Genomic DNA, 57671 nt, shown 5'->3' with positions numbered 1-57671 from the left:
GTGGGTCCTGTAAGGTGGCTTGCAGAATTTTTCGAAAAGAGGCTGCCTTGTTATATTCCTTGTCACTGGAATGGCTGAGCTTGGTTACACCATCAACTAGTTCCGCAACCACAGTCCCAAACTTCTGGCCAATTTCTTCTTTGGAGAATTCCGTGTCTTCAATCACATCATGTAACAAGGCTGCCATGAGCGTATCCGCATCAAGACGCATATGTGCCAGAATACAGCTGACAGCAATCGGATGCAGAACGTAGGGTTCTCCACTTTTACGGGTGATGCCACTATGCGCTAAATCGGCAAAATCACAGGCAGCAAGCACGTGTTGAACATCACTATCCTTAAGATAGGCTTCAATAATGACCTTGAGTTGTTGCTTGGCTTGGCTGACCTCTTCGCCTGGCATAAAACACCTTTTTGATATGAATTAGAATAAAATGACACTAGTCTCTAATGAAAAGCATATTGTGAAACTTGTCAATTTGTTCATTATAAAAACTCGTAGATTTTTCCAATGAAGCATATTGCTTTTATCAATATATAAAGCAGTTTTTTTCAAAACAAAAAAGCCCAGTGTCTTCACAATGGGCTTTATGCAAAGCAAATTCGTTTTAGAAAGTGAAGCCTTCTAAATTTAATGAATTTGTAGACAATACCATGTCAAGGTTTGAAGTCTGATAGTCTTGGTCGCGTTGTTTTAGAATCTCTTTAGTGACATGACCCACTGCGATTTCACGTAATGCAACCACGGTTGGTTTGTCATTATCCCATTCTACAGTTGGTTCAATACCTTGACGTGCCAATTGACGTGCACGTTTACTCGCCACCAGTACCAACTCGAAGCGGTTATCTACATGGTCTAAACAATCTTCAACGGTTACACGTGCCATAAGTTGTCTCGTCTGAACATCACAATTTAAAAGACTGAGTAGTATAAAAGGCTTTTATGCAAGACTCAAGCCATTCCCGATTAAAGTCAGTCGCGATTAAGCGTAATCAAGTTTGCGATGAGTTGTTGGTGGCGGGCGCTTTGCTGTGTGGTGACCAAGCGGTTGGCAGTGATGATCGCCTCCAAATCATGAACGGCCTTGTTAAAATCGTCATTGATAATCACGTAGTCAAAATTGGCAAAATGACGCATATCTTCCACTGCACAGCTTAGACGATGTTCAATCACATCCACTGAGTCTGTACCACGGTTGGAAAGACGTTGTCTTAAATCGTACTGGGTTGGAGGGAGGATAAAAATTTGTTTTGATTCAGGGAAAAGCCGACGTACCTGTTCAGCACCCTGCCAGTCAATTTCGAGTAATACATCGTGGCCTTGTTGTAATTGTTCTTTTACCTTAGCCTGAGACGTACCATAATAATTTCCGAATACTTCTGCATACTCAATAAAACCGCCCTGTTCAACTTGGGCCAAAAATGTTTCAGTATCAGTAAAATGATAGTGAACACCGTCAAGCTCACCAGGACGTTGGCTTCGTGTGGTGTGTGAGACAGAAACATGCAAGTTGCTGACACGATCGAGTAGGGCTTTAACCAAGGAGGTTTTGCCTGTTCCTGAGGCCGCAGAAACGACAAACAATAGACCCGACATGATATTTTTCCTGATATGATAAAATATCTTGGCTATTGTAGTGTAGCGTGCCATGAAACGAAATAGTTTGGCGTAAATATTCAGATGATGAGAGGGGATGTTATGGAAATTGTACTCGCCAATCCACGAGGTTTTTGTGCTGGTGTTGACCGTGCGATTGCCATCGTCAATCGAGCCCTTGAGTGTTTTAACCCACCTATTTATGTACGCCATGAAGTGGTGCACAACAAGTTTGTGGTGGATGACCTACGTCAGCGTGGTGCTGTTTTTGTAGATGAGCTTGATCAGGTTCCTGATGATTCCATTGTCATCTTTAGTGCACATGGTGTTTCCAAGTCTGTACAGCAGGAGGCGGATCGCCGTGGCTTAAAAGTGTTTGATGCAACCTGCCCACTTGTCACCAAGGTTCATATTGAAGTGACTAAGTACGCGCGTGAGGGCACCGAAGCCATTCTGATCGGGCATGAGGGGCATCCTGAGGTTGAAGGCACAATGGGGCAATATGATAAATCTGGCGGTGGAAAGATTTATTTGGTTGAAGATGAACAGGATGTTGAGGCCTTAATGGTGAGACATCCTGAAAAAGTGGCATTTGTGACCCAAACCACACTCTCGATTGATGATACAGCCAAAGTAATTGATGCCCTAAGAACCAAGTTTCCAAAGATTCAGGGACCACGTAAAGATGATATCTGTTATGCAACACAGAATCGTCAGGATGCGGTACGTGACTTGGCGGAGAAATGTGATGTCGTATTGGTCGTGGGTTCGCCAAACTCATCCAATTCAAATCGTTTGCGTGAACTGGCTGAGCGTATGGGTAAATCAGCTTATTTGGTCGATAATGCAGATGAACTTGAAAAAGATTGGTTTAAGCCAGATAGTAAAATTGGTGTGACAGCTGGCGCATCTGCACCTGAAATTCTCATCAAGCAGGTCATTCAGCGGTTACAGGATTGGGGTGCGACCGCTCCGCAAGAGCTTCAAGGGCGAGAGGAAAATATTACGTTTAGTCTACCTAAAGAGTTACGGATACAAGTGATTCAGGCCTAATTTGTATAGAAAAATGTGAACTCAAAACGGATGGACGACACTCCATCCGTTTTTTTATTACTCTTATCTGCTTTGTATTGGTTCTGTAAAAAATAAATTTAATATAGAGTAAGGAATTTTAAAAGAGTTGGGTGTAAGCGATGGGGGAAAATCGGGGATTCACCTTAATAGAATTGATGGTGACGATTGTTGTGCTGGCAGTTGTTGCAACGATGGCTGCACCATCTTTTAACAATATGCTTGCAAAACAAAACTTAAATAGGAGTGCACAGGAGCTTATTACAGTACTCAATGCTGCACGTTCAAAAGCTGTAATAGAGCGTCGTCAAGGGCTTAAAGTACAATTAAGTTCAAGCAATACAGGAGTTCAGGTTGCGGATAGTGTAATGCAATTGAATTGGCAACCATCAGGCAAGGCGGTATTAAAAAGTACAGTAACACAAATTAAATTTAATCTAAATGGTGGTGTTGTGGGAGCTACAACAGATATCAACTTCAAAATTTGTGATAAGGCGAATGGTTCGAAGTCAAAAACGGTGAGTATTTCACCTATGGGGATTATCCAACAAACTGTAGAAGGAACGTGCTAATGACAACATTTTCAAAACAGCGCGGTGCAGGTTTGGTTGAGATTTTAGTAGCGCTACTGGTACTTATGCTTGGGGTGTTGGGTTTCGTTGCTTTACAGTACCGTGCAGTTGAAGCAACGACAGAGGGTGGGGCTCGAATACAGGCTATTAATCTCGCCCGTGATTTTGCCGAGCGGATACGAGTGAACCGTGGTGCAATGACAGATTATATTAGCGAATTACAAAGTGCAAAAAATCAGTCAAGTAGTGATAAGGACTGCTCAGATGAAGAATGTACGGCAAGTGAAATGGCAGATTATGATGTTGCCCAAATTACGAAATCTGCCGAAAAAACGGGTATGGCAGTCAATCTACTGAAATGTCAAGGCAACAGTGATGCACGCCAATGTATTTATGTGGCTTGGGGAGATACCGCACCCACCAATGGTAGCAATACTAATGAGGGCGATTGTACGGTGGCGGAAGCATACGACCCAGCCTCAACCTGTCTGATTATGGAGGTATATTAAATGGAAGTACAACCATTGTCTAAACAGACAGGTTTAACGTTACTTGAGTTGATGATTGCACTTGCTTTGGGTTTAGTTATTTCCTCAGCCGCTGTAATGTTATTTTTGACAGGCCAAAAGACGTATTCATTACAGCAAGGAGTCGTTGATATTCAGGACAATGCAAACTTTGGACTGGGATATATTACCAAAGACTTACGTTATATAAACTTAAATACCAACAGTTCTTTGATGAATGACCGCACTCATTTTGGGGGTGTGGTGTTAACCTCATCGGAGAATGCGGATAAAGATACCGATGGTGTAACCTTACTCAGTAACCTGACTAAAACCATTACAGGATCAACGGCGGCGGTAAAGTTACTCTCACAGAGTGAAATTGGACCAAGTAATGTTCAAACTGGGGGGGTAGGTGCAAAAAGTGACCAATTGGTAATCCAGTATAAACCTCAATATATATTAGATGATAAAGGTACTACGGGGAGTGACGAAAAAACTTTAGATGACGAATGGGTGGGTGGTTTCGACTGTGAGGGTACGGAAATCCGTTTCTTAGTCAAAGAAAAAAAGAAAGATAAAGATGGAAAAGATGTCATTGTAGATCGACCTCAACGTATGGTTGTACAACGTTATTTCCTAAGGGAGGATGATAATAAAGCCAATAATGAACCGAACACCCCTCTTGCTTTGGCTTGTGATTCAGGCTGGTATACTGATGATACTAACCCAGCAGCAATTGAAAATTATGGTGATGCTGGTCAAATCATTATGAAGCGTGTGGATTATTTTCATGTCATGTTGGGCATAGAAAATGCGGGTAACCATCGTTATATTTCAATTAAAAACTATATGAAGCTTACGAGTCCAAAACCACGTATTTTAGCCGTTCAATTCGGAGTTTTGGCACGTTCATCACAGAGTGTGGGAAATGATGCAACGTTAAAAGAAGACCAAGTTTTTTCTGTTCTTGATCAGGATGTGCAAGCGGTGATGACCACAGGAAAACCGAAGTATGTACGTCAAGCTGTTTCACAAACGGTAGCCTTGCGCAATGCCTTTGGGGAGAGAGGTCAATGAAGATGAAGTATTCAGCCCAGCGCGGTGCGGCGCTCATTGTTGTTATGGTTTTATTGGTTGCGATTACCATTATTGCGACCCTGGCGGTGCGGCAAAGTATGGTGGCGCTGAATATTGCGACCAACAGTCAGGCACAGCAACTTATGTTGCAAAATTCAGATTCGGCATTTTTTAATGTAGAGCAGGAAAATAATATTATTCAAAGCTTATCGAGTAGTGGCATGTTTGGTTATATCAGTGGAGCAGCGAATAAGGATAAAGAGCTGGTATTTTGCTACCGTGGTGCAGACCCAGATCAAAAAGACTTTTTTGATATTACCCGTGCCAGTATTATTGAATGGAATGCGCCCGATACCAAACCTAAAAATGATGATTTAGGTAAAGACGGTTTTTGTAGTGCGACTGCAACTACGGGTAATTTCTTTACTAGTGGGCGTAAAGCAGTCATGACGCAAATTGCGGTGAAATTTTCAAGTGAAGCCGAAAAAGATCCATTTTATGGACAAATTTTGGGAACAGATGATGAAACAGTCAAACTTGAACGGAGTAAACCAGTAAAGGTTTTATCTGTATCGGTCATGCCTACGTTGACGAGTATTGACAAAAGTAAGATAGATGCATGTTTTAGCCAGCATATGAATGACCCAACGATCCCAGCAACAATAACACCAGCAAAAGACAGCGATGGTAATAGTATGGGAGATAGTGTCACCACCTGTTTAAGTAAACTAAACGTCCCATTTGAATCAAGTGTCACTGAATATGTGATTGCGCAAGATTTTATCTAATAGGAGCAAGTGAGATGAAAAAGATGTCTAAATTAGCCACAAAAAACCATCGCCGTAGTCTGCTTGTAGCCAGTATTGCAGCAGTAAGTACCATGATGATCTCTAGTGGCGTTACTCAAGCCAGTGATATTGATGTGTATCAGCAGGCGAAGTCTGGTAATGTGACGCTGATGTTTTTGCTCGATATTTCGGGATCAATGAGCCGTTATAATCGCGATGAAGCAGGTTATGCTTGTGATTTACCGAAAGGTGTAACAGAGTCTGAGCGTGGTAGAGTAACAGAAGCACCAATTACTGGAGGACCGAGTTACCAGCGTCAATGGTGCCTTGCTGTTGGTTCAGACCGTATTTATAAATTCCGTTCATATAAAAAGAAAAAGACAAGATACTATCAAACCTGTCAAGATCCGCAGTCCGATTATACACAATGTGTTTGGAGTCAAGAAAGCAAGAATGCTCCACAGGGTATTTCGAACGATGATATTTCACAGGTGGCAATAGATGATTATGTGTATTACTACACAGCACAAAAAGAACGATTTTATGACCGTATTACCCGCTTAAAAGATGGCATGGTCGATTTGCTGTATGGAAATCCAGATAAAAAGATTACACGCCTTGGCGATGATAAAATTATTGGTTTATCTACTCTAGGGGTAGTCGATGCTGATGGTAATACTGCAACTACAGGGGCGGTATTGGTGCCTGCACGTCGTTTGGATGCACCTGTAGATGGTGTTACGCAACGAGATGTTTTATTGAATATTGTAAAAGGGTTACAAGGTAAAACTTGGACTCCTACGGCTCGTTCTTATGCTGAAACTGTATCGTATTTGATGGGGACCAATACCAATGGGACGAATGATAAAGTTGGGCAGCTTTATTTTAGCATGAAATATAATGGTTATAACTATTATGCAAAATGTCAAGCTTGGTTGAGTAATGGTGATTGTAAGGATGGTAAAGAGGGGTGGGGGGATGATTGGTATAATGGCACCCCTCCTTCAGGCACAAAGGGAACGAGTGGCTCTTTGTGGGGATATAATGGCTTTTATTATACGGGAACTATTGTAACTAATTATACAGGGAGTGGTTTTAAATACTCTTCAGATACAACTAAAAATAAAGAAAAAACCTTATATGTACCTCCCTCATCTTTTACTCAGACGGATGCAAGTAAGCAATGTAGTGGGCAGGGTATTTATGTACTAACGGATGGATATCCTACACAGGATACAGAGTCTTTGGCTCTGATGCAGAATGCCTTGGGCAGTAAAGGCAGCACCTTTAGTTGTGATGGATCATCGTGGGACTGTAACCATAAGATGGCAAAAGTTTTACTTGATACTGCTCTCAATCCAAGTGGTCTAAAAATCAAAACAGCAGTTGTTGGGTTTGGTAGCGAATTTGTGAGCGTAGACTCTTTTGATCCCAATAAAACCAAAGACCAAAACATTACTGCTTTAGGTACGATTGATACCGATCCCAAGAAAGCTGCTTATTGGGGGATTGTGGGTGAAGGTGGCTGGTATAAAGGTAATAATTCTAAAGATGTAGTCGATAGCGTCAATAACTTTATTAATAGTTTAACAACGACAATACCTGCTGTAACTACAGGCTCACCAACAATTCCTAAAGATGCATTAAACCCTGCGTTATTACAGGATGATGCTTATTATCAGCAGTTTCAGCCAACTCCTGATAAATCTTACCAGTTGTGGACAGGGAACCTGAAAAAGTATCTAGTGGATGCCAATGGTATATTAAAAGGTAAAGATGGCAATAAGATTGTTGATGCTGATGGTAAGTTGCTGGATAACTATGACGCCTGGTCAACTGATATTGATCCGAAAGTAAAAGATGCCGATGAATATACTGTGGGTAGTACCAAGTTTGCCTTACGTGGTGGTGCATGGTCTCAGTTATTGTTAAGAACTGACCCATTGAATGACCCAGAAAATGGTACAATTCAACGTAAGTTACTCACCGATCGGGTTTACCTCGGTGGTGTTGGTAGTAGCTCAACCTTTGGAGAAAACAATAATAGTTTGCGTCAGGTGAAACCGACTGATCTGAATGATACCAACTATCAAAATGATCCATATCGTGGTTATTTGGTGCGTTTGCTAGGTTATAACATTGATGATGTAACCAACCCATCAACAGATATTAATATGTTAAAAACAACTCCTGAATTCCGTCAGATGGGTGCAGCGATGCATTCACAACCTATTTTGATCACTAATAAAGGTAAGCTTAAATTCAATACCACGACCAAAATTATGGATTCAACTAACCGCGAAGATTATGTACTATTTGGTACAACACAAGGTCTTTTACAAGTGGTCAATGCCAAAACAGGTAAGGAGAAATTTGCTTTTGTTCCTGATGAAATGGTGATCAATCAGCGAGATGCTTTCCTAAAACCAGAGTCAACCAGTGGTGGTACGAGTAAATTATATTATGGTATCGATGGTCCTTGGACAGCCTATACAGAATACGTTATTGACAGTTCAGGAAATTTGACTGTTGGTAACGGTAAGGGAAATCAAAAGGGCGTGCAGGATGTCTATGGTGGTTTGCGTATGGGAGGTAAAAGCTATTACGCACTAGATTTAAGAGATATTGATTCTCCTAAACTTAAATTTCATATTGATCCATCGGGAACCTGTAGCAATAGTAACCCACTGGGTTGTATGGGACAAAGTTGGTCTAAACCAAGTATTGGCTTTGTGAACTGGAATGGTAAACGGACTCGTGTCATGTTCGTGGGTGGTGGTTATGATATGGGTTATGAAGATCCAGCTTATGACCAAACCAGTAAAGAAGGGGCGGGAGTGTATATGTTCCGCGCCGAAGATGAAAAGGGATCAACAGGTAAGGCTGGTGATTTATTGTGGTGGTCAAGTGCCAATGCCACAACGAGCGCAGCAGGTACGACCAGCGGTACAATAGGAACCAATAGCTCAAATATGCAATATAGTGTGGTCAGTGCAATCCGTACGGTTGACCGAAATGGGGATGATCTGATTGATCATATCTATTTTGGTGATCTGGGTGGTCAGATTTTCCGTGTTGATTTTGATAATAGTCAAAATACCATTGGCAGTTGGGCAGAAACGCCTGTACGTCTCTTTAATGGGCATCAGGCGAACGGAAAGAGTTCACGTTTTTATGATATGCCTGCATTCTCACTCTATAGTAACAACGGCAGTATCTTTGCAGTAATTTCGCAAGGCAGTGGCAACCGCAGTAAACCACTGTTTGCCGATAGCAGCTATAATTACGATGCGATTTATAACATTTATGATAAAGATGTGGCTCGCAAGGACTTATATAGTGCGACTTCTTTGACAACAAAAGACCTTTTAGCCGATAACTCGTCTGGTTTGCGTTTAATTACGGATGATGATCGGAAAGATGATACAACACTTAAAGCACCTGCAAGTAGCAATGGCTGGTATTATCAGTTTACTAAGTGCGTTACAGGTCATGGTAAATGCGATAGTTATACCAAACAAACTGAAAAAGTTTTTGGTACACCTGTAGCTCTGAATAAGAAATTATTTGTTTCAACCTTTGATGCCAGTAAAGATGGTTTTGCAGGTGACTGTGGTGCAGGGGTTAAGGGTGCAAGCTTGATGACCACATTCTGTTTACCTTATGGTCAGTGTAAATCAGGTGATGTAACTGGTACAACGCATTCCATGATTAGCGCAGGGATCCATACAATTACGGTTGGAAATGATAAAAATGGTGGTGGCGATGGTTCAGGCAATGGCTCAGGTGGGGGCGAAACCAAAGATCAAGAAAAGAGCAGCGCATCGAACTATTGTATCAGCACAGGTGGGCGTATGACCATTACGGTAACAGGTGGCTCAAGTACTGGTGAACAAACACGAATGTGTTTAATTCCACAGCGTTGGTATGAACGAACCCAATAAGGCAGAGATTTATGAAACCAAAGAGTAGATCATCTGAATATGGTTTTACCCTGATTGAGTTAATGGTTGTGTTAGTGATTGTGGCGATTTTCGCCGCACTCGCTATACCAAGCTATCAATCCTATATACGCCGCGCTCAGGCTTCACAGGCACAACAGGAAATTCAGCGTTTAGCGAATGAATTGGAAAAATGGAAATCCAGAAATTTTAATTATCAATGTTTTAGCCTGACGGCTAAAACCGTGCCAACTTATAGTTTTGAGATTCGGGATGGTGCTGATCCCAGCTTGACTTTGGATGCAAAAGATAGCAGCACTCCTCCACAGTGTAAAGCGGCAGGTCAAAGTTGGGTTATTCGTGCAGTGACGAGTAATAACCGAAATTTTAATTTCTTACTGAATAGTTCAGGCTTCAAATGTAAAAATAAAACTAAAGCGAATGTGAACTATTCAACTTGCGGCACTATAAGCACAGGAAGTGAGCCATGGTAAATAAAAGAAGTTTAGGGTTTACCTTAATTGAACTGATGATTGCGGTGGCTATTATTGGTATTTTGGCTGCTATGGCATACCCCTCATATCAGGAATATGTGCGCAGAACGCATAGGGCTGAGGCAAAAAGTGAGATGGTGGAGATAGTGAGCCGTCTGCAAAAATATAAAATTTCTAATTTTAGCTATATGCCTAATGGTACAAAGGTTAAATTGGGAGACCTAGGGATAGCTGTAGACGCAAATGATAAGGTAAAAATTCCGTATACAGGGAATGCATTTTATGAATTAAGCCTTGGTTGGGTAAAACCTTATGCAAACAAACCGAATATAGAGATTTGGACATTAACAGCGGTGCCAATAGCAAATACAATACAAATGAGTGATGGTACTTTAATTTTGAATCAGCGAGGAGAAAAATGTTGGACGAATAGCAAAAAAAATAGTCCGAAGTGTACAACAGCATCAGCAACATCATCGTGGGATTGATCTCAAGATTAACATCCAAACTATTATTCTTTCTTGTTTAGATGAGGGATTGAATGGTGTTCTAAATTGTATGTTAATTAAATCTACTAATAGAAAAATTGAAAATACATAAACTAAATTCACAGTTATGGACAAGCCTTAAATTAATCTTTCTTTCGAGGTGGAAATAACGTAGAATATCGCCCTCTATGAAAGGGGTTTGAAGTGTTGCCGATGGTCGGCGCAGGGATAATCCGTAAAAATTATAAGGTTGTTCTCATGGTTGTTATTCGTTTAGCGCGCGGTGGTGCAAAAAAACGTCCATTCTATCAAATCGTTGTAACTGATAGCCGCAATGCACGTGATGGTCGTTTCATTGAACGTATTGGTTTCTTTAACCCAACTGCACAAGGTCAAGCGGAAAAAGTTCGTTTAGATGCTGACCGTTTTGCCCACTGGATTTCACAAGGTGCTCAGCCTTCTGAACGTGTTGCTTCTTTAGCTGCTCAAGCTAAAAAAGCTGCGACTACTGCATAAGTATTGTAGTAGGTAGCCCATGACACCAACACAGAATGTACCCGAAGATCGTATTCAGATTGGACAGTTACGTTCAGCTTATGGACTGAATGGGTGGCTCTGGGTTTACTCCAATACTGAACCCATGAGCAATATATTTGACTACCTTCCTTGGTACATTGAGACCAAGGCAGGTTGGCAAACCATAGATGTAAAACGTTGGAAACCACATGGCAAAGGTCTGGTTGTTTCGCTAAAGGGTGTGAGTGATCGTACTGGTGCGGAAAACTTAGTTGGTGCAAATATTTGGATTGCCAAATCACAGCTTCCAAAAGCAGATGTGGATGAGTATTACTGGTCAGATTTAAAAGGTCTAATGGTATTAGGTCTTGGTGATGATGAACAGGAAGTCAACCTCGGTCAAATCTTTGAGCTTTTTGAAACAGGTGCCAATGATGTCATGGTGGTCAAGGCGACTGCTGACAGTATTGATGCCGAAGAGCGAATGATTCCGTGGCATAAAGATGTGGTACAGCGTGTTGATCTTGAAGCTGGTCGCATTTACGTCAATTGGGGCGTAGATTACTAACTCTTTAGAGGATGGTAGCGCAGCAGGAAAATTAAGGAGTCTGCGGTGTTTTTTGCAGTCATCACATTGTTTCCTGAAATGTTTGAAGCGATTACAGCGTACGGGATTAGCGGTCGAGCCGCAAAAAAACAGATTGTACAAGTCACTTGTATTAATCCGCGAGATTTTGCAGAGGGCAACTACAAACGGGTGGACGAGCGTCCTTTCGGTGGTGGTCCTGGTATGGTGATGATGGCAGAGCCTTTGGCAAAAGCAATTATCCATGCTAAACAACTTGCAACACAAGCAGGCTGTGTTCATGCCCCAGTGGTGTATATGTCACCGCAAGGTAAAACTTTAAATGAACAGGCAGTACAACAATTCGTTGATTACGATGGATTGATTGTATTGTGTGGGCGTTATGAAGGGGTCGATGAACGTTTAATCCAGCATTATGTTGATCAGGAATGGTCCATTGGGGATTACGTGTTGTCGGGTGGTGAACTTCCTGCCATGGTATTGCTGGACAGCATTATTCGTCGATTGCCAAATGTCATGTCTGATGAGCAATCTGCGATACAGGATTCTTTTGTGGATGGTCTTCTTGATTGTCCACAATATACCAAGCCAGACCATTTCGAGGGGTTAGATGTGCCTGAGGTACTTAAATCAGGACATCATGCCAATATCGAAAAATGGCGTTTTTTGCAACGCTATCAGCGTACTTTGGACCGTCGACCAGAGTTGGTGGAAAAATTCGAGTTGAGCAAGCAGCAAAAAAAATGGCTACAAAATTCGCAGGATTAAACCTATATCGGTTGATCCTTGCACCAGACGAGAAGCTTCGCTTCGAGTTCTACTTAAACCTGGTTTAAGTTAAAAATAGGCTCTTTAAGACATTCTGTTTTAAAGGGAAAGTTAAACGGGAGATATGCGCCTTAGCCTCTATTCCCAGCGGTGTAAGAGACCTCTTCTCTCCCGCACATATTGGAGATTCCACAATGAGTGGTAAACATCCTTTAGTTCAAGCTGTTGAAAATGCACAGTTAAAAACTGATATCCCTGCTTTTGCTCCTGGTGACACTGTTATCGTTCAAGTAAAAGTAAAAGAGGGTGACCGTGAGCGTCTTCAAGCATTTGAAGGTGTTGTAATCGCGAAGAAAAACCGTGGTTTAAACTCTGCTTTCACAGTTCGTAAAATCTCTAGCGGTGTTGGTGTTGAGCGTGTTTTCCAAACTCACTCTCCAATCGTTGCTAAAATCGAAGTGAAACGTCGTGGTGACGTTCGTCGTGCTAAACTTTACTACCTACGCGAGTTGTCTGGTAAAGCTGCACGTATTCGTGAGAAGTTGCCAGCGCGTAAACAAGGTTAATTTTAGCCTCGTTTTAAAGCAAAAAAAATGCGCCATCTGGCGCATTTTTTTATACCTGTTTTATAGTCCCTGCAATTTCAGGCGGTTGGCATGTTGACGGTAAATATCCACTGGGTTAGGTGCGAAAATTGATTTCAAGCCCAGCACCTGATTGACTTCATCAGCATGGTTCCAAGGTAGGTTGTCCCGCACCGTCTTACCAAACTTGGCACTGCAACGGCTGACCATACCATCATTGTCACCCTTGATGTCAACAATCAGGCTCGTTCCTGTAAACAATGGATCAAGTGGATCAAGGATGTTGGTCAGTGCCTGTGTGCCAGAGAATGAATACATATAAATGCCTTTATCCTGATAAGTGCCCTCACCACAGGCTGTGGTTGGTACACCCATTGGGAATCGAGTGTTAAATGCCGTTGAGCCCTCAACCGAGATGCTGCGTCCTGCCGCCATCGCGTTATGTGGATAGCTTTTAGCATCAAGTCCTTGTGCCTAGGTGATTGCACCAGAGAAAAAGTTGACAACAGCCGCGCCAGCAGTACCTAATCCCGTGCCATCTACTTTCGTGATCAGGCTGGCGACAGGCGAGCCTTTATGGGTACCACTGACACTGGTGAGTGAGGCCACTTTACTCGGTATGACGCCTGCAACATAGCGAATGGTTGGGCCGCCCTGACTGTGACCAATCAGGTTGACCTTTTGCTGTCCCGTAATGGCAAGAATTTCCTCAACCTGCTGTACTAGCTGTTCACCACGAATTTCATTTGAGTTAAAAGGTGAAAGGCGTGTCGCCCAGACATTTGCACCATTACGAGCAAGGTTAGGTAGGATTTGATGCCAATAATCAACGCCTAGTGGGTCACTTCCAACGCGTGAAAAACCTGCCACCCCATGTACAAAAACAATGGGATACTTGGTTTTGGCATAGCTGGAGAGCACAAAGCTTTCCTTGACCTGGGTGGCGTTGGAAGCGTAGCTGGCTGATGCACTGATTGCCATAATGGATACGGCAAGATAGCGAATAAGTTTTTGCATGATATTACTCTCAATTTTTGTTTTTCATATGGGGCTTCATGTTCTTGCGAACTGACATTGCATCCGTGCTAAATCACATTATTTCAATGTCTTGTATTAGGTGTTGCTAGTTGCTAAAGGGTAAGGGGCCTCCTTGGTCATAAACCGTTTCAAATGTTTGTAGACGTTGCTGTTCCTGTGCGGACTGGAACTGTTGCTGTTTGAGCTGTTGAATGGCCTGATCTTTGGCCGATGCACTCATATTGCTGTCCACAATGGTCTTGCGCTCATCCAGATAGGACTGTACGCGTTGTTTCCAGTCTGAGCGTTGCTGGTCCAGTTGTTCCAGACGTTGGGTGGCAGCTTCGCCAACCAGGTTGACCCGCATATCCCGCAATTCCTGTGCTGAACCATTTCTGGCCTTGATCTGTTCAGTTAAGGAACGTAAATCTTCCAGTTTGGACAAATCCTTGAGGTTTTCCTGCCAATCATGGGGAAGTTGGTCAAAGCGCTGTTGTAGCTGCTTGGCTTTGTTGACGGCATCCAAGTTTTTATTTTCTAAAATGCGCATACGGTCAAGCGTGTATTGCTGGTAAATGTCCTCTGTACCAAACAGGCCCTCAATTTCAACTTGAGAAAAGAAACGCTGCTTTAGGTCATGCATTGCATCGAAGATTGCCTGAAAATAGCCATAACTTTCCTGAGCAGGCTGATTCATCTGCAATTTGCTCAGCTGTTCCCGATAGCTCAAATAACGTGACCATAATTCCTGAATCTGCTGCTGCTCCGATGCCTGAAAACCTTTGGCAACATAGCGCTGAAAACTCTGGCGGATTTCATCAATATTTCGTTCGCCATATTGGGAAATGAAATATTCAAAGCAGTCTCGGGTCAGCTCATTCACGACCAATTTTTGCGATGCATTAAACTGTAGTTTGCAATTGACTTCAGTATCCATTTGGCTTGTGCTGTTAAAAGCTGCGTCACTTGCATGTGCTTGGCCTGAATTATCTGAATGGTCTGCTGAATTAAAGGTGTTGCTGGATTGACCAGTTGATTCGAGCTGTGGCTGCTGATCTTGAGGGTATAACCAGTACACAACACTCAGCATTGAAACTGAAATGATCAAGAAGCTACATAATAAGAATATTTTTTTTCTAATTTTATTCATTCAGCATAATCCATTTGCTTTAAATTTCAAAAACGAAAATAAATTTATCATATTTGTTGCTTTTTTAAGCACGTAATTTTTAAAAATCCGATGAATAGTTTTGATAAGATACCGCTTTATAGTTTGACTTTTCATTTATGAAAAAAAGTTCTTATCGCCATCTGAGTGGTGTTTTCTTATTAAATAAGCCCTTAGGTTTAAGTTCCAATTGCGCACTTCAAAAAGTCCGCCGTCTTTTTAATGCGCAAAAGGCAGGACATACAGGAGCCCTGGACCCACTTGCAACAGGCCTGTTACCGATCTGTCTGGGTGAGGCGACCAAGTTTTCACATTATTTACTGGATTCAACCAAGCGTTATCAAACCACGGTGAAGCTGGGGCAAACCACCACCACAGGCGATGCTGAGGGTGAGATTCTCCAGCAGAGAGAGACGCCTGCATTAACGGCGGAAAGAATTGAACAGGTATTGGCGCAATTTCGTGGTGACATTCAGCAGGTGCCACCGATGTATTCAGCCCTGAAACGAGATGGTCGCCCTTTGTATGAGTTAGCGCGTCAGGGGATTGAAATTGAACGTGAAGCGCGTCCAGTCACGATTTATGAATTAACCCTGATCGATTTTACTGAAGACAGTTTGACTCTGGACGTGACCTGTTCCAAGGGAACCTATATCCGTGTTTTGGGGGAGGATATTGGGGAAGCTTTGGGCTGCGGTGGACATTTAACAAAATTGCATCGTACTCAAACAGGGCATTTTGAGATTAATCCAGACTATAGCATTGAATATCTGGAAAGTCTGACTCTGGAACAGCGTGATGCATTATTACTACCTGTTTATGCACCTGTTGAGCATTTTCCCAAAGTACAGTTACCCGAGGGCCGTGAAAAGTATTTTTGCAACGGTCAGGAAAGCAATATTGAGCATGAGGCGGCGGCTGAGGTGCTGGTATTTGATGGCGAACGCTGTCTAGGGCTGGCGGAAATCACCGATAAAAAACGCCTTGTACCAAAACGCCTGTTGAACCTATAATAAAACATGCAGCATTTAGCAGTATAAGTTGAGGTGAAAGATAACATTCTTATACACAAAGATACGCAAATCGAAATTGTTTAAAAAATAGACACTTTCTAGTATGAAAGGCGAGTCAAGTCAAACAGTAGGATGTGATCTCAACGCATCTTGCTGTTCAGCTAGCCAACAATAAACAATAACAACAGAGGTGATGGATGAATATTTTTGAAGCACTAAGAGAAAGTCATGAGCGTCAACGTGATCTTTCCGAAAAATTAATCAAAACCAGTGGCATGAGTGAAGAAAGAAAACAATTATTTGAAGATCTTAAAAATGAACTCTATGCCCACTCAGTTGCAGAAGATCGTTTTCTTTATATTCCTTTAATGTTTGATGATGTTGGTCTGGATATCACACGTCATGCTTTAGCAGAGCATCATGAAATGGATGAATTGGTCGAGAAACTGGAAGAGACTGAAATGAGTAGTCCAAGTTGGTTGGGGATTGCCAAACAACTCAGTGAAACCGTGCATCATCATTTGCAAGAAGAAGAGCATAAATTTTTCCAACAAGCGGGTAAAATTCTAGCAGACAAAGAAAAAGAAACTTTGGGCAAGAAGTATCTGGCAGAATATCGGAAATATAAAAAGGCCGAAAAACCGAAATAAAAATGAGTGAGTATTTAGATTCAAGTCTATGGGGTGGGGCTTTTTCGACGAAACGTCACCCCGATAGACGCCACAATAATACACAACAATGCAACCCACTGGAGCAGACTGATTTGCTCATGTAATATCACCAAGCCTGCGAGCGCAGCCAAAGCAGGTGACAAACTCGACAGGGTGCCATAACTCAATTTGCTGAGTTGTTTCAGTGCCATCAAATCCAGCGCATAGGGAATGGCGGTTGCCAATAGGGCAATGACCAATGCCTTGCCCCAGTATTGGGTATCTAGCAAAGCGGGTGCATTATTCCACAAACCAAAAGGCAGTAAAGTGAGGGCGGATAGGCCAATGGCAATGGTCAGCGCATGCATGCCAATATTTTGCTGAACCACACGGTGCCCGAAATAGATGTACAGGGCCCAAAAGAAACCAGCCCCGAGTGCGCATGCCGCGCCGAGATAGGAAAAGTTTTGGGCATTGGCATCATGCCACGGCACCATCAGGGCAATCCCTAAAATCGCAAAAGCCACCCAGATATAATCGCTACGCTGTTTAATGGAAAGCAGGGCCAGACCCAAGGGTCCAATAAATTCCAGCCCCACAGCAATTCCCTGTGGCAATTTTCCTAAAGAACTGTAGAACAGGATGTTCATACAGCCTAAAGACGCACTGTAAAGTAACAAGTCTCGCCATTTGAGCTGTTTAAGTCTGGATAAAATCCTCCATGAACGGAACATGACCGCAACCAGAACCGTGGCGAAACAGAGCCTTAAAATCGTGACGGTCAATGGATCAAGGGTTGCAATCAACTGTTTGGCAAATGAGGCACTGATCTGGTAGGCCACCATGGATAAAACCATGTACAGCACGGCAAGCAATTGGAGATTTTTCATAGGGCCTCTTTTTGCTGACGGGCATGCTGGGTGGTCACGGTGCAGTCAATGGATGCAATGATAATGGTCATCAAGGCCAGCCATTGATTCCACAGTAATGTTTCACCCAGAAAAATAAATCCAGACAAGGCTGCCACAGCAGGTTCCAGACTCATTAGGGTTCCAAAGCTGAGAGGTGTTAAATTGCGCAGCGCGATCATCTCTAATGAAAATGGTAGGGCACTGGCTAAAATTGCCAGTCCAATAAAATAATATAAATTTGGCAGTTCAAACACATGCCCGATTGCACCAGAGAAAGCCGCGAAAGGCAGCAAGCATAACATGCCAATACTCATCCCCAAACAAACGGTATGATTGCCAGAAATGCCAGAGGGCTTTTGCCCTGCAATGATATAAAATGCCCAGCATGCACCTGCACAGACCGCAAACAATACACCGATTAAATCTAGATGTTGTTGTGCTTGTTGTAGAGGAAATAGCAATATCAAGCCTAGAATGGCACAGCCCACCCAGATAAAATCATAGCGCTGTCGTGCATGAAATAGTGCAACACTTAAAGGGCTGATAAACTCAAAGGCAACCGCTAAGCCCAAAGGTAAACGCTCTAGCGATAAATAAAACAAGGCATTCATCCCCGCGAGGGCCATGCCGTAGCTGAGGATTGCTTTCCAGCGTATATTGCTGAAATTGATCTTCCAGATTTTAAAGATGACAGCCAAAATCATTGCGCCCATAAAAAAGCCACAGCTTAAACTGTGGCCTTTCCTGAATTGTCCTGATTAGAACAATACACGTACGCGGATCGTACCTTCAACTTGGCTTAAGGTATCAAGTGCTTCCTGAGAAGCAGATGCATCTACATCCATCACGAGGTAACCAATGTCACCTTTGGTCATTAAAGACTGACCTGAGATGTTGATGCCTTGTTCAGCAAACAGGGTGTTGATTTTGGACAATACACCTGGAATGTTCTTGTGAATGTGCAGTAAACGATGTTGGCCTTCAGTCAATGGCAATGCGATTTCTGGGAAGTTCACCGCAGATAGCGTCATACCCTTATCTGAGTAAGCCACAAATTTCTCAGCAACTTCCAGACCGATGTTCGCCTGTGCTTCCATGGTCGAACCACCTACGTGAGGGGTTAAAATCACATTGTCTAAGCCACGAAGTGGTGAAACAAATTCTTCGCCGTTTGCTTTAGGCTCTTTCGGGAACACGTCAACCGCCGCACCCGCAATGTGGCCTGATTTAATCGCATCAGCCAAATCTTCGATGATGACACAGGTGCCACGTGCCGCATTGATGAAGATCGAACCCTCTTTCATCTGTGCAAACTGTTCTTTCTTGAAGAAGTTACGTGTAGATGGCACATCTGGAACGTGTAGGGAAACCACATCAGCAGTTGCCAAAAGCTCATCTAAAGAACCCACTTGGCGTGCATTACCCAACGGTAACTTGGTCACGGCATCAAAATAGATGACTTTCATACCCAGACTTTCTGCCAATACAGAAAGTTGTGAACCAATTGAACCGTAACCAACGATACCTAAAGTCTTACCGCGTGTTTCAAACGAACCGACCGCAGACTTGTTCCAGCCACCTGCATGTGTATCTTTTGATTTTTCAGGTACACGGCGCAGTAATAAAATGGCTTCAGCAAGAACCAGTTCCGCTACTGAACGCGTGTTTGAATACGGTGCGTTGAACACAGGAATACCACGCGACATTGCCGCTTTTAAGTCAACCTGATTGGTCCCAATACAGAAACAACCCACCGCAATCAATTTATTTGCTGCTTCAAAGATTTCTTCAGTCAATTGAGTACGCGAACGAATACCAATAAAGTGAGCGTCCTTGACCGCTTCTTTCAAAGCTTCGCCTTCAAGTGCAGTTTTGTGGTAGTCGATGTTGGTATAACCCGCTGCATTTAAGGTATCGATGGCATTTTGATGCACACCTTCCAATAAAAGAAAACGGATTTTGTCTTTAGGTAGAGAAAGATGTTGGCTCATTACGGCTCCGCTACAAAGGCCAAAATTTAGGTGCCGTATCATAGCATAGAGCGTGCAGTTATAGATATTTGCTTTAAAATTACCACAGCAGAATTGCTGATAATTTTTCAGCTTTACAGGAATTTTATGGCTGATACACATTTTGTTGTGATGGTATCGTGATCCTGAGCTTTATCCCTTGCCTGCTTCAATGTAAAATGCAGTAATTGATGGTCAAACCTCAACAAGACAGGGGTTGTGCCGTCCTGTGGCGTTTCTATATTCTGGATGTTGCTGTAATCTTGTGAATGTTTTTAAAAACATGAGGTTGCTACCCAGAAATCCGATATTTATTTCTTGCTAGGCCCGTAAACGATGAATGCTTCAGTTGATTTAACACCTGAGTTATTGACCCAAATAACGGCAATTGTGGGTGAAAACCGTATTAAAACCGATGCCGATAGTCTGCAAAACTGGGGGCGGGACCATACTAAACATTTTGACCCGAACCCATCAGTCATCGTTTTCCCGTCAAGCACGGAGCAGGTTCAGGCGATTGTGAAACTTGCCAACCAGTTCAATGTAGCAATTACACCATCAGGTGGCCGTACAGGACTTTCAGCAGGTGCGGTGGCAACCAATGGCGAGATCGTGATCAGCTTTGACAAGATGAATCAAATCTTGGAATTTTTGCCAGCAGATCGTATGGTTCGCGTTCAAGCGGGTGTTGTGACTGAACAATTGCAAAACTATGCCGAACAACAAGGCATGTATTACCCAGTTGATTTTGCATCTACAGGTTCTAGTCAAATTGGTGGAAATATCGGAACTAATGCAGGCGGTATTAAAGTCATCAAATACGGTATGACACGTAACTGGGTGCTTGGCTTAACGGTTGTGACGGGTAAAGGCGATATTTTACGTTTAAACAAAGGCATGATTAAAAATGCGACGGGTTATGCGTTGCAGCATTTATTTATCGGTGGTGAAGGCACATTAGGTTTGGTGACTGAGGCTGAGATTAAACTTGAGCGTAAGCCACAAAACTTACAAGTCATGGTATTGGGTACGCCTGACTTTGAAGCGGTAATGCCTGTATTACATGCTTTCCAAAAAGAAATCGACTTAACTGCATTCGAGTTTTTTGGTGAAGTGGCAATGCAAAAAGTCTTGGATCGTGGTCATGTACAGCGTCCATTTGAAACAACTTGCCCATTCTATGTATTACTCGAATTTGAAGCGCCATATGAACCGATTATGGACAAAGCAATGCAGATTTTTGAGCATTGTATGGAACAAGGTTGGGTGATTGATGGTGTAATGAGCCAAAGCTTAGAACAAGCACAGAGCCTATGGCGTTTACGTGAAGATATTTCGGAATCGATTGCGCCGTATATTCCTTATAAGAATGATATTTCAGTGTTGATTACGCATGTCCCTGCCTTTATCAAAGAGATTGATGCGATCGTTGCGGATAATTATCCAGACTTTGAAATCTGCTGGTTTGGTCATATTGGTGACGGTAACCTGCACTTAAATATTTTAAAACCTGAAAATCTGACCAAAGATGAATTCTTTGCCAAGTGTCAGGTGGTGAATAAATATGTATTTGAGACCGTGAAAAAATATGATGGTTCTATTTCTGCCGAACATGGTGTCGGAATGACCAAGAAACCATATTTAGAATATTCACGTTCACCTGAAGAAATTGAATATATGAAAGCATTGAAATTGGCATTTGACCCGAATGGGATTATGAATCCTGGGAAATTATTTGATCTTTAATGCTTGATTAGATAAAAGAATTTCTGCTAAAAGCGTATCGAAAGATGCGCTTTTTTGTTATACCTAGAACTTAATAAGTAACCGAACTTTAATATTACAACGACTTTTAATGAAAATATCTCATATAGTCAAATCATTATAGAACTAATACAACTCAATCGATGAATTATTTCGATTTTTTTTCGAATCCTGTATGGATAATAAAGTAGTTTGACTATATTTTATTATTTTCTATTTTAAATATTCTTGCTATTAAGAATAGCCATGCTTTAACTGAAAGTCAGGAAAAAGTACAAGCTCATTATTATCAGTAGAGGGGTAATACCCCCATTTTTAATTGAATTAATGGGTAGAAAATCTAAAGCCCTTGTTATTGTTTAAAAATAGGTGGACAACCATTTACTGACATATGAGGTCGTTCATGATTATAAAAGTACTGCCAGTTAGTTGTATAGTCCTGCACCTCGCTCAGATCTCGAAATAAATATTGATTTAGACATTCATAACGTACTTTACGATTAAATCGCTCAACATATGCATTTTGCTGTGGATGGCCTGGTTGGGTAAATACATGCTCAATACCATGCTGATCACACCACTTTTCCACCAGCCTGGCATTTGGTAAATCACCACATCCGCCCATAAATATTTTTTAATTTCGGCCTGAATGTCATATTCGCTGTCGGTACGGGTGACCTGTACGGTATGGCCCAGCGTTGTTAAATGGCTTTCAGAAAACTGGGTGAGGGTGTCATTCAATTCGCCATTGGAATGTTCAAATTGTTTGGCACCGTTAATAATTAGAATATTGCTCATGGGATACTCAAAAATAGATTGCTAAAACTTGAATGCATTTTAGGGAATCTATTCATGAGTGAAAATGCGTAAATTAGCAAAATACTATTGATCAAAAATCAATAATTAGCTGCTGTGCTTTCTTGCCTTATACACTTTACGAATCATCCAAATGGCAAATATGACCAGATAAAATGCCCAGAATTGAATCAGCCAGAGTAGGGTTTCTTTAAAATAAGCTAAACCGACTTTGAATGATTCTGCAATTCGTGTCATTAATGGATCACTGTCCAATGTAGCGATGCGATGGATATTTAAATCATGGCGTTTACGGACTTTCGGCTGTTGATAGAACTCAAGCCGAATGGTGCTATAAGCCAGGCGGTCTTTGACTTCCAAATCGGTCAATTGTTGCAGTTGGTTGTTGACCGCACTGGATGGGCTGTTACTTTGGTTTGCGGTATTGAGCTTTTCTTCGAGTCGCTTTAATTCATAGCGTTTTGCTTCATAGCTTTGGCTGTTAAAGTTCAGCATAAGCGGCAGAAGATTATTCAGAAAAGTTGTGACTTGGTCATTGGGGAGGCGTACGGTGAGCTGTACGGTTGGCGTGATCTTTTCATAAATGTCGACACTGCCATCAATACGGTTACGCTGGGAACTGTCACTGACCTGATAATTGACCTGTTTTTCTTCGATGTAGCCATTGTATTGCAATAACTGTTGTTCCAGGGTTGATGTGGTTTTTAACACATCTTGCACTTCAAATTGCAGTTGAGCACTTTTGACCAGTTGACGGCTTTGCTCTAGGGCGCTTTGCTGGGTACTGACCAGTTGTTCTGGGTTTTTGGTGGCGTTGGTGTGAATTGCTTTGCTATCTAAGGCTGCGCTTTCTGTGGCAACCGCGGCATCGCTTGCCGCACTTTCTTCTTTTTTGGAGCAGCCAGCCAAAGTGCTGCCCACGAGTAAAATAATCGTTAAATTTCTGACTAAATCTGCCATATCATGACGCCCAATCTATTGTGATATTGATGTTATAAAATCAGTCTTTTTAATACTTTATGTCATTATCAATTATCTGATCATGACAACAAATCTTTTGCAAGCCATAACATTTTATTGCTTGGCAAATAAGTTTTGCATAGTAGCATAAATGAATCGGGCAAATTGGAATGATACAAAATGCATAAAATCTGGTTGATGCTGGGATGCAGCCTGTTGCTGGCAGCATGTAACCCACCTATTGCACAGTCGCAGCAACAGGCGGCGGTGCAAAAAAGTACCGCAATGCATGTGGTTTTATTAGATCAGCCAAACCTGTTTCATGATGAAACCAACTTGAAAATAGACCAGCAGTTTAACAGTGCAGAGAATCCAACCGATGCACAGGTGACGGTTGAACAGGTCCAGCAGGATGATTCAGTGATTGCGGTACGAACTCAATACCAGTTGAAACGTGATCAGGAGGTCTGGAAGATCGTGAACAAGAAACAAAGTTATCAATGTGCCAGGGGAGACAATGCCGATAAATTCCAGTTTGCGCTTTGTCCATGATTGATCTGTGAGCTGTGGTGTAGCCTAAAAGATAGACAAAACTGTGGATAACTTTTCGGTTATTCACATATCTAAACAATCATTCGGATTGTACAAATTGCGGTCATTTTGAAAAAATGCTAAAGTTGCGTCTGGAAATTTGGCCAAAAGGTAAAAAATTTTACCAGCCTCACGTAAATAAATCATTTTTCTTATATACGCCCTGTGAATACGCTGTTTTCACATTTATCACATGCTTTCTCACAGCATGACATCAAAATTTAAATTTCAACCATAAAGTCTTGTGGTGATGATTCCATTTCCGTTTATGGGAAATGGAACGAACCCGAGTTGGTTATTTTTGTGAATAGAACATGACAACAAATCATCAGAACATGACGTTAAACCGTATAATCGCGGGCAACATTATCCTGATCAAGGTCATTGACCGCTTTCCCTTGGGTAAAACCATCTTGATGGGTTTGCTAATTATGCTGCTAGGAACACTGTTTCTGGTGGTTGATTGGCATCTGGTTTACCCAGCCACGGGCGGTACTGAAACAGATTATGCTGGAACGTCAAGCTGAGGGGATTCATTAATAAAAAGCTGGGAGATGATCCCAGCCATTAAACTCCTGTTTAAAATATCAACACAACTGTGGATATCTTTTAGAATACCCACAGTATTTAAATATCCTTACTTAATCACACCACAGGCAACCCGATCTCCGCCACCACCCAAAGGCTTAGGTGAATCTGAATAGTTATCGCCACCTGCGTGAATCATGATTGCCCGCCCCTGAATATCGGCAAGTTTCAGGCGTGGCGCAAGCACAGGCGTTGTTGCAAAACCCTTGTCATTCACGGTTAGGGCAGGTAGGTCACCTAGATGTCCATCCAGTGGTGTACCGTGATGGGCAACTTTCTCTGGATTGAGATGTCCACCCGCAGCGAGGGCGGCTCCCATTTTACCGTCTTTCTTAACAGCTTCGCATGAGGCATTTTCATGGATATGGAAACCATGCTCACCTGGGGAAAGCTTTCCAAGTGCAGGGGTGATGAGCAGGCCTTTCGGTGTTTGCTGGAAAGACACGGTGCCAATGGAGGCACCCACACCATTGGCATCCACTTGATGAACCGTGATCAGCTGTTTTTGGTCTGATGATGTAGGCTGTGTCTGGATTTTATCTGCGTTGTTATCCAGATTAACCGATGAACAGGCGGCGATACTTAGGCCGAGGCAACCCAGGAGGGAAAACTTTTGAATTATTGAAGTCATTGCGAGGCATCCTTAATTGATTATCTTTATCAATTAAATTCAAGCAAAGTTTGGGGGAACTCGCAAGCTTCTTTAATTATTTGATAACAAAAAGGTTAAATCAACTTACTTGGTTTCAGATGGAGTCTCAAGTGTGGCAACGGGTTCTTCCACATTCTCATGCAGCCATTCACGCCAAATCGCCAACAGGATTGCCAGAATGACTGGACCGATAAACAGGCCAACCAGACCAAAGCTTGCGATTCCACCCAGTACACCGAACATGATCAACAGGAATGGAATCTGGGTTGCGCCTGAAATCACTAGTGGGCGAATCACGTTGTCAGAACTGCTGACGATCAGCAAACCCCATACAATCACACCAATCGCTTCAACAGTCTGTCCCTGCGCAAATAGCCACAGTCCCACACCCAGATATGAAACAGGGGTGCCAAATGGAATCAGGGCTAAAATAAAGGTGACCATCGTCAGCAGCATTGGGTTCGGTATACCCGCAACAAAATAACTGAGACCTGCCAAAAGGGCCTGTGCAACCGCAGTAAGGCCTACGCCATATACCACTGCACGGGTTGTTTCTGAAATGGTGTCAAGATAGTGGTGTACGCGTGGGCCAATCACCATTTCCATGGCACGGCTGACCTGTGCCAGAATCATCTGCCCATCCCGATAGAAGAAGAATAGGGTCATGATGGCAAACGTCAATTTGACCAGGTTGCGGCTAATCTCACTGAGAACAAAACGCCCATAACTCAAATGACCCTGAATCCATTCCGCAATATTCTTGGTAATGCTGTTTGGGTCATTACTCAGTTCGTTCACGGTACGGCTAATATCCTTGCCCACCACAGGCAAGTTTTTAATGAAGTCAGGAATCTGGATATGTCCTGAAAACAGTTGTCTCTGTAAATTAAAATAGAGGTTACGCCCTTCCAGTTGCAGCATGAAGATGGCGCAAATAAACGGAACCCCAATCACCAGAATGACCAGACTGATCATGATGGTGGCATTGAGGGTGGGGCGATTTTCCCCAAAGAAACGGCGCTGTACCCATAAATACACAGGCCAGGTCATGTAGGCAATAATTGCTGCCCAAAGTACAGGCACAATAAAATATTTGAGAATACTGAATCCCAAATAGATTAAGACAAAGAACAGTCCAAACAATAAAACACGTTGTAATGTGGGAGCGTATTGTTGCACAAGCGTCCGTCTCTAAAGATAAAAGTTGGATAAAATCATATTAACTGAAAAATGGGTCCAGTAAAATTTTCATTCGGTAATTTCACGTTTAAATATCTGGATGAAATGAGGAGGATAAAGTTGATGGTATGTTTCAGCCAGACGATTATTTTCAATGGAGTGGTCCATGATCGGCAATATGTATATCTCTGCATTTACCAAAGTTTTAAGGCTGCAATACAGCAACTTACCATAGCAACATTTACTATCGATTTTAATACAGGAGTTGGTAAAGACTTACAAAGCGTATTGTTATATTGAATTCATCATACATGCATAAAGTGAATTTAAGGAGCAGTTCGATGACACATTCAAATAATCAGGACAATACCTCTCCAAAAACAGGTCAGGACCATCATTCACAACAGAATAGCAGCAATGGTACACAAGCCGAAAGTGCAGTGGCTGCTCTTTTGAACGGTGATAAGCTCAGTTATCAGCAAGTGGAAGGTCTGACGGACAGTGATCAATTACAGCAGGCTATAGAAAAGCAAGATATTTCTAAAAATCCTGAAAATGCAGTACAGCAGCAAGGTGCGGAACGTGAACAGGCAATCGAGTCAAATGATGGCAGTCACGGTAACGAAAACATCCGTAAAGCTATGGAAAACCTGGATCGTGATGAAATGAGGCATAACCTGAAAGATAAGGGTGATGACACAGATCAACCTAGTCCAAATCCCGCACCTTTTATTGAACCTAAATAAAGATAGGTTTTAGTCGGTGCAGTTGCATAAATGGTTTATACCTTGTTCCATCCTGGCGTGATGGAACAAGGTGGTTTAAAACCATTGACTTGGATCATCCACCAACTGATTTAAAACAGGCTGCCACTGACTCTGGATAGTGACAAAGTTCTTCTGTGGCTTATCAAAAATACTGAGTCCCTGCATCGCCAATGTTCCATAGGCACTCCGTTCGGAAATCCATGCCACAGGCTGCTGCTCAATCTTGCTGAAGAACTCCTGAATATCCTTGGAGCTGGCGCTGTTTGGCTTGACCCGATTGGCAATCAGCAGAATCTGAACTTTGCCCTTACGAATCCGTTTAATGTCTTGTAAATGCTTAAGGAAGCGACGAGTACTGTCAATGTCGAAAAACGACGGCTGTAATGGCGTGACAATCGCATGTGCTTCACTAACCAGTTGTTCCGCATGTTCCCCTGAAAGGGCACCAGGCGCATCAATAATCAGGTAGTCCAGATTCTTGGGTGCCTCACCAATCGATTTCTCATGTCGCCAGTCCAGACTCTGAATTTCGGTCGCCGTTTTAGGACGCTGCTTGAGCCATTGTAAGGCGGATTTCTGGTTATCCGCATCGGCTAGCGCAACTTTATAGCCTTTTTGTGATAATGCGGCAGCAAGGGTAATCGCCGTCATGGTCTTGCCACAACCGCCTTTCTGATTTGCAATTAATATGGTTTTCATGAAATTTGCGTTTTAACGAGCCTCTTATATTCCATTCTACCTTAGCATCTTTTTCAGCGTGGTAGGTTACAATTTAGGCTCAGAACAGAGGGAAATTTTATGTCGGTTTGGTTGGCAATGCTGATAGGCGGATGTATTGGTGTGGTGATCACCACCATTATATTATCCAGCACACGCAATGGACGTATTCAGGCGGAATATGAACAATATATTGCTGAACTTGAATTGGCACATAAACAGGCACTGGTTGACGCGCAGAAGCGCAGTGTCAACACCAGCCGCGCGGTATTAAAGGGTAAAATGGCCGAGCAGTTTGCCCCCATTTTGCCTGAGTTCCAGTATCTTCCCAGTGATGCCAAGTTTCTGGGTGACCCCGTGGATTATGTGGTGTTTGATGGCTATACCGACTTCCGTGATGGCGATGGTGATGCCGAAGACATTGAAGTGATCCTGCTGGATATTAAAAGTGGCAGTGCCCGCCTGAGCAAGGGACAGCAGGCCATTGCCCAAGCGATACGTGAGGGACGGGTGCGCTTTGAAACCCTGCGTATTGATTTTAATGATTAATCCGTAATCTCAAAATTGAGTTTTTGTACCCGTGCCATCAGCATCTTTTGTGCAATGCTTGGAATGCCCTCGGCATCAAAATATTGCTTTTCAATAAACTTGAATTTTGCTTGTTGCAGGCTGCGTTCAATGTCCCGATTCAGGTGGCAGCCATCGCCAATACATTTCTGAATTGGGGTCAGCAAGGTCTGTAAAGACTGCATCTTGACCGAGTTGGGATGCTTGACATGCTCAACCAGATGAAAAGTTCCCGTGGGTTTCAGCACTCGATAAATTTCTGCCAGTGCCTGATCCAGTCGGGCAATACTGCATAGTGTCCATGTGCAAACGATATGATCCAGAGACTGGTCGGCAAAAGGTAGTTTCTCTGCATGGGACTGCACATGCCTGACATGGAAGGGTGCATGTTGAACCCGTTCAATCGCCAGATGGTAAATGTCTGGATTCGGTTCAAGCGCGTACAGTACATCGACATTGCCATAAAATGGAATGTTTAAACCTGTTCCAAAACCAATCTCAAGCACTTCGCCCTCAATCGGCAGCAGCAGTTCACGGCGTTTATCCATCAGGCTGGCGGTTTGCATGACCTGATTGAGCAGGTGCGGGAAAACCCGACGTTGATAAAATTGATAAATCATAGAGTTCCATTCATTGATTTAAAAAAAGGGAGTGGAGTCGTCACAAAAATATGACCAGAGTGCGTTTGACTGTTACCAAAAAAAGCACTTTCTTGCATGCTCTAAGCATACTATGAACAGAAGTGATTTTCTAAGTTTTAAGCGTTATTTTTGAGGATGCTCAGCATGAACAAAAGCCTATGGATCAGTTTATGCATGGTGGCTGCAATTGGACAGGCACATGCATCCACCCGTGGTGCGGAATATAATATTGCCAATGGTTTATCGCCTATTTTAAAAGACCAGTCCATCTCTGTGTTACAGCCTTTTTATGGCAACTTCCGTATTCTTGGTTCTAAAATGTACCAAGATGACGAACAAGCAAAATTTTCTCCGATTGATTATGCCGTGAGTTGGGGTTTGTTTGCCAAGCCCGAGATCGCACGTAAAATCTCAGTAAATCAATATGACCGCTATTTGAATTGGAAAATAGATAAGCTACCTGTTCCTGCAAATCAGGCCATGCAAATGGTGTCGAATATGCACATCATTCCCGCCACTCCCAAGATTGCCCAGCAGATTAAACAGGTAAAGCGCGGTGATTTGGTGCAGCTCAAAGGTGAGCTGGTTGAGGTGCGTGACAAGGAGCTGGTGTGGAAGTCGTCATTGACCCCCACAGATACAGGGGATGGCGCCTGCGAGCTATTCCGTGTGAATTCCATCCAGTGGATTGAGAAGCAGAAGATTTAAATTGGATCTTTCTTAAGATATAGAGGGGCTAAATGCTCCTCTACATCTTTATAGGTTTTATTCGGTTTGCATTTTTGAGTCAGCAGTTTGAGTGCTTTTCCAGTGATGCAACTGGCTTTGTGCATGCAGGTACTGGTTTAACTGATCCACCTGTTTGCCTGTGTCGGTTGTGCCTGAACCAGATAAAGTGCTTTGCTCCAGAGCTTTGGCCTGATTCTGCCAGTAATCCGACAACACACCCTGAATATAGCGACCTTGCTCGGTTTTTAATTCCAGCTCTTTTAGCATCGTCAATGCAGAGTGGATATTATCTTTCTGGCGCTGCTGTTCAAATTCTGGTGTCAGTGTATTGGCCTCTTTCATTTTCGCCAACTCGATTTCCATACTGTCACTCATTGCGGTAAAACGCTGGTCATAATCTTCCAGAATGGCAATGTCATGTCCATCATCAGGCGTGGCGGGGAATTGCTTGATGGGTGTCTGGTTCAGTTCGCCAATTGAATTGTTGACTGAACTGCCTTGCTTTTCATTATTTGGGGCAGGTGGTTGGTCCTTGTTACAGGCACTGAGCAGTAGGGCGGTGCTGAGTACACAGCTTATTGCAAATATTGTTTTGATGTTTGGCATGGTCAACTCGATCTATAATGAATTTGATGTTTTCTGAAAATGATATGCAAAAGTGGTGTAAGGAAAATCTATCTGATCTTGTGTGCTTAGGCCTGTAAAATCAAATACAATTTGTTCAAACCTTGCTTTCAGCTGTTGTTGATGCTGTGCTGACATTGCTGCAATAAAACTGGTGGACAGCAGGCGTTTGCTGACCACCTGCTCAACTGTTCCCCGATGCAGCAACTGAAATGTGTCTAGCCCAATAAACCTAAATAATTCCTGATTTTCAAACACCTGTTTCCATTTTTCACTATGGTAACGTGGGGTGTCCGCCTCAAATGGGGCAATTTCATCCGCCAATGCCCTGACCCAATCTACCTGAATATCGCGTTGATTCCAGACCAGTCCTAGATGTCCTGATGGTTTTAATACACGATGCATTTCAGTCAGTGTTTCAATGTTTGAGAACCAATGGAAAGACTGGGCACAAACCATGGCATCAACCGATTCATTTTGCAAAGGCAGTTGGTCACTGTAAGCCTGTACACATTCAACTGTTCGATGGGTCTGTTGAAGCTGTTGCAGCATTTCCGCCACGGGTTCCACCGCAATCACTTTTGCCTGAGTTTGAATGAGGTAAGGTAAGAATTTGCCAGTCCCAGAACCGAGGTCAATAACAGTGGAACTTTCACCTATCTGGAGGCGATCTTGTAGCCAAATCGCTATTTCTTGCGGGTAACTGGGACGGACCTGCTGATACAGTTCAGCACCTGAACCGAAGCCTTTTGCCGCAGATGGATGTAGGGATTGTGTCATTTTTTGCGCTTTTTAATCTGTCTTATCTCTATAAAATAAGATACTCCGCAATAATGAATTGGCAAAGTCCTCATTTGATGCGTTTTTGATACCCGCCTAGGATCAACTTTTTAGTGTGAGCATGGATAAGCAAATAGTATTTGAAGATGAACATATTCGCGTTATTTTTTTAACAGGTTCAAGTGACACTTTGGTGATTTCTTTTGGTGATCTGATTAGCCGTGCCAAAGGCATGTCGATTAATGCTGAAAAATCATTATTCAAATATCAATACAATGTGATTGGCATTATGCCAAAACAGAAATCTTGGTTTCCTAAAAGCAGCATGCTTGAGATGCAGCGACAGATTCAGCCGATCTTAGTTCAGTTTAAGCAGATTGTGGGTTACGGTGGATCAATGGGGGGCTATGCCGCGATTAAATATTCTAATTTATTGAATATGCATAAAATCGTTGCTTTTGTACCACAATATTCGATAGACCCTGATGTGGTTCATGATCGTCGTTATGCCGAATTTTTTGATGCCGCATTGCATCAGGATATGCAGATTCAGGCGGATGAAGTGGATTCATCTCGTGAATACATCATTGTCTATGATCCATACTATGCAGAAGATAAAGAACATTTCTTAAAAATACAGCCCTTATTACCACATATGCATGTGATTCACTTGCCTTTTACAGGGCATGAAGCACTCTCGGTTTTGGCAAGTTCGCAATTACTCAATGATTTTGTTGAGCAGCCTTTTGACATCACCTATTTCTATAAACGGGTGAGGGAAGTCAAAAAGCAAAGCAAGTTCTACTATCGCTATGTATTAGATGCATTATTGACCAAACATCATCAGGCTTTATTGCGAATCTTGCAAAATAACGATTTTGAATTAGATGAGCGTTATTTTGATGTTGTTCTTAAGCAAAAATTGGTTCAACAGTTATTTAATCTACAACAGGGTACTGAGCAAAATTTACGGAAGTTAGGTATTCATCCGCATTTTATCCAACAGATGGACAGCTCAGTGCCAACCATTCGCACGATTCAAAATACATTGTTGGTTTTTAATTTAGTCAGTTTAAAGCTAGAGGCTTATAACGCTGAAGCAATTCAGGCGAATCAACAATACTTGCTGCCATTGAAAGTCAGTGCGAATGCCGTTGTTGAACTTGAGTTAAATGCAGAATCTTATGTTTTGACGATGAATGATCGTGGGATTCATAAGTTAGTGAAAGTCGGTGAAGCTTTGGCTTTGGATCAGTCTTTATTGATTTTTAAACGCTATCCTGAATTTTATCAACTCAGTTATAAACAACTGAGCTTGAGTTGTGATGCACAGGGGTTAAGTCAGTTTGTTGAAAATAATGTAGAAGAGCAAACTCACCTACATCTTGCTGAATCGTAAGTAAAAAAGCCCTCTACAATCGCAGAGAGCTTTTTAGATTGAATTGAAAAGACTAGTTTGCACCCACTTTGGCATTGGTACCGACATTGGCATTTACCCCGACGTTTTGTGCAAAAATAGAGGCAGAAGCGAGAATACTTGTTGTCAAGATAGCTGTTTTGATCATTTTCTTCATTGCGATTTCCTTAAGCGATGTACCGTTTGGGGGGTACTTCATCAACGCAACTGCATCATAGCGGGCAAAAAAGCCGAAATGTATGGATTTCAGCAAAAATTTACAAGCACATTACAGCTTAAAAACACTCTGGAGAGAAATTATGGAGATGGCAAACTTAGCCACACTGTTCTAAAGCAGTTTGGTTAAAGTGGCTTTTTAACTTCTCAAAGTTCTGTTTTACCTCAGGTTTCTGAATATCAAACACTGTGGTTTTTCGCGTTTTCTGATCTAATACAGGTTTTTCAGTGGTCGCATTGAATAAACGATTCGGCACATATTGATATGTTTCAGAAAAAGCCCGACTCAACTGATTGCCTTTAAATTCCCACGATTCCGTGCTCTGACCACCATCAAAATAACCTGTAAACTGGATCGTGCAATGATCCTTATATTTATTTAAGGATGCGGCATTGGTCTTGGTATCGGGTAGGGCATCAATGTTCTGAACCTGTTGCAGTTGTTGCAAAGGTGGCTTGGTTTGGGTGGATAATGTAGAACATGCAGTGAAACCAATACTACTGATTAAAGAAAGCAAAATGGTTTTAAAAGGCGTAATAGTCATTGTTTCATTCATTCCTGTAAATCTTGTTAAATCGTATTAATTTGATGAAGGTTGGCTCAGTTCAGCACGCTCAATAGGCACATTGCCATCATTGGTTCCAACCACGGCATCTTTGGTGTCCTGCCATTTTTTAGCAGTATATTGTTTGGCTTTTTCGGTTTGTTCCTGAACAATGACTGATTGCTCAGCAGTGTATTCCTTGGTACTTTTCCACTTTTCACTCATTTTCTGAGAGGTGTTTTCAGATGCACCCTGAATTGAGTCACCTAGATTTTGCAAGCCTTTACCTGTTTTATACAGTAATACACGGCCTAAGCTTGGGTTATCTCCATAAGGTAGGCTTGGAGATGATGCTGTACTTGATGCGTTTGTGGTGGTGGAAGTTGTATCGTTTGCCCAGAGAGAAGACGATGCAAGCAGTACGGTGCTTAAACAGAGTGTTTGTAGTTGAGTCATCATCTTTTGTCCTTTAGCAATTTTGAGCAGTCAGAGTTTTATAGCTTATCGCCAAGTTTAAGAAAAGAATGTAGGTGATGTGAAATTGATACAGCGCTTAAACCGTTGTGCTTTGGTGTCCTTTGTATGAATCAGTCGCAAGGATGATGATTTGCCTACTTTTAATATCGCTAAATGTAGGCAAATGTCCTATGCCTTATTTATTCCAATTTTCTTGATAGGTGCGACCTGTCTGAAAGTAATTTGCGACTAAATCAATAAAATGTTTAAAGTCGCTATTTTCTTTCAAAATTCGATTTATCGTTTGCCAGTCGGGTTCTTGTTTGCGTTTGGCAGGAAGTAAAATTTCACTTTCAGTCGGATTTTCTGGAGTGAGTAAAATAACGCCAATACCATGCAAAGCCGAAAGCATTCGCAGCTCCTCTTCAACTTCATTTGTTGATATAGATGTTGCTACGAGGTAGCCCTCATTTGCCCAACTGGAATTACTGACTGCTTGGAAAAAGCTGCTGCGAATATTGGAACTGTTGAGTTCTCTTTTTACTTCAAATGACCACAAACGCACATTTTGACCAGAGCCATGTTTAACACAGCTTTTAACGAGTTCATGCCAGTGTTTATCTAAAGGTTGCATGGCAACAATGTCGGGGTGTAACCATTGATTGCCGTTTTGCCCACGAGAGTTTTTAGAGCGTTTTTCATCAATTCTAAGACAATATAAACCGAGTTCTAATTTTAAAAATTCGATAAGAATAGGGTATAAATCATGTTCAGATAGATTCCCTGATTTAATTAGTGGAGTGGTGATTTCAGCATCTTCAATATTTTCTGTTGAAGTTAATTCTTCATTGGCAAAAGATTCAGAGTGTTCGGCTTGATGATTTGGGTCGTACCAATACACACGAGGTCGAGGTTTATCTTGTACATGAATAAACGGTGATAATTTGATAATGCTATTTTTAATAGCACCAATTTCTGTAAATACTTGGCGAATGAGGTCTTCATCAGTATTGAAGCGTGGATTTTGTCGTTTTTCTACATAATCTTCAGGAAATAAAGTAACAATTCCTTCGGCAATTTCTCGAGCTTTAAATTTTTTTAACGGTGATTGTTTTAAAAGCTCAAATACACGCTGTGGTTGAGAAAGTTTGCTCATTATTGCCTCTAAAAATAAACCCCACTAATTTATAGCAGGGTCTATCATATTCATCAATGACTTAACATTAACCCTGCAATACACTTACATCTGCAATCGCTGTGAATAAATCACGCAACTGAGCGAGTAAACGTAAACGGTTGGCTTTTAACTCTGCATCATCTGCCATAACCATTACACCTTCAAAGAAAGCATCAATTGGCGCGCGAAGAGCAGCAAGCTTAGATAACGCTTCTGTATAGTTACGTGCAGCAAGTAACGGCTGAACCACAGGCGTGAGGGCAGACAACTCTGCATAAAGTGCTTTTTCAGCATTTTCGACTAGATTGGCTTCAACCACAGCACCTTCAGGCGTTGCTTCTTTGGCAAGAATATTGGCAACACGTTTATTCGCCGCAGCCAATGCAGCCGCTTCTGGCAATGTACGGAAATGATTGACCGCAGTTACACGCTTATCAAAATCAAGAGGAGATTTTGGCGCAAGTGCTTGAACGGCTTGAATCACATCAACCGCTACGCCTTGGTCTTCATACTTGGCACGGTAACGACCTTCAAGGAATGCAACTGCATCCGCACGGGTTTTATCGTGATCTTTAATGATGTCGCCATAACCTTGCAAGGCAAAGTTCACCAATTCTTCGATGGTCACATCAAGTTCATTTTCAATGATTAAACGTAAGATACCGATTGCAGAACGGCGTAATGCAAATGGGTCCTTAGAACCTGTTGGCGCTTGACCAATACCGAAAATACCAACCAGTGTATCTAAACGATCTGCAAGGGCAATGGTTGTACCTGTCTTGGTTTGCGGTAAGACATCACCCGCAAATTTAGGTAAGTATTGCTCACCTAAAGCTTCAGCAACTTCGTTATTTTCACCCTCAAGGCGGGCATAGTAAGTGCCTGCAATCCCTTGAAGTTCTGGGAATTCACCCACCAATTCAGAGGTTAAGTCACATTTCGCAAGTAACGCAGCTTTCTCAGCATCGGCTGCATTTGCACCTGTAATTGGTGATAGTGCAACGGCTAATTTAGCAATACGTTCTGATTTGTTCCAAAGCGTACCCAATTGCGCTTGGAATACCATATTCGCGAGTTTTTCTTTACGAGATGCAAGCGGTTGCTTTTGGTCTTGTAAGAAGAAGAATTCTGCATCAGACAAACGAGGACGTACAACTTTCTCATTGCCTTCAATAATTTGAATCGGATCTTTTGACTCAATATTTGAAATGGTAATGAAGTAAGGCTGTAATTTACTTTCAGCATTGATCAAACAGAAATACTTTTGGTTGTCCTGCATCGTGGTAATCAAGGCTTCTTGTGGAACAGCTAAATAACGCTCTTCAAAAGTCGCACGTAAAGCAACTGGCCATTCAACCAGACTTGTCACTTCATCAAGTAAGTCTGCTGGGACAATTGCAATGGCATTGACTTCGTCAGCTAACTTTTTCACTTGATCTTGAATCGTTGATTGACGCTTTTCAAAGTTGGCAACAACATGCGCATTTTCTAATGTTGTTAAGTAGTCGTTTGCATGTGCCAAAACTACAGCTTCAGGCGCATGGAAACGATGACCATAAGTCACATTCCCTGCTTTGTGATCTTGAATGGTTGCGTCAATCACTTGATCATCTTTGAGTAATACCACCCATTTTACTGGACGTACGAATTCAGTACGGCTTGCCGCTGAACGCATACGTTTTGCGATTGGTAAGTTATCCAATGCAGTTTGTAAAATTTGTGGCAGTAAAACATCAAGACTTTGACCTTTGACATCTTTCAAGAAACATACTTTTTCAACTTTACCTGCTTGGAACGTCGAAAGTTGATCAACCGTGATACCTTGACCGCGCATAAAGCCTTCAAGTGCTTTGGTCGGTTTGCCTTCAGCATCATAAGCCGCTTGTACAGCAGGGCCGTCAAAACGTTTTTGTGTATCTGCTTGAGCCGCATCGATATCAACAATTTTGAGCGCTAAACGACGTGGTGCAGCATAAGCTTCGATAGCAGCGAAGTTTAAGCCTGCATCTTTTAAGCCTTTTTCAGTTTCTGCTTTGAGTGCGTCACGTAAGGTTTTTAAGCTTTTCGGTGGAAGTTCTTCACAACCTAATTCAAATAATACGGTATGTTTCATTCTGTTATCCTTAAAATTAATTGAATGCGTTTAGTTAATTAACCTAAGTTTGCATTCTGAATACCAGGAATACCCATTGAATTGGCTTTAGAAGCTTCAACAGATTCGGCTTGCGCTTTGAGTTGAGCCAATACTTCATCACGCAAATGCGGTTCTGCCATTGGGAAACCAAGTTTCGCGCGCGCAGCCACATAACTTTGTGCAATTGAACGCGCCAAAGTACGTACACGTAAAATATAACGTTGACGTTCAGTTACCGAAATTGCGCCACGTGCATCCAACAAGTTAAAGCAATGTGATGCTTTAATCACTTGCTCATAGGCAGGGAGTGGCAGTTCAGCTTCCATTAAGCGAGTTGCTTCCGCTTCATAGAAATCGAATAATTCAAACATTTTTTCAACATTGGCATATTCAAAGTTATAAGTCGATTGCTCAACTTCATTTTGATGGAATACGTCACCGTAAGTCACAGTGCCAAATTGGCCTTTAGTCCAAACCAGATCGTAAACCGAGTCAACACCTTGCAGGTACATCGCAAGACGTTCTAAACCGTATGTGATTTCACCTGTTACTGGGTAACATTCAACACCACCGACTTGCTGGAAGTAAGTGAACTGAGTCACTTCCATACCATTTAACCAAACTTCCCAACCTAAGCCCCAAGCGCCTAGTGTTGGAGATTCCCAGTTGTCTTCTACGAAGCGAATATCGTGAGTCAGTGTATCGATGCCGATCGCTTTTAACGAATCAAGATAAAGCTGTTGGATATTGTCTGGGTTTGGCTTAAGTACCACTTGGAACTGATAATAGTGTTGTAAGCGGTTTGGGTTCTCACCATAACGACCATCTTTCGGACGACGTGAAGGTTGAACATAAGCCGCGTTCCAAGTTTCTGGGCCTAATGCGCGTAAGAAAGTTGCAGTGTGAAATGTCCCTGCGCCCATTTCCATATCATATGGTTGTAATACGACGCAGCCTTGCTCCGCCCAATAGTTTTGTAGGGCAAGAATTAAGCCCTGAAATGTATCAATATGCGATATAGCACGACTCATGGTGCATCCACTGGAATCAAACAAAAATTGTGCTTAAGTATAAGGATTTTCGGGTGCAGTGCAAAGGATTCAAGCGTTTCAGCGACAAGTTCTGATAATAAATTATTTAAACGCTTTTTTTTAATTTTCGAGTTAGGGCTTGTTGAGAATTAACAAAGGCTACTGATTAATTTATAATAGTACTATGGATAGATACATACTTACTGATGCCCAATGGGCAAAAATGGAACCTTTTTGCCTAGGTAAAGTGACCGATCGAGGTCGTAGTGGAAAAGATAATCGATTATTTTTAGAAGCAGTCCTATGGATTGCCCGTACAGGCAGTCCATGGCGTGATCTACCTGCTCATTTTGGTAAATGGAATACCGTCTTTAAAAGATACCGTGACTGGGTGAAAGCTGGTGTATTTGAAACTATTTTTGCATCTGTAAATGAAGATGTTGATTTGGAATACGCCATGATTGATGGAACGATTGTTAAAGTTCATCGACATGGGCAAGGTGCAAAAGGGGGACTTTCAAACAGTCTATAGGTAAATCTCGAGGTGGAATGACCTGTAAAATTCTTGCCTTAGTGGATAGTCTAGGCAACCTCATTAAGTTTCGATTAATGCCTGGTCAATATCACGATTTAGTAGAAACCAAACCTTTAATTGAAGATGTTGATTTTCAAGCATTACTGGCTGATAAAGCATTTGATGCAGATTGGCTCATCCAAGAGCTCAATGAACGTAAAGTGAAAGTGGTGATCCCACCCAAATCTAATCGAAAAGTAATGAGAGCATTTGATACGACTATGTATAAATGGCGTGATCTCATTGAAAACTATTTCTGTAAGTTAAAAGAATTTAAACGTATAGCGATGCGTAGTTGTAAAACAGATACGAGTTTTGAAGCCATGATTCAATTGTGCGCGAGTGTAATTAACTCTCTGTAATTCTCAACAGACCCTAGACTAATTTAGACAAAATATATGTATTTTTATGGTAAAAGTATAAATTGCAAAAAAATTTCTCTTTTATTCTTTTTAAATACTTTTTAAAAGCTTTTGTGTATTTTAAGAAAATCGTTGTAATCCTTTAAGTTCCACCACCCAACTAAACATGTAATAATATAAAAAATAACTTTGAGAATAACCTGATGCCCTATGTTCAAGCAATAGAGTTGATACAAGACGAGCGGGATCAACTAGAACATTTAGCCAAACATGCAAAGCATTGGCGAGAAAGGCAACGCTCACAAACCATATTGTGGTGGCTTTGTTGCATAAATATTTTGCAAAATACTGATTTCCAAGGTTTTTCCTAGAATTTTAATAAAAATAAATATAATAAAATCATAGTGTTAGCTATTTGTGCAACAAAGCCTATTGTGGTTGTCACAAGGTAAAACAGTGAAAGAAATTGCCGTATTACATGGAGTAAAGGAAGAAACAATTCGTACTCACCGCAGAAACTGGCGACACCATAAAATAGAAGCGATTTGGGAGGGTAAGCGTTCTGGACATCCACGAATATTACAAGCTGTACATCAGGCACAGATTTTATCGTGGATTGATAGCGACACTTTAAACTCAGAACAAATCAGACAGCGATTATATGAACAATATCAAATCGAAATTTGTCAGGAAACGCTAAGACGATTCCTCAGAGCATCAGGTATCGTTTATAAACGAACACGCCACAGCTTGAAAAAAAAGATGCTCTGAACGTTATGCACAAGCAGAACAAGACATAGCCCAATTAAGACAACAGGCAGCACAGGGTGAGATTATATTGGGCTATGTTGATGAAACAGGAATTTGCTCTACCCCTGATAATCGCTATGCATGGACAATAAAAGGACAGGTTCATCAAGTCACAGCGATTCGCTCCAAACGAGTCAATATCATAGGAGCCTTATTATCGACAGGACATTTTGTCACAGCATGTTTACAGGAATCTGTTACAGGTGAGTATTTTTATGCTTATGTGATGGGTGTTGCCAAACAGATCAAAGAGAAATACAACATCCCCCTCACTTTGATTGTGGATAATGCTTCTATCCATAAAAGCAAAAAAATGCAGGCATGGCGTGATTTACTGGAACAAGATTTCAATGTGAGGCTATATTTTCTTCCACCTTATAGCCCTGAACTAAATCGTATAGAAATGTTATGGCGATCAATGAAATATCAATGGCGTGAATTTAAATGGATGCCTACGGATGAGATTGTACAATGGGTAAATGGTATCTCAAGGGGTTTTGGAAATAAATACTTGTTTACTTTTTAGGAGTGACTTACAACCGTAGCTTTTTTTTATTCTAATTGAAGCTTTTGACGACTGAGCTGTTGTTGAAGCGCAGCGATCATATCCGCACGACTAATAATGCCAATCAAATGTTGATTTTCCACGACAGGAATATAATTAAAAGATTTCTCTACAAAATAAGGTACTAAATCCTGAATTGGCTGTGATGGCTCCACAGTGACGACACGGCGACTCATAATCTGTCTCACATAATGCTGCCATGAATTTCTTGGATCAGTGGCACCCTTAAACCATTCCACCACCTCATATAAGGCCAGCGTTCCAACCAGTTCTTCCCCCGCATTGACGACAGGCAGACTCATGAGATTAACTTGCTTGAACTTCTCTAAGGCCTGATGAATATCATCATCTTCATGTAGCTTGATGACATCCCGACTCATAATATCCTCACAGACAAAGTAACTATTCAGGCGTTCGCTTGCGTGTTCCTGTGCTTCCAGAATGATTTTTTCCAGATCATATTGGCTGATGTCGAGCAACTCGGTGTATTGCTCCAGGGCATATTCAATATCCTTGGGTTGAATCGAGACTTTCTGTGTTGGGGTCGGGTCTTTGGAACGCTCATTGACATGCGCAGTAATGGGATAATGCCGCCCAATTAAACGGTTAAAAAATACCGCAAATAGCAACAGTAAAATCGAGTTCAATAGCACGGGATACAGTACAAAATGAAATCCTAGACGATGGACTGCCTCACCACCCAAAACTGCGGTAATCGCCACTGCCCCACTCGGTGGATGCAAGGAGTCTGTAGTCATCATCATAAAAATAGCAAACCCAACCGCCACGCTAAATGCGCTGGTCAGATCAGGCAAATATTGAGTACAGGCCACCCCAATAATCCCTGCCAGCGTATTTCCAACAACCACATTCCAGGGTTGTGCCAGTGGACTGTTGGGAACCGCGAATAGAAGCACTGACGATGCACCCATCGGTGCGATATACCATGCATTCATACCGCCCAATACATACCAACTAATTAAAGACGATATTGCCAAACCGCAAAGCGCACCAAATCCTGAAAGTAAACGTTCTTTCAAAGGTAATATTTTGTAATTCGGTTTTAAGAAATTTAGCCAGTCTGATTGGGTAAAGCTCACAATGCACCTTGCTGGAATAGTGTTGTTTCATTGGTTGCAGCAGTATACGCCGACTCAGACTGAAGATGTATTTAAATTACAGTTTTAAATAATAACGAAAACTTATCAAGGTCAATTTAAATACTCCTCCAATTGCTCCAATCGCTCTGCATATTTTTGCATGGGGCAAAACTCATACATCGGCGAACCGATATAAGCACCAGCATTACGGCACTCTTGATCGACAAAATTTTTCCAGAGCTGTTGTGATTTCATAATGTCCTGATAGCGTTCAGGCTGCTTGTATTCCTGACTCTGTTTTTTTATTTGATCCAATAACTGCACAATCTGCTTTGCATATACAGTTTTGGTTCTGGTGCTACAGATCTCCACCACAGCATTATTAATATTCCCCAGTTTTAGCTGTTGAATGGTGTCATCGATACATTCGCTATAAGGATCTATCGCTTTATCTTGCGTTTTGGCAAATACCGAAGTATTCAAACAAGCCATGATCAGTACCGCTGTTTTTAAGACTAATTTAGTCATGAATGTGCTCTTTTGTTATGTTGGTATTTTTAAAATAATAATCAAAAAAATGCCTTAAACATATTTTTCATTGAGATAACGCCAATAGCGTTTAGGTAAATATTGCACATGCAATTTCACATTCTGACGTTCTTTAATGTTGATACTATTAAAATAATCTTTCCAAAGCTGATCGTATAATTCTTCTTGTTCATCTAATTCTAATTGGAAATTTTGACTGGCACCATTTTCGATATTACGGTCAATCTGATTGGCTTCTAAAGAAACCTCGTGAATCTCTTTTAAATCATAATACAGACCATATTTGCGTTGTTCGTCATAAATGAGCCAACGTTGATCTTGATAACGACGCTTAAAATGCGGCTGTATCAAAGGTAATACATTAAAATCAGGTCGAACTAAACTTAAAAATAAACCATCTGTAGTTTTCTTAAACCGCACAAAAGCTTCCATACGATGCTTTTCGCGCCCGACCTTTTTCGTCCATTGCGAAATCGCTAAAACACTGGGATGAGAGTAATTTTTTTCGACTGAATGTTGATGCCGAAAAACATAGATACAGTAATTAAATAAATGCTGATAGGCATCCAACGATTCCGACAAATAAGCAAAATAAAATTGTCTCAGAGATGAATGCGAAAGTTTCTGCTGTAAAGCTGACCAAACACGTGCTGCATGTTGCTCGTGATTTGGAATTTCAACTACAGTGGCAAATAAACCATGCTGTGCACCTTGGTTTAAACACAGTTGCACGTGAAACTCTTTGAATTGAAAAGCACGAAATACGCAGTTGAGTAAACCGACCATAGAGCCATCAAAGTAGTAATAAACCACCGCATCACTGAGCATGTTTAAAATCCTAAACTCAATTGCGGTGACAGTTGTTTAACGTATTTAGATGAACCCTGCGTTAATATTTGCTGACGAATATCAGTCGTAGAAAGTTCCTTTTGAAACCGTGGACTGTCTTCACAGCGAATAAAAAACTGGGCACGTGAATACGCCACACCGAGTTGCTTCAATAAATCAGTATGTATCTTGCCAAAACGACGCGCTTGCACGATTTTCTTGGCTGACTTTACGCCGATGCCTGGTACACGAAGGATCATGCGATAGTCAGCACGATTTAAATCCACTGGAAACTGCTCGGGATGACGCAACGCCCAACTCAGTTTGGGGTCTACATCCAAATCTAAATGTGGGTGTTTTTCATTGACGATTTCATTGACTTCAAAACCATAAAAACGCATCAACCAATCACTTTGATAAAGCCGATTTTCCCTTAATAAAGGCGGCGCCGAACCGACCGCTGGTAAATAGTTATTTTCTGTGTTGATTGGAATATAACCTGAGAAATATACCCGTTTCAGTTTAAATTCCTTGTAATGTCGATCTGCCATCACAAGTACGTCTTGATCAGTTTCCTGATGTGCGCCGACCACCATTTGCGTGGTCTGTCCTGCGGGTACATATTTCGGCACATGCTTGATGATCTGGCGTTCTTCCTTGAGCTGAATCAGTCGATCTCGCACTAGCCCCAAGTCTTTTTGTACTTCTTGATGTGATTTTTCAGGGGCAAACGCTTTTAATCCGATCTCAGTTGGCATTTCCAGATTAATGCTCATACGATCCGCATAAAGCCCTGCTTCATGAATCAGTTCGGGCGATGCACCTGGAATAGTTTTGAGATGAATATAGCCATTAAAATTTTCTTCGAGACGTAGCTTTTTCACCACTTGAAGCATCCGTTCCATCGTATAGTCGGCGGATTTAAAAATTCCTGAGCTAAGGAATAATCCCTCTATATAATTACGACGATAGAAATTAATGGTCAGGTCAACCACTTCCTGCACGGTAAATGCAGCACGTTTGACATCATTAGAACGGCGTGACACACAATAAGCACAATCAAAAATACAGACATTAGTGAACAAGATTTTCAGTAAAGAAACACAACGACCATCTTCGGTATAACTATGGCAAATCCCTGCCCGACTGGCATCGCCTAAACCTTTGTCTTTATTTTTACGGTCACTACCACTGGAGGAACAGGACACATCATATTTAGCTGCATCGGCAAGAATTTGTAATTTTTCACGAATGCGATCAGACATATCAAACACCTCTGTGACAACATCATTTCAAAGCTAACATTTCATGATTTGAAAATTAAGATCGATAAAGATGTTATGCGTCATGAGGTGACGTTTATGTGAATGGTCTTCCATTCAGAACTTTGCCAACTGGGAAAATATGTCGGCTATTGGGTCCGTTTTGAATTAGGGTCTGTTGAGAATTATCGAGAGTTAATTACACTCGCGCACAATTGAATCATGGCTTCAAAACTCGTATCTGTTTTACAACTACGCATCGCTATACGTTTAAATTCTTTTAACTTACAGAAATAGTTTTCAATGAGATGACGCCATTTATACATAGTCGTATCAAATGCTCTTATTACTTTTCGATTAGATTTGGGTGGGATCACCACTTTCACTTTACGTTCATTGAGTTCTTGGATGAGCCAATCTGCATCAAATGCTTTATCAGCCAGTAATGCTTGAAAATCAATATCTTCAATTAAAGGTTTAGTTTCTACTAAATCGTGATATTGACCAGGCATTAATCGAAACTTAATGAGGTTGCCTAGACTATCCACTAAGGCAAGAATTTTACAGGTCATTCCACCTCGAGATTTACCTATAGACTGTTTGAAAGTCCCCCTTTTGCACCTTGCCCATGTCGATGAACTTTAACAATCGTTCCATCAATCATGGCGTATTCCAAATCAACATCTTCATTTACAGATGCAAAAATAGTTTCAAATACACCAGCTTTCACCCAGTCACGGTATCTTTTAAAGACGGTATTCCATTTACCAAAATGAGCAGGTAGATCACGCCATGGACTGCCTGTACGGGCAATCCATAGGACTGCTTCTAAAAATAATCGATTATCTTTTCCACTACGACCTCGATCGGTCACTTTACCTAGGCAAAAAGGTTCCATTTTTGCCCATTGGGCATCAGTAAGTATGTATCTATCCATAGTACTATTATAAATTAATCAGTAGCCTTTGTTAATTCTCAACAAGCCCTAGTAGGAGGTTCTGTTGCTAAATTATCAGAAATCTCTAACGCTAACTGGTTAGATGCTCTGCCTAAGAATTGTGACACTAAAAAATATTGGTATGCCAATAGCATTGAACTCAATAAGAGCTAAGAAATTCATGGCAGCATTATGTGAGACAGATTATGAGTCGCCGTGTCGTCACTGTGGAGCCATCACAGCCAATTCAGGATTTAGTACCTTATTTTGTAGAGAAATCTTTTAATTATATTCCTGTCGTGGAAAATCAACATTTGATTGGCATTATTAGTCGTGCGGATATGATCCCAGCATTACAGCAACTCCCCAACCAGCAATATGTTTTAACCTGATTCAGGCAAAAAAAAGCTACGGTTGTATTAGGGGTAAATCAACCGTAGCGACCAAACTAAAAAATAAGATTAACGTTTGATTCCTTGATCTTCATACACTGTTTTAACAGGTTGGTTGTAACCTTGTACATGCTCAACCCGATTCGCCTGTCTTTTTGGAATGACTAACCACATGATTAAATACACCAAAATACCTGGGAAAGCGGCGCTCATGAGTGAAATCACCACAAAGATCAGGCGTAACAAGTTTGCATTCCAACCAAAACGTTCCGCAATACCGCCCATTACACCAGCGATCATGCTTTGTTGGTTTGAGCGGTATAAACCAGAATTGGCCATTTAATTTTTCTCCAAAAATATTTGATACAGCAACGGAATGAGACTTCATTCATGATAAATCGCTGTTAATAATGAGATAGGGATGAACTGGTTTTTTTAAAGTTTAAACAGATGGGAGAATCGTTACGGTGTGTAAAAGGCTGATGGAAAAAACGACAGTATCGCCTAAAATGCACCGACTTAAAGCATATGGCTTGGGTTAATCGAAATTTCGCTCTTATCAAAATACTCCACGAATGGACTTTTGGAGGCATATAACAAAACGGTTCAATCGTTTTGATCTTTCCAAAAAGTTTATTTATTGGAATGGTGAGGTGAAATGGTCACGATATCGATGTTAGAGATTTATGGATATGCAGTTCAGGTTATTCTTATCGTGGTTTAGCGTAGGTGCTCTCTTGAGCTTTGGGTTGAGTGCCTGTGATAGCCATCACCCTGAATCCGCTAAACAACAGGCCCAGACGCAACCGAGTCATGAAATCATGGAATCAGACCCGCAGCAGGGGATGTCATTAACCCAGGTTGCTGGACAGGTCACCCTGCCTCGTCCTGTGACACACAAGCATACACCGACTAAGCTGTCTGAAACTGAACTGGCCTATGTGGGGCGTTATCATGCGCGTATTCCATGTACCGATGCTTTCGCGGGTTGTGTCAATAAAGAGAAAGAAGCGGAATATATTATGAACTTGCTGGAGGATGGCTCTGTCTACTGGACCAATACCAGTTTCGGTCGCCTGGGTTCAGATTTATCGCGTAATGTTGCCAAAATTGAGCAAACCTGTAAGCAGGTGCAGTGGCATGTTGAGCCAGTGGAAAAAGAGATTGTGGTGCGCTGTGCTGCCGCTGACGTGAATTTATATTACCAGATCAATCAGGATCAGAGTCTTGTGATGGATCTGGATAAAATCTGGAATGGGGATCAGGGGCGCAACCGCAAGTTTTTTAAAGAATATCCATTTCCCAAGAAAGCCTATGTTTTTGAAAAGGCGGAATAAAAAATTGAGAATAAAAAAAGAGCGCATCAAGCGCTCTTTTTTGTCAGCCCCGATTAGTAATCAAAGCTGAAGTGTTCTGGTGCAAGTGAAGTCAAGGTACGTGAAGTCGAAACCATTGATTCTGCATGACCTTGCGCACGTGGCAAAAAACGGTCAAAGTAGAATTCAGCAACCTTGATTTTTGCTTTATAGAATTCAGGAGTTTCAGCACCGTTGCCTGCTTCCAGTTTTTCAGAAGCAACCACTGCCTGTTGAGCCCAGAAATAAGCCATCATCACATAACCAGAGAACATCAAGAAATCATTAGAAGCAGAAGATACGATGTCACGGTCTTTACGAGCTGCAAGCATGATGCGAACAGTTAATGTGTTCCATTGAGCGCAAAGCTTCGTTAAGTCCCAAGCGAAACGACGTAAATGCTTGTTACGCGCATGCGTAGCGCAGAATTTCAAGATTTCAGCAGTATAGTCACGAACGACTTTACCTTTTGAACTTAAAAGAACTTTACGACCTAATAAGTCAAGTGCTTGGACACCCGTTGTACCTTCATATAATGTTGAGATACGTGCATCACGTGCGATTTGTTCCATACCCCATTCTTTGATGAAACCATGACCACCATATACTTGGATCCCATGGTTTGCAGCTTCCAAACCTAGTTCAGTCAAGAAACCTTTAAGAATCGGGGTATAGAAACCTAGTTTGTCATCAGCAGCTTCATAAGCAGCTTGGTCGCCATTTACAAGAGCATCAGTCATTTTGTCAGCAAGTTTTGCAGCATGATAGATCATTGCGCGACCGCCTTCTGCAACCGCTTTTTGAGTTAAAAGCATGCGGCGAACATCTGCGTGGTGAATAATTGCATCAGCTACACGCTCAGGCTCTTTCTTACCAGAAAGGGCACGCATAGACATACGATCTTTCGCATAAGGTAACGCACCTTGGAAAGAAAGTTCAGCATGTGCAATACCTTGAATCGCTGTACCAATACGAGCAGTGTTCATGAACGTAAACATTGCATGTAAACCTTTGTTGATTTCACCAATGAGGTAACCAGTAGCGTTATCGAAGTTCAATACAGCAGTTGCTGAAGCACGGATACCCATTTTGTGTTCGATTGAACCACAAGAAACGGTATTGCGCTCACCTACACCGCCGTCAGCAGTCGGGATGAATTTCGGTACGATGAATAAAGAAATACCACGAGTACCTGCAGGTGCATCTGGAAGACGCGCAAGTACGATATGAATGATATTGTCTGTTAAATCGTGTTCACCTGCAGAGATGAAGATTTTAGTACCAGAGATTTTATAAGTACCATCAGCAGCAGCTTCTGCCTTGGTTTTCACCTGCCCCAAGTCTGTACCACATTGAGGTTCAGTTAAGCACATTGTGCCAGACCAAGTACCTTCAACCAGTTTAGGCATATAGGTATTTTTTTGCTCATCAGTACCGAATTGCATGATGGTGTTCATACAACCTGTACTTAAACCTGGGTACATGGTGAATGACCAGTTTGCAGTACCCATCATTTCAGACTTGACGAGGTTTAAAGACATTGGCAGGCCTTGACCACCAAACTCTTCAGGGTAGGAAAGACCTTGCCAGCCACCCATGACGAACTGGTCATACGCTTCCTTGAAGCCTTTAGGTGTGGTGACTTCACCATTGTTAAAGGTACAGCCTTCTTCATCACCTGACTGGTTCAGTGGAGAAAGTACGTTTTCGCAGTAATCTGCCGCACCTTCAAGAATCATATCAACTGTATCTTTATCTGCATTTTGACCGCTTGTCAAAGTTTGGTAATGTGCTGGATAATCGAACACTTCATTCATTAAGAAGCGAACATCACGGAGCGGGGCTTTATAAGCTGGCATAATCTTAATCCTGTATTTGAATCGTTTTGGATTATCTGTTTCGATACTTTGATTATTCACAATGGTGATAAAAATACATTGATAAACACTATGGAAAAAAATGTCAGAAAAGCGAATTGATCAGGCGTTAGGCGCGTAAAAAAGTCATCTTCGCACTGGTGTTTGAAACTCATTTTAAATATGAAAATGATTAAATTTACAGCTGTAAATATAATAATATAAAGGGTGTTTGGTAAAACTATGCGTTTAAAATATTTAACTTTATGTATATTGGGGTTTAGTCTTTCTGCATGTTCCCAGCATGTCATTAAAACCAATTCTGCTACTGCAAACCTTGAACAGAAAGCCATTAACAGCATCAATGCGATGTATGAATATCCCAGCTATGACTACCGTGGAAAATTTAATGTCCATGTTGATCTGGACCAAAATAAAACCGTAGGCAAAGATGACAAGGCCGTTCTGGATGCCAATGTAAAGCAAAAGGTCGATCAATATCTGCGCGAACAGAAAGTCAACCTGAACACTGCACAGAAGCAGGCTTTATATGAAACCCTTGCCCAACAGCCAAAACAGTTTGGCGGCAGCAAGGCGGACAAGTTTACCCGTGTCAGGCCAATATTCTGGGACAGGTTTATGTGGATGCACGCAAAAACCAGCTGTCTGAGAAGTCAATCAAGAACTTAAAGGCTGAACATAATGAGTTTATTGATTATGAAATCTTTAAGGATGTTTACCAGAAAATGCTGAGCAGCAAATAATTTAATCCCCAAAAAAAGAACCTGCGCAATAGGCAGGTTCTTTTTGCCGAATTTTACTGAGTGATTATAAAAAATCTTTGAGTTCAGGTTTTACTCCATTCCAGATTGAAAAGGCCTCAATTGCCTGTCCAACCAGCATGCCAAAGCCATCGGTGGATGGAACCTGACGAGCTTGAGCCTGATCCAGAAAACTGGAGGATTTGCCATAGGCCATTTCATAGGCATGATGGAAAAGTAGGGTTTCTGGCAGTTGTAACGTATCACCTGTTAAGCTGGCTGACGTTGCATTCATCACAACATCAAACTCACCAGAAAGTTGATCCAGCCCTATCGCCTGTAATTCTGCCTGTGGTACAGCCTCTTTTAAATCTTCAACCAGTTGTTGTGCACGGGCTAAAGTACGGTTGGCAATCACGATTTGTTTTGCACCTGCCTGTACCAGTGGATAGATCACACCACGAGTCGCACCGCCAGCCCCTAAAATCAGAATGCGACTGTTGGTAAGATTCCAGCCCAAAGCCTGAATGGCGGCAACCAAACCCTGACCATCGGTATTGTCGCCAAAAAGTTTGCCATCCTGCATCCATAAGGTATTCACGGCTTTGGCAATTCTGGCGCGTTCGGTCAGTTGATCACATAAGACAAATGCCTGTTCTTTAAACGGAACAGTCACATTCATTCCAGCACCGCCTTGCGCAAAAAAATCCTTTGCAGTATTTTCAAAGCCATCCAGCGGGGCAAGAATTTTTTTATAGTTTAAATCAACACCTGTTTTGGCTGCAAAAGCATGATGTAATTCTGGTGAGCGGGATTGTTCAATTGGATTTCCAATTACAGCAAATTGTTTGGTCATGATAAATGTTTAGATGAGATAGCTATTGAACGAGTGTATAAATATGTGGATGTTGCTGCAAGATTATTGCATATGATGAATTAAAAACTGCTCTGCGGTCATTACAGGAATGGACGCAAGTTTAAAATCATTAAGATTTCGGGTAATAATCATTTCACATTGTGCCTGTTTTGCTGCCTGATATAAGACCGCATCTTCAAAGTCACTAAAATTGGATAGAACAGCTTGTTCAATCACTATTTGATTCACTGCTGCAATTTGAAAGAGTTGTAAAATGAGTTTTAGGTAATGTTGAGCTGCATTTTTATCCAATGATTTTGCCAAAAGATAAAATACTGTAGTAATTGTTGTTGCAGATAAATATCCCTCTATCTCCTGTTGTTCAACTTTGCTCATCAGTTGGCTAGCCGATGTATAAAAAGGTTCACGCTTTAATAGGACATCCAAAACAATATTGGTATCAAATAGTACTTTCATTGATATTTTTTCTCTAAAGCATCGTAATATTCTGTTTTTACATCTGTTACATCATGCTCTTTCAAAATTCCACTGAGTTGTTGAGTAATGCTAGGCAGTGGTGAGTGTTCAACTTGCTGTTGTATTTTTTGAAGTTGTAAAAAATATTCTGCGACTAACTGAGAAACAGAAGTGTGATGAAGTTTGGCATACTGCTTGGCATGTTCTATCAATTCATCATTGAGTCTTAAAGTCAACTTTGTATTCATTATTTGCCCTATTGACGTACTTATTTTTAATAATTGTACGTCATTTTGGTTGAAATGCAAATTATGCTACAAAAAAATCCCCGACTTTATGTCAGGGATGATCTATTTTACTTTTGCAAACCCAACCAGTCTCTTGGTTTTAAATAATAATCAGTGAGACGTTTTTCAGGTGAGTTTTCATCCCATTCAGGACGATACGACCAGCCTGCAAGATTAGGTAAACTGACCAAGATCGATTCAATTCGTCCACCTGTTTGTAAACCAAACAAGGTGCCACGATCATAAACCAGATTGTATTCAACATAACGACCACGACGATACAACTGGAACTCGCGTTGAGCTTCGGTATATGGCTGCTCACGATGCTTTTCAAAAATTGGCAGGATTGCTGCTAAATAACCATTACCAACAGCCTGCATATATTGAAAACAGGTTTCAAAATCCCATTGATTGAGATCATCAAAGAACAAACCACCCACGCCACGCTGTTCATCACGGTGTTTTAAATAGAAATAATCATCACACCATTGTTTATGCTCGGCATAAACATTTTCACCAAATGGCTGACATAAGTCATAGGCAGTTTGATGCCAGTCTAAAATATCCTGATCATCTGGATAGAACGGGGTTAAGTCAAAACCACCGCCAAACCACCACACTGGGTCCTGTCCCTCAGGTTCAGCCACAAATAAACGGACATTGGCATGGGAGGTTGGAATATTTGGATTTTTTGGATGAATGACCAGTGACACACCCAAAGCCTGCGCCTTTGCGCCCGCAATCTGCGGATGGCGTTCCGTTGCAGAAGCAGGCAGCTTGCTGATATTGATGTGGGAAAACATGACCCCACCTTTTTCAATCACTGCACCATTTTGCAGAACACGGGAACGACCACCACCGCCTTCGGTTCGTTGCCAATCATCAATGATAAACTCAGCGGTTCCACCGCCTGCACGTTCCTGTTGTTCTAATCCTGCACAAATCCGTGCCTGTAGGTCGAGTAAAAACTCACGAACACGGTGAATATCAGCTGAAGTTGGATGCTGCATGATGATCCTCTTAAAGTGATCTGGGAATTGCTTATATCAAAACATAAAATCCATAAAAAAAGTAAGGGATTTTTGCCTTTTACCATAAAAATCGCTTAATTGCCTTATTTTTAAACATTTTGCAAAAATGAATCAGAAGTCATCTTTTTTATATAGGTGATCCATCCGTTCACGTTTAGTTTTTAGATAATGTTCATTGAATGGATTACGGCCCACTGTAAGTGGAACACGCTCCACTACATTAATGCCAAGATCAGTCAATGCCTTTAATTTTAAAGGATTGTTGGTGATCAACTTCACTTCTTTGACTTGCAGATGATCCAGCATAATGCTGCACATATCGTAACGGCGGGCATCGGCAGGCAAATTTAACAACAGGTTGGCATCGACTGTATCATGCCCCTGATCCTGTAGGGCATAGGCACGAATTTTATTGGTCAAGCCAATCCCACGACCTTCCTGACGCAAATATAAAATCACACCCTGACCCGCTTCATTGATCATTCGTTGTGTGGCTTGTAACTGAGGTCCACAGTCGCACTTCAATGAGGCAAAGGCATCACCAGTCAAACATTCAGAATGGATACGCACGAGTACGGGCTGATTTGGTGCAGTTTCTAGTCCTTTGGAAAGCGCCACATGCTCTTCGCCCGTTGCTGGGTCTTGAAACACGGAAATATTGAAGTCACCAAAAGCAGTTGGTAGCCTTGATGTTGCAACAAATTCAATTGGCACAGAACGCTCACTATCATAATAAGAAACAGTCAAAGTATAGCTGAATGTGTGAAGATTGCGTGAATTGGAATTTCTGATTTTTCACATAAGTTTTTCTTTTTCATACAAAGCACACAATAATGGTTGATAAACAGTGACATAATTCAGGATAATCTGCCAGCCAGTCCCTAAGACTGGCATGAGAATGTTTAGCACGACATCATTTGCCCATGTGGCTGATTGAAGGTAGATCATATTTAATTGTATGATTGCCCCCATTTAACCCAGCTTCGGATTTGCCAGGCTTAAAAAGGCTTCGCCACATTATGTTGTATACCGAAATTCCAACTCAACGTCCTGTTACGCCATTGTTAGATGGAATTGATCATCCACAACAGTTACGTCAGCTCGAACAAGGCCTGCTCCCACAAGTGGCGGATGAGTTGCGTCAATATATTTTGTATGCGGCAGGGCAAAGCGGTGGCCACTTTGGCGCAAATCTTGGTGTAATCGAATTAACGGTTGCGTTGCATTATTGTTTTAATACACCTCAGGACCGTCTGGTTTGGGATGTGGGTCATCAGGCTTATCCACACAAGGTGTTGACAGGTCGCCGTGACAGAATTACCACGATCCGTGCCAAAGATGGTTTGGCTGCATTTCCTGCCCGTGAAGAATCCGAGTTTGATACTTTTGGGGTAGGCCATTCATCAACAGCAATTTCTGCTGGTCTTGGTATGGCGTTGGCACGTCGCTACCAAAAAGACCCATGCGATGTGGTTGCCATTGTCGGTGATGGTGCAATGACCGCAGGTATGGCCTTTGAAGCCATGAATGATGCGGTTGCCCATGATGCCGACCTGATTGTGGTGCTGAATGACAATGATATGTCGATCTCCTGCAGTACAGGCGGCTTTGCCAAGCATTTGGCGGCGATTTGGGAAACAGGTCAGTTGGTCAATGTCAATGAACAGGGTGAAGCCTATGTTCAGCCACATCCGAAGTGGACTTATAACTCACGGTTACATCAGTCTGCAACAGATGCAGCGGATAACTTATTTAAAGCGATTGGTTTTGATTATTTTGGCCCATTTGATGGGCATGATGTTGAACAACTCACACAAGTTTTTCATGCGCTTAAAAAACGTAAAGGCCCTCGTTTAGTTCATGTTTATACCAAAAAGGGTAAAGGATTTGCGCCTGCTGAAGCAGACCCGATTACCTATCATGCGATTACTAAAATTGCACCTACAGCATCTGCTCCTGCAAAAAAATTACCGCCTAAATACTCAGACGTATTTGGACAATGGTTATGTGATGAAGCAGCGCAAGATGATCGTTTACTCGCAATCACCCCAGCGATGTGTGAAGGTTCAGGGATGGTTCAGTTTGCAAAGCAATACCCTGAACGTTTCTTTGACGTTGCGATTGCTGAACAACATGCAGTGACTTTAGCCGCGGGTATGGCGTGTGAAGGTTTAAAACCTGTTGTAGCAATCTATTCGACCTTTTTACAGCGTGGCTATGACCAGTTGATCCATGATGTTGCGTTACAGAATCTGGATGTGACTTTTGGAATTGATCGTGCTGGTTTAGTCGGTGAAGATGGTCCAACCCATGCAGGTGCATATGATTATGCCTATATGCGTACTGTACCTAATATGGTGATCATGGCACCAAAAGATGAAAATGAATGTCGTCAAATGCTGCATACGGCATATCACTATAATGGACCAACTGCCGTACGTTACCCACGTGGTGTCGGTACAGGTGCTGAAATCCAACAACAGATGACTGCTTTAGAAATTGGTAAAGCTGAAATCGTTGCACAATTTAATCAGGATGCAGATCAGCAGATCAGCATCCTTGCTTTTGGTAGCCGTGTTGCAGCCTCAGTTGAAGCAGCAGAATTATTCGCAAGTAAACATTCGGTTGCTGTATGTGTGGTCAACATGCGGTTTGTAAAACCATTAGATGAGCAGATACTTCGTGACTTAGCTGCTGACACAAAACTTTTTGTGACTGTAGAAGAACATGCGGTTATGGCTGGTGCGGGAAGTGCAGTAAATGAATTTTTAGCACGAGCTAAAATCATTAAGCCAATTTTAAATCTAGGTTTGCCAGATACATTCTTACATCAAGCGACACATCAGCAAATGCTCATTGACTGTGGCTTAGATGCCAAAGGTATTTTGCTTTCAATAGAACAAGCACGGTTATAGGTCCTTAACGCTTTGTAAATTGCAAAATAATCTTTCGCAAACATTTTTTACCTAAAAGCCCTTATATTTGATAGAATATAGGGGCTTTTATGCATTATTCTTTGTCAAAATCTTCAAATTTGTAGTGGGTGTTCAATGGAACCTATGGTGGTTATGGCTGCGCGTGCGGCTCAAACAGTTGGTCAAGAGCTTTTAAAGGCACATCAAAATCGTCATAAACTCGATTTACAAGTTGAAGAAAAAGGCATTGATGGTCCAGTAACGCGTGTTGACCGTTATATCGAACAACTTACAATTGATACGCTTCGTAAAAGTTATAAAAACCATAGCTTCCTTGGTGAAGAGTTTGGCATGCAAGAAGGTAAAGGTCACGATGCAGATTGGTGCTGGGTGATTGATCCTTTAGATGGTACTCAAAACTTTATCAACGGTTTTCCTCATTTCTGTATTTCTATCGCTGTACAACATAAAGGCGTAACTCAGCACGGTGTGATCTACGATCCAGTGCGTGATGAATTATTCTCTGCAAGCCGTGGCCGTGGTGCAGTCATGAACCAGCGCCGTATTCGTGTCAATCTAAAAGATTCCTTGGAAAATACTTTCCTTGCGGTTGGGCATCCTTACCGCGCAAAGCGCAACGGTGAAATCGTATCTTATGCAGAACAGCATTTCGCTTCTTTGTTGGCTGTAACTAAATCAGGCGCGCAAATCCGTCGTGATGGCTCTGCTGCTTTAGATTTAGCTTATGTCGCTGCAGGTCGTTTTGATGGTTTCTTTGAGCTTGGTTTAAAACCGTGGGATATTGCCGCGGGTGAGTTGATTGTAAAGGAAGCGGGCGGTGCAGTCGTTGATGCACGTGGTGGTAATGATTCATTTGACAATGGTCAGGTGATTGCCTGTTCACTCAAGATGTTAAAACCGTTGATGCAGGCGGTTGTTCCAGCTTGGGGTGAAGCTGCAAAATAATTTATAGATTATTAAAAAGACCCTCAATATTTGAGGGTTTTTTATGAGGACTTGAGAATAATTAAAGAGTTATCTTGGTCATGATTTCTTTAGCAATCGGTCAGATACAAATAATAAAGGTGATTCAATAGAAAAACCTATTAAAAAAGGTGACTTTTAAAATTATTCTGCTATAATCCGCCCACGCACTTAAATTCCAGTTCATTACCTGAACATTCAGTTCTATTCATATTATGCGCTCGCTGTCCATAGAGAGGACCACATCTTGCGCCCAAATCGCTTAGCGATTCTTCAGGTTGAGGCAGTAATCAAGCGTGCGTTTAGTCCACATCGTCGTTATTCGGATTGCCACTGAATTGTATTTATATTCAGCTTGAGTCGCTTTGCCGCTTGTTGCCGATGTCTATTTTTTGTATTTATTAAAATGGAGCACCCATTAGGGTGAAACTCTCTATGAGCAAAACTTTTGCCGAATTTTCTTTACACGAAACCTTACAACAAGCGCTTGAAGGTTTAGGTTTTACCACACCAACTCCTGTGCAAGAACAAGCGATTCCAGCTGCTTTAGCAGGTAAAGATTTATTAGTTTCAAGCCAGACTGGTTCTGGTAAAACAGCTGCATTCTTACTCCCTACATTGAATGCTTTAGCTGGCGAAGAAGCTTTTGTTTCGTTTAAAGACCGTATGAAAGCCGTAACACAACCCACTATTTTGGTTATTTCTCCTACACGTGAATTGGCTCAACAAGTTAGCCAAGATGCGATTGCATTTGTACGTCACATGAAAGGTGTTCGTATTGCTGCAATTATGGGTGGTATGCCTTTTGGTAAGCAAATTCAACAGCTTAAAGGCGCTCAGGTTGTTGTTGCGACTCCAGGTCGTTTACTTGACCTTGTAAACCGTCGTCAAATTAAACTTGATAAAGTTGAATCATTAATTGTTGATGAAGCTGACCGTATGCTTGATCTAGGTTTCTCTGAAGACTTAGAAGCAATTGGTGAATTAGCTGCAAACCGTAAACAAACATTGATGTTCTCTGCAACATTTGCAGATCGTATTATTCGTCTTGCTGAGCGCATGATGAATGATCCACAACGTATTGCAATCGAAACTGGTCACAGCACCAATACTGATGTAACGCAAACATTACATTGGACTGATGGTTTCGAACACAAGAAAAAATTACTTACGCATTGGTTATCTGACGAATCAGTAGATCAAGCTGTTGTATTCGCAAGCACGCAAGAAGATACAGATATGCTTGCTGAAGAATTGGCTGAAGCAGGTCACTCGGTTGTTGCGCTACATGGTGCAATGCCTCAAACCGTTCGTAACCGTCGTTTACGTAGTATTCGTGAAGGCCGTGCAAAAATCCTGGTGGCGACTGACGTTGCAGCGCGTGGTTTAGACGTACCAACAATTTCACACGTAATCAACTTCGGTTTACCGATGAAAAATGAAGACTATGTACACCGTATTGGTCGTACAGGTCGTGCGGGTCGTACAGGTCAAGCTGTTACTTTGGCAACTTACCGTGAGCGTGGCAAAATCCGTGCTTTAGAAGATTATTTAGATGCACGTTTAAATGTATCTGAAATCGAAGGTTTAGAGCCATCTCCACCTCCTGCACGTTCAGGTCGTGATGGTGGTGGCCGTGGTCGCGGTGGTAATGGCGGTG

The 57671-nt window shown here is 41.8% G+C and carries 57 protein-coding genes and 8 pseudogenes (2 of these 65 cut by a window edge); 30 read left to right on the top strand and 35 right to left on the bottom strand.

Annotated elements, in window-relative coordinates; genetic code table 11:
* From F967_RS00960 to gmk, 3 genes are all read right to left on the bottom strand, one after another.
* A protein-coding gene (locus F967_RS00960) for a RelA/SpoT family protein (RefSeq protein WP_004797615.1) crosses the window boundary here: on the bottom strand, positions 1-403 show its 5' portion. It extends 1706 nt beyond the left edge of the window; the window shows 403 of its 2109 coding nt (coding positions 1-403); it begins with the start codon at positions 401-403; the stop codon falls past the left edge of the window.
* A 205-nt stretch (positions 404-608) separates the two neighbouring features.
* The gene (rpoZ, locus tag F967_RS00955) at positions 609-887 is read right to left on the bottom strand and encodes a DNA-directed RNA polymerase subunit omega (RefSeq protein WP_004678747.1); all 279 of its coding nucleotides are present in this window, start codon (positions 885-887) and stop codon (positions 609-611) included.
* Between the two features lie 86 nt (positions 888-973).
* Entirely contained in the window at positions 974-1597 is a 624-nt protein-coding gene (gene gmk, locus F967_RS00950) for a guanylate kinase (RefSeq protein ID WP_004683385.1), read from the bottom strand.
* Positions 1598-1699: 102 nt separating this feature from the next.
* Between gmk and ispH the strand changes: the two genes are divergently transcribed.
* From ispH to rplS, 12 genes are all read left to right on the top strand, one after another.
* Entirely contained in the window at positions 1700-2650 is a 951-nt protein-coding gene (gene ispH, locus F967_RS00945; RefSeq protein ID WP_004678743.1) for a 4-hydroxy-3-methylbut-2-enyl diphosphate reductase, read from the top strand.
* Positions 2651-2790: 140 nt separating this feature from the next.
* Complete coding sequence (locus tag F967_RS00940; RefSeq protein ID WP_004797614.1) at positions 2791-3240, top strand: GspH/FimT family pseudopilin; 450 nt, start codon at positions 2791-2793, stop codon at positions 3238-3240.
* A complete protein-coding gene (gene pilV, locus F967_RS00935; protein ID WP_004797613.1) occupies positions 3240-3749 on the top strand; it encodes a type IV pilus modification protein PilV in 510 nt (169 codons plus the stop codon). The genes F967_RS00940 and pilV overlap by 1 nt, the downstream gene beginning before the upstream one ends.
* Complete coding sequence (locus F967_RS00930) at positions 3750-4826, top strand: PilW family protein (protein ID WP_004797612.1); 1077 nt, start codon at positions 3750-3752, stop codon at positions 4824-4826.
* The gene (locus tag F967_RS00925; RefSeq protein ID WP_004797611.1) at positions 4823-5614 is read left to right on the top strand and encodes a pilus assembly PilX family protein; all 792 of its coding nucleotides are present in this window, start codon (positions 4823-4825) and stop codon (positions 5612-5614) included. Before F967_RS00930 ends, F967_RS00925 begins: the two co-directional genes overlap by 4 nt.
* Before the next feature lie 14 nt (positions 5615-5628).
* Positions 5629-9558 carry a hypothetical protein gene (locus tag F967_RS00920; RefSeq protein WP_004797610.1) on the top strand — a complete coding sequence of 1310 codons (3930 nt, stop codon included), beginning with the start codon at positions 5629-5631 and terminating at the stop codon, positions 9556-9558.
* 11 nt (positions 9559-9569) lie between these two features.
* Positions 9570-10049, top strand: a complete 480-nt coding sequence (locus F967_RS00915; RefSeq protein WP_004797608.1) for a type IV pilin protein — start codon at positions 9570-9572, stop codon at positions 10047-10049.
* Complete coding sequence (locus tag F967_RS00910) at positions 10043-10537, top strand: type IV pilin protein (protein WP_004797607.1); 495 nt, start codon at positions 10043-10045, stop codon at positions 10535-10537. The genes F967_RS00915 and F967_RS00910 overlap by 7 nt, the downstream gene beginning before the upstream one ends.
* Positions 10538-10795: 258 nt before the next feature.
* On the top strand, positions 10796-11053 hold the full coding sequence (gene rpsP, locus F967_RS00905; protein WP_004678724.1) for a 30S ribosomal protein S16: 258 nt from the start codon (positions 10796-10798) through the stop codon (positions 11051-11053).
* A gap of 19 nt (positions 11054-11072) precedes the next feature.
* Entirely contained in the window at positions 11073-11621 is a 549-nt protein-coding gene (rimM, locus tag F967_RS00900) for a ribosome maturation factor RimM (RefSeq protein WP_004797606.1), read from the top strand.
* A gap of 45 nt (positions 11622-11666) precedes the next feature.
* A complete protein-coding gene (gene trmD, locus F967_RS00895) occupies positions 11667-12407 on the top strand; it encodes a tRNA (guanosine(37)-N1)-methyltransferase TrmD (RefSeq protein WP_004678720.1) in 741 nt (246 codons plus the stop codon).
* Between the two features lie 194 nt (positions 12408-12601).
* Positions 12602-12973: a 50S ribosomal protein L19 gene (gene rplS, locus F967_RS00890; RefSeq protein ID WP_004660214.1), complete on the top strand. Its 372-nt coding sequence runs from the start codon at positions 12602-12604 to the stop codon at positions 12971-12973.
* A 60-nt stretch (positions 12974-13033) separates the two neighbouring features.
* Here the strand turns inward: rplS and F967_RS00885 are convergent.
* Positions 13034-14008: pseudogene (locus tag F967_RS00885) on the bottom strand (lipase family alpha/beta hydrolase).
* Between the two features lie 106 nt (positions 14009-14114).
* The gene (locus tag F967_RS00880) at positions 14115-15158 is read right to left on the bottom strand and encodes a lipase secretion chaperone (protein ID WP_004797602.1); all 1044 of its coding nucleotides are present in this window, start codon (positions 15156-15158) and stop codon (positions 14115-14117) included.
* A gap of 137 nt (positions 15159-15295) precedes the next feature.
* On the opposite strand from F967_RS00880, the gene truB reads away from it, so the two are divergent.
* Both truB and F967_RS00870 read left to right on the top strand, forming a co-directional pair.
* The gene (truB, locus tag F967_RS00875; protein WP_004797600.1) at positions 15296-16189 is read left to right on the top strand and encodes a tRNA pseudouridine(55) synthase TruB; all 894 of its coding nucleotides are present in this window, start codon (positions 15296-15298) and stop codon (positions 16187-16189) included.
* A 197-nt stretch (positions 16190-16386) separates the two neighbouring features.
* Positions 16387-16839, top strand: a complete 453-nt coding sequence (locus F967_RS00870; RefSeq protein WP_004683367.1) for a hemerythrin domain-containing protein — start codon at positions 16387-16389, stop codon at positions 16837-16839.
* A 26-nt stretch (positions 16840-16865) separates the two neighbouring features.
* Here the strand turns inward: F967_RS00870 and F967_RS00865 are convergent, their stop codons facing one another.
* The 3 genes and pseudogenes from F967_RS00865 to serA form a co-directional block, all read right to left on the bottom strand.
* Complete coding sequence (locus F967_RS00865; protein WP_004797599.1) at positions 16866-17729, bottom strand: EamA family transporter; 864 nt, start codon at positions 17727-17729, stop codon at positions 16866-16868.
* Positions 17726-18463 (bottom strand): annotated as a pseudogene (locus F967_RS00860) (EamA family transporter); the annotation flags it as partial. The gene F967_RS00865 and the pseudogene F967_RS00860, both read right to left, overlap by 4 nt.
* Positions 18464-18508: 45 nt before the next feature.
* Positions 18509-19741 carry a phosphoglycerate dehydrogenase gene (serA, locus tag F967_RS00855; protein WP_004683364.1) on the bottom strand — a complete coding sequence of 411 codons (1233 nt, stop codon included), beginning with the start codon at positions 19739-19741 and terminating at the stop codon, positions 18509-18511.
* Between the two features lie 354 nt (positions 19742-20095).
* Here serA and F967_RS00850 point away from each other — a divergent pair, with 354 nt between their 5' ends.
* Positions 20096-21505: an FAD-binding oxidoreductase gene (locus F967_RS00850; RefSeq protein ID WP_004683362.1), complete on the top strand. Its 1410-nt coding sequence runs from the start codon at positions 20096-20098 to the stop codon at positions 21503-21505.
* Between the two features lie 370 nt (positions 21506-21875).
* Here the strand turns inward: F967_RS00850 and F967_RS13420 are convergent.
* The 3 genes and pseudogenes from F967_RS13420 to F967_RS00840 all read right to left on the bottom strand — a co-directional run.
* Positions 21876-22121 (bottom strand): annotated as a pseudogene (locus F967_RS13420) (integrase core domain-containing protein); the annotation flags it as partial.
* Positions 22109-22321, bottom strand: a pseudogene (locus F967_RS00845) (NAD(P)H-dependent oxidoreductase); the annotation flags it as partial. The pseudogenes F967_RS13420 and F967_RS00845, both read right to left, overlap by 13 nt.
* Positions 22322-22426: 105 nt before the next feature.
* Positions 22427-23299: a DUF4349 domain-containing protein gene (locus tag F967_RS00840; protein WP_004769895.1), complete on the bottom strand. Its 873-nt coding sequence runs from the start codon at positions 23297-23299 to the stop codon at positions 22427-22429.
* A gap of 180 nt (positions 23300-23479) precedes the next feature.
* On the opposite strand from F967_RS00840, the gene F967_RS00835 reads away from it, so the two are divergent.
* Together F967_RS00835 and F967_RS14690 are read left to right on the top strand one after the other, a co-directional pair.
* Positions 23480-23851 carry a hypothetical protein gene (locus tag F967_RS00835; protein WP_004683358.1) on the top strand — a complete coding sequence of 124 codons (372 nt, stop codon included), beginning with the start codon at positions 23480-23482 and terminating at the stop codon, positions 23849-23851.
* A 389-nt stretch (positions 23852-24240) separates the two neighbouring features.
* Positions 24241-24351: pseudogene (locus F967_RS14690) on the top strand (multidrug transporter); the annotation flags it as partial.
* Positions 24352-24527: 176 nt separating this feature from the next.
* Here the strand turns inward: F967_RS14690 and sodC are convergent.
* On the bottom strand, positions 24528-25109 hold the full coding sequence (gene sodC, locus F967_RS00825; protein ID WP_004683354.1) for a superoxide dismutase family protein: 582 nt from the start codon (positions 25107-25109) through the stop codon (positions 24528-24530).
* 105 nt (positions 25110-25214) lie between these two features.
* Positions 25215-26309, bottom strand: coding sequence for an AI-2E family transporter (locus F967_RS00820; protein WP_004683352.1), 1095 nt, complete (start codon positions 26307-26309; stop codon positions 25215-25217).
* Positions 26310-26650: 341 nt separating this feature from the next.
* On the opposite strand from F967_RS00820, the gene F967_RS00810 reads away from it, so the two are divergent.
* Positions 26651-27055, top strand: a complete 405-nt coding sequence (locus tag F967_RS00810; protein WP_004757041.1) for a hypothetical protein — start codon at positions 26651-26653, stop codon at positions 27053-27055.
* A 75-nt stretch (positions 27056-27130) separates the two neighbouring features.
* On the opposite strand, the gene F967_RS00805 is transcribed toward F967_RS00810, so the two are convergent.
* Positions 27131-27775: a ParA family protein gene (locus F967_RS00805; protein WP_004757042.1), complete on the bottom strand. Its 645-nt coding sequence runs from the start codon at positions 27773-27775 to the stop codon at positions 27131-27133.
* A gap of 99 nt (positions 27776-27874) precedes the next feature.
* On the opposite strand from F967_RS00805, the gene F967_RS00800 reads away from it, so the two are divergent.
* A complete protein-coding gene (locus F967_RS00800) occupies positions 27875-28342 on the top strand; it encodes a Holliday junction resolvase-like protein (RefSeq protein ID WP_004678687.1) in 468 nt (155 codons plus the stop codon).
* On the opposite strand, the gene F967_RS00795 is transcribed toward F967_RS00800, so the two are convergent.
* Positions 28339-28980: a class I SAM-dependent methyltransferase gene (locus F967_RS00795; protein ID WP_004797597.1), complete on the bottom strand. Its 642-nt coding sequence runs from the start codon at positions 28978-28980 to the stop codon at positions 28339-28341. The genes F967_RS00800 and F967_RS00795 overlap by 4 nt on opposite strands.
* A 195-nt stretch (positions 28981-29175) precedes the next feature.
* Between F967_RS00795 and F967_RS00790 the strand changes: the two genes are divergently transcribed.
* Positions 29176-29709, top strand: a complete 534-nt coding sequence (locus F967_RS00790) for a hypothetical protein (protein WP_392389537.1) — start codon at positions 29176-29178, stop codon at positions 29707-29709.
* Positions 29710-29766: 57 nt separating this feature from the next.
* On the opposite strand, the gene F967_RS00785 is transcribed toward F967_RS00790, so the two are convergent.
* Positions 29767-30336, bottom strand: a complete 570-nt coding sequence (locus tag F967_RS00785) for a hypothetical protein (protein WP_004797595.1) — start codon at positions 30334-30336, stop codon at positions 29767-29769.
* Positions 30337-30348: 12 nt separating this feature from the next.
* On the bottom strand, positions 30349-31134 hold the full coding sequence (locus F967_RS00780; RefSeq protein ID WP_004797594.1) for a class I SAM-dependent methyltransferase: 786 nt from the start codon (positions 31132-31134) through the stop codon (positions 30349-30351).
* 121 nt (positions 31135-31255) lie between these two features.
* On the opposite strand from F967_RS00780, the gene F967_RS00775 reads away from it, so the two are divergent.
* Complete coding sequence (locus F967_RS00775; protein WP_004797592.1) at positions 31256-32533, top strand: hypothetical protein; 1278 nt, start codon at positions 31256-31258, stop codon at positions 32531-32533.
* A 52-nt stretch (positions 32534-32585) separates the two neighbouring features.
* Here the strand turns inward: F967_RS00775 and F967_RS14255 are convergent, their stop codons facing one another.
* The 6 genes from F967_RS14255 to glyQ all read right to left on the bottom strand — a co-directional run bounded on the left by F967_RS14255 (position 32586) and on the right by glyQ (position 38110).
* Complete coding sequence (locus F967_RS14255) at positions 32586-32750, bottom strand: hypothetical protein (protein ID WP_155756460.1); 165 nt, start codon at positions 32748-32750, stop codon at positions 32586-32588.
* A gap of 115 nt (positions 32751-32865) precedes the next feature.
* On the bottom strand, positions 32866-33312 hold the full coding sequence (locus tag F967_RS00770) for a hypothetical protein (protein WP_004760588.1): 447 nt from the start codon (positions 33310-33312) through the stop codon (positions 32866-32868).
* Between the two features lie 36 nt (positions 33313-33348).
* On the bottom strand, positions 33349-33771 hold the full coding sequence (locus F967_RS00765; RefSeq protein WP_004760590.1) for a hypothetical protein: 423 nt from the start codon (positions 33769-33771) through the stop codon (positions 33349-33351).
* A 193-nt stretch (positions 33772-33964) separates the two neighbouring features.
* Complete coding sequence (locus F967_RS00760; RefSeq protein WP_004760591.1) at positions 33965-34924, bottom strand: COG2958 family protein; 960 nt, start codon at positions 34922-34924, stop codon at positions 33965-33967.
* Between the two features lie 67 nt (positions 34925-34991).
* The gene (gene glyS, locus F967_RS00755) at positions 34992-37058 is read right to left on the bottom strand and encodes a glycine--tRNA ligase subunit beta (protein WP_004797590.1); all 2067 of its coding nucleotides are present in this window, start codon (positions 37056-37058) and stop codon (positions 34992-34994) included.
* A gap of 38 nt (positions 37059-37096) precedes the next feature.
* The gene (glyQ, locus tag F967_RS00750; protein ID WP_004797588.1) at positions 37097-38110 is read right to left on the bottom strand and encodes a glycine--tRNA ligase subunit alpha; all 1014 of its coding nucleotides are present in this window, start codon (positions 38108-38110) and stop codon (positions 37097-37099) included.
* A gap of 184 nt (positions 38111-38294) precedes the next feature.
* Here glyQ and F967_RS13415 point away from each other — a divergent pair.
* From F967_RS13415 to F967_RS00735, 3 genes are all read left to right on the top strand, one after another.
* Positions 38295-39046 (top strand): IS5 family transposase gene (locus F967_RS13415; RefSeq protein ID WP_155756386.1). Its coding sequence is split into 2 segments (ribosomal slippage): positions 38295-38631 and positions 38631-39046, totalling 753 coding nucleotides; the frame shifts between segments, so codons are not numbered across the junction.
* A gap of 417 nt (positions 39047-39463) precedes the next feature.
* Entirely contained in the window at positions 39464-39817 is a 354-nt protein-coding gene (locus tag F967_RS13410; protein WP_004797585.1) for a helix-turn-helix domain-containing protein, read from the top strand.
* 67 nt (positions 39818-39884) lie between these two features.
* Positions 39885-40382, top strand: a complete 498-nt coding sequence (locus F967_RS00735; RefSeq protein ID WP_004678910.1) for an IS630 family transposase — start codon at positions 39885-39887, stop codon at positions 40380-40382.
* 26 nt (positions 40383-40408) lie between these two features.
* On the opposite strand, the gene F967_RS00730 is transcribed toward F967_RS00735, so the two are convergent.
* The 5 genes and pseudogenes from F967_RS00730 to F967_RS13405 form a co-directional block, all read right to left on the bottom strand.
* A complete protein-coding gene (locus F967_RS00730) occupies positions 40409-41521 on the bottom strand; it encodes an HPP family protein (RefSeq protein ID WP_004797583.1) in 1113 nt (370 codons plus the stop codon).
* A gap of 111 nt (positions 41522-41632) precedes the next feature.
* A complete protein-coding gene (locus F967_RS00725; protein WP_004797581.1) occupies positions 41633-42049 on the bottom strand; it encodes a lysozyme inhibitor LprI family protein in 417 nt (138 codons plus the stop codon).
* A gap of 54 nt (positions 42050-42103) precedes the next feature.
* Positions 42104-42898: a TIGR03915 family putative DNA repair protein gene (locus tag F967_RS00720; protein ID WP_004797578.1), complete on the bottom strand. Its 795-nt coding sequence runs from the start codon at positions 42896-42898 to the stop codon at positions 42104-42106.
* Between the two features lie 2 nt (positions 42899-42900).
* The gene (locus F967_RS00715) at positions 42901-44163 is read right to left on the bottom strand and encodes a putative DNA modification/repair radical SAM protein (RefSeq protein WP_004797577.1); all 1263 of its coding nucleotides are present in this window, start codon (positions 44161-44163) and stop codon (positions 42901-42903) included.
* Positions 44164-44345: 182 nt separating this feature from the next.
* A pseudogene (locus tag F967_RS13405) lies at positions 44346-45058 on the bottom strand (IS5 family transposase).
* A gap of 212 nt (positions 45059-45270) precedes the next feature.
* Here F967_RS13405 and F967_RS00700 point away from each other — a divergent pair.
* Positions 45271-45489, top strand: a pseudogene (locus F967_RS00700) (CBS domain-containing protein); the annotation flags it as partial.
* A 69-nt stretch (positions 45490-45558) separates the two neighbouring features.
* Here F967_RS00700 and F967_RS00695 read toward each other — a convergent pair.
* The gene (locus F967_RS00695) at positions 45559-45828 is read right to left on the bottom strand and encodes a PspC domain-containing protein (protein ID WP_004797570.1); all 270 of its coding nucleotides are present in this window, start codon (positions 45826-45828) and stop codon (positions 45559-45561) included.
* Positions 45829-46181: 353 nt separating this feature from the next.
* Between F967_RS00695 and F967_RS00690 the strand changes: the two genes are divergently transcribed.
* Positions 46182-46826, top strand: a complete 645-nt coding sequence (locus F967_RS00690; protein ID WP_004797569.1) for a hypothetical protein — start codon at positions 46182-46184, stop codon at positions 46824-46826.
* A 53-nt stretch (positions 46827-46879) separates the two neighbouring features.
* Here the strand turns inward: F967_RS00690 and F967_RS00685 are convergent, their stop codons facing one another.
* A complete protein-coding gene (locus F967_RS00685; RefSeq protein ID WP_004797567.1) occupies positions 46880-48703 on the bottom strand; it encodes an acyl-CoA dehydrogenase C-terminal domain-containing protein in 1824 nt (607 codons plus the stop codon).
* A 240-nt stretch (positions 48704-48943) separates the two neighbouring features.
* Here F967_RS00685 and F967_RS00680 point away from each other — a divergent pair.
* Positions 48944-49315, top strand: a pseudogene (locus F967_RS00680) (hypothetical protein); the annotation flags it as partial.
* Positions 49316-49528: 213 nt separating this feature from the next.
* On the opposite strand, the gene aroE reads toward F967_RS00680, so the two are convergent.
* The 5 genes from aroE to ribA form a co-directional block, all read right to left on the bottom strand.
* Positions 49529-50317: a shikimate dehydrogenase gene (gene aroE, locus F967_RS00675; RefSeq protein ID WP_004797563.1), complete on the bottom strand. Its 789-nt coding sequence runs from the start codon at positions 50315-50317 to the stop codon at positions 49529-49531.
* 63 nt (positions 50318-50380) lie between these two features.
* Positions 50381-50794: a PIN domain-containing protein gene (locus tag F967_RS00670; RefSeq protein WP_004760606.1), complete on the bottom strand. Its 414-nt coding sequence runs from the start codon at positions 50792-50794 to the stop codon at positions 50381-50383.
* Positions 50791-51042, bottom strand: a complete 252-nt coding sequence (locus F967_RS00665) for a DUF6364 family protein (RefSeq protein ID WP_004757067.1) — start codon at positions 51040-51042, stop codon at positions 50791-50793. The genes F967_RS00670 and F967_RS00665 overlap by 4 nt, the downstream gene beginning before the upstream one ends.
* Positions 51043-51149: 107 nt before the next feature.
* Positions 51150-52091 (bottom strand): oxygen-dependent coproporphyrinogen oxidase, encoded by a 942-nt coding sequence (hemF, locus tag F967_RS00660; protein ID WP_004797561.1) that lies wholly within the window; start codon positions 52089-52091, stop codon positions 51150-51152.
* A 132-nt stretch (positions 52092-52223) separates the two neighbouring features.
* Positions 52224-52826, bottom strand: a complete 603-nt coding sequence (gene ribA, locus F967_RS00655) for a GTP cyclohydrolase II (RefSeq protein ID WP_004797558.1) — start codon at positions 52824-52826, stop codon at positions 52224-52226.
* 305 nt (positions 52827-53131) lie between these two features.
* Between ribA and dxs the strand changes: the two genes are divergently transcribed.
* The 3 genes from dxs to F967_RS00640 all read left to right on the top strand — a co-directional run.
* The gene (gene dxs / locus F967_RS00650) at positions 53132-55027 is read left to right on the top strand and encodes a 1-deoxy-D-xylulose-5-phosphate synthase (RefSeq protein WP_004797555.1); all 1896 of its coding nucleotides are present in this window, start codon (positions 53132-53134) and stop codon (positions 55025-55027) included.
* A gap of 135 nt (positions 55028-55162) precedes the next feature.
* Positions 55163-55993 carry an inositol monophosphatase family protein gene (locus F967_RS00645; RefSeq protein WP_004797552.1) on the top strand — a complete coding sequence of 277 codons (831 nt, stop codon included), beginning with the start codon at positions 55163-55165 and terminating at the stop codon, positions 55991-55993.
* A gap of 453 nt (positions 55994-56446) precedes the next feature.
* Positions 56447-57671: the 5' portion of a DEAD/DEAH box helicase gene (locus tag F967_RS00640; RefSeq protein WP_004797551.1), read on the top strand. The gene runs 641 nt beyond the window's last position; only the first 1225 of its 1866 coding nucleotides appear in the window; it begins with the start codon at positions 56447-56449; its stop codon lies beyond the right edge, outside the window.

The organism is Acinetobacter sp. CIP 102637, from assembly GCF_000368425.1.
In the GTDB taxonomy this organism is placed as follows: domain Bacteria; phylum Pseudomonadota; class Gammaproteobacteria; order Pseudomonadales; family Moraxellaceae; genus Acinetobacter; species Acinetobacter parvus.
This window is presented reverse-complemented; position numbering and strand designations above follow the sequence as displayed.

Coding starts and splice junctions, on each gene's coding strand:
- rpoZ (WP_004678747.1), bottom strand. CDS start 887: ATGGCACGTGTAACCGTTGAAGATTGTTTAGACCATGTAGATAACCGC.
- gmk (WP_004683385.1), bottom strand. CDS start 1,597: ATGTCGGGTCTATTGTTTGTCGTTTCTGCGGCCTCAGGAACAGGCAAA.
- ispH (WP_004678743.1), top strand. CDS start 1,700: ATGGAAATTGTACTCGCCAATCCACGAGGTTTTTGTGCTGGTGTTGAC.
- F967_RS00940 (WP_004797614.1), top strand. CDS start 2,791: ATGGGGGAAAATCGGGGATTCACCTTAATAGAATTGATGGTGACGATT.
- pilV (WP_004797613.1), top strand. CDS start 3,240: ATGACAACATTTTCAAAACAGCGCGGTGCAGGTTTGGTTGAGATTTTA.
- F967_RS00930 (WP_004797612.1), top strand. CDS start 3,750: ATGGAAGTACAACCATTGTCTAAACAGACAGGTTTAACGTTACTTGAG.
- F967_RS00925 (WP_004797611.1), top strand. CDS start 4,823: ATGAAGATGAAGTATTCAGCCCAGCGCGGTGCGGCGCTCATTGTTGTT.
- F967_RS00920 (WP_004797610.1), top strand. CDS start 5,629: ATGAAAAAGATGTCTAAATTAGCCACAAAAAACCATCGCCGTAGTCTG.
- F967_RS00915 (WP_004797608.1), top strand. CDS start 9,570: ATGAAACCAAAGAGTAGATCATCTGAATATGGTTTTACCCTGATTGAG.
- F967_RS00910 (WP_004797607.1), top strand. CDS start 10,043: ATGGTAAATAAAAGAAGTTTAGGGTTTACCTTAATTGAACTGATGATT.
- rpsP (WP_004678724.1), top strand. CDS start 10,796: ATGGTTGTTATTCGTTTAGCGCGCGGTGGTGCAAAAAAACGTCCATTC.
- rimM (WP_004797606.1), top strand. CDS start 11,073: ATGACACCAACACAGAATGTACCCGAAGATCGTATTCAGATTGGACAG.
- rplS (WP_004660214.1), top strand. CDS start 12,602: ATGAGTGGTAAACATCCTTTAGTTCAAGCTGTTGAAAATGCACAGTTA.
- F967_RS00880 (WP_004797602.1), bottom strand. CDS start 15,158: ATGAATAAAATTAGAAAAAAAATATTCTTATTATGTAGCTTCTTGATC.
- truB (WP_004797600.1), top strand. CDS start 15,296: ATGAAAAAAAGTTCTTATCGCCATCTGAGTGGTGTTTTCTTATTAAAT.
- F967_RS00870 (WP_004683367.1), top strand. CDS start 16,387: ATGAATATTTTTGAAGCACTAAGAGAAAGTCATGAGCGTCAACGTGAT.
- F967_RS00865 (WP_004797599.1), bottom strand. CDS start 17,729: ATGAAAAATCTCCAATTGCTTGCCGTGCTGTACATGGTTTTATCCATG.
- serA (WP_004683364.1), bottom strand. CDS start 19,741: ATGAGCCAACATCTTTCTCTACCTAAAGACAAAATCCGTTTTCTTTTA.
- F967_RS00850 (WP_004683362.1), top strand. CDS start 20,096: ATGAATGCTTCAGTTGATTTAACACCTGAGTTATTGACCCAAATAACG.
- F967_RS00840 (WP_004769895.1), bottom strand. CDS start 23,299: ATGGCAGATTTAGTCAGAAATTTAACGATTATTTTACTCGTGGGCAGC.
- F967_RS00835 (WP_004683358.1), top strand. CDS start 23,480: ATGCATAAAATCTGGTTGATGCTGGGATGCAGCCTGTTGCTGGCAGCA.
- sodC (WP_004683354.1), bottom strand. CDS start 25,109: ATGACTTCAATAATTCAAAAGTTTTCCCTCCTGGGTTGCCTCGGCCTA.
- F967_RS00810 (WP_004757041.1), top strand. CDS start 26,651: ATGACACATTCAAATAATCAGGACAATACCTCTCCAAAAACAGGTCAG.
- F967_RS00805 (WP_004757042.1), bottom strand. CDS start 27,775: ATGAAAACCATATTAATTGCAAATCAGAAAGGCGGTTGTGGCAAGACC.
- F967_RS00800 (WP_004678687.1), top strand. CDS start 27,875: ATGTCGGTTTGGTTGGCAATGCTGATAGGCGGATGTATTGGTGTGGTG.
- F967_RS00795 (WP_004797597.1), bottom strand. CDS start 28,980: ATGATTTATCAATTTTATCAACGTCGGGTTTTCCCGCACCTGCTCAAT.
- F967_RS00790 (WP_392389537.1), top strand. CDS start 29,176: ATGGTGGCTGCAATTGGACAGGCACATGCATCCACCCGTGGTGCGGAA.
- F967_RS00785 (WP_004797595.1), bottom strand. CDS start 30,336: ATGCCAAACATCAAAACAATATTTGCAATAAGCTGTGTACTCAGCACC.
- F967_RS00780 (WP_004797594.1), bottom strand. CDS start 31,134: ATGACACAATCCCTACATCCATCTGCGGCAAAAGGCTTCGGTTCAGGT.
- F967_RS00775 (WP_004797592.1), top strand. CDS start 31,256: ATGGATAAGCAAATAGTATTTGAAGATGAACATATTCGCGTTATTTTT.
- F967_RS14255 (WP_155756460.1), bottom strand. CDS start 32,750: ATGAAGTACCCCCCAAACGGTACATCGCTTAAGGAAATCGCAATGAAG.
- F967_RS00770 (WP_004760588.1), bottom strand. CDS start 33,312: ATGACTATTACGCCTTTTAAAACCATTTTGCTTTCTTTAATCAGTAGT.
- F967_RS00765 (WP_004760590.1), bottom strand. CDS start 33,771: ATGATGACTCAACTACAAACACTCTGTTTAAGCACCGTACTGCTTGCA.
- F967_RS00760 (WP_004760591.1), bottom strand. CDS start 34,924: ATGAGCAAACTTTCTCAACCACAGCGTGTATTTGAGCTTTTAAAACAA.
- glyS (WP_004797590.1), bottom strand. CDS start 37,058: ATGAAACATACCGTATTATTTGAATTAGGTTGTGAAGAACTTCCACCG.
- glyQ (WP_004797588.1), bottom strand. CDS start 38,110: ATGAGTCGTGCTATATCGCATATTGATACATTTCAGGGCTTAATTCTT.
- F967_RS00725 (WP_004797581.1), bottom strand. CDS start 42,049: ATGACTAAATTAGTCTTAAAAACAGCGGTACTGATCATGGCTTGTTTG.
- F967_RS00720 (WP_004797578.1), bottom strand. CDS start 42,898: ATGCTCAGTGATGCGGTGGTTTATTACTACTTTGATGGCTCTATGGTC.
- F967_RS00715 (WP_004797577.1), bottom strand. CDS start 44,163: ATGTCTGATCGCATTCGTGAAAAATTACAAATTCTTGCCGATGCAGCT.
- F967_RS00695 (WP_004797570.1), bottom strand. CDS start 45,828: ATGGCCAATTCTGGTTTATACCGCTCAAACCAACAAAGCATGATCGCT.
- F967_RS00690 (WP_004797569.1), top strand. CDS start 46,182: ATGCAGTTCAGGTTATTCTTATCGTGGTTTAGCGTAGGTGCTCTCTTG.
- F967_RS00685 (WP_004797567.1), bottom strand. CDS start 48,703: ATGCCAGCTTATAAAGCCCCGCTCCGTGATGTTCGCTTCTTAATGAAT.
- aroE (WP_004797563.1), bottom strand. CDS start 50,317: ATGACCAAACAATTTGCTGTAATTGGAAATCCAATTGAACAATCCCGC.
- F967_RS00670 (WP_004760606.1), bottom strand. CDS start 50,794: ATGAAAGTACTATTTGATACCAATATTGTTTTGGATGTCCTATTAAAG.
- F967_RS00665 (WP_004757067.1), bottom strand. CDS start 51,042: ATGAATACAAAGTTGACTTTAAGACTCAATGATGAATTGATAGAACAT.
- hemF (WP_004797561.1), bottom strand. CDS start 52,091: ATGCAGCATCCAACTTCAGCTGATATTCACCGTGTTCGTGAGTTTTTA.
- dxs (WP_004797555.1), top strand. CDS start 53,132: ATGTTGTATACCGAAATTCCAACTCAACGTCCTGTTACGCCATTGTTA.
- F967_RS00645 (WP_004797552.1), top strand. CDS start 55,163: ATGGAACCTATGGTGGTTATGGCTGCGCGTGCGGCTCAAACAGTTGGT.